Here is a 57,671-nt window from a genome sequence, read left to right as displayed (position 1 = left end):
GTATGAAATGGCTTGGATTATGCTGAATTGGGCGTTTAAGGAAGCAACCACCTGAACCATCCCTACCTTCTGCACTTCCCCAATAAGCCCTCGTTTACAACGAGCAGCTTTCCGAGCGAGGCATTTGTAATGCTCTTGGTGCTGGAGGATGAGGTCATGCTCTATTGCCGATAAATAGGGTTTAGTAGGGCTAAATGCCCTGTTTTGCTCAAATTGCCCATTTCTCACCCTTGTAACAACACCAGCCAGGCCTCTTCTACCCTATCCGCTGCCAGCAGATCCTTGGCATACTCATGGAGGTTAAAAAGCAAGCTCTCTTCATCATTTTGGAAGCGTACCAGCATCTCCTCAATTTCTGGCCGCATAGCGTAATCTTGGACTGCCCCTTCATCGGGAAGAGCTTCTACATTCCCCAGCTTGCCCAGGTCATTGCCCGTCAGCACCACACTGTGCCTTACCTTCTCCGGTAGTTGATCAATGCCGATTCCCTTGGTCTTAATCGGCTTCTTCACTTTAAAAAGAGCATTTCCATTGGCCCTGCAATACCAGTCTCCCCCCATTCTGGCCACCGCATCCAATTTATCTGGGGCAATCTCCCCTCCTTCAGTTAGAATTGTCTCGTCAATATGTATCAAAAGAATCTCACAAATCACCAAATTGGCCGCTCCGCCTTCTTCTCCTATGGGCCGTATTTCCAGCACCTTACATTCAAAGGCCACTGGAGCTTCCTTCACCCGCGGAGGCTTTACGAAAACCGACCGTTCTTCTGTCAATCCTGCTTTTACAAATTCATTGATCCCCCGCTCATACTCCGTACTGGCCAAAGACATTTGTTGGACCATTTCATAATTCACGATGTTAACCACCACTTCGGGCACTTCCGAGACATTTTCCAAGGTGTGTTTGGTGGTGTTGTCGCGAACTCGCCGAGAAGGAGAAAACACTAAAACGGGAGGATTGGACCCGAAGGCATTAAAAAAACTAAACGGGCTCAAATTGATCTGTCCGACACGATCGATGCTGCTCACAAAAGCGATTGGTCGCGGAGCAATGGCTCCTAACATATAACGATGAAAGGTAGCGGTGGGAACTTCTTTGGGAGAGATTGTTTTTATCATATTTATAGTATGAATTTTGATCAGTACTTTCCAAACTACCGGTCATAAAGTAGAAACCCGTAACTTTGGCAAGCCAGAATGGTTATCAAAGTTTAATTTAATGAAAGATAGCCTTAAATAAAATAACCTTATTCCAGCCCAGATGAAGCGAATACTTTTAATGCTGTCCTTACTGATGTGGTTCATGATGATGAACACTCAGGTCACCCAGGCACAGAGGATTTCAGGAAGCTCTACCTTGAAGATAGATGACAATTTGGACGAGCGCATATTTTCCATCGGCCAGTTGGAATTTTTCGAAGACACCACCAACGCCCTGGTGTTTGACGACATCATTCAGCCAGACTTTCAAGAAAATTTTAAAATCCGGCCGTCTTTTAACAAGAATAAATTCGATATCAACCATACGTATTGGGTCAAGCTTTCCATCGATAAGACCCCTGAAAGCTCCAAGAAGTGGTTAATGGAGTTTTATGACCAGACGATCGACGTCGTGGAGGTTTATGCGCCAGATGGAGAGGGAGGATTTGAGGAAATTATCATGGGAGATGCCATCCCTTTTGACTCCAGGAATTTTAGCCATAAGAACTTTGAACTGTTTATTCATAATAACAGTGAAGGGATCAGCAACTATTATGTAAAGATCCAATCCCACCAAAAAGCAGACATCCGGATCGCCATTCGTTCTGTCAATCGCTTTATTTATTATGCGTTAAACGAGTATTTTGCCTACGGGGTCTTTTACGGAATGATTTTGATCATTGGTCTTTACAACCTCTTGGTCTACACGGTAATCCGGGAGATTAAATACCTTTATTACACCTTCTATCTCATCAGTGTGGGCATTTACGCACTAAGCGTGGATGGCATCGCATTTCAATACCTATGGCCAAACTTTCCCAAATGGAACCAGATCGCCAATGGCGTCTTCAGCTACTCCATCGTCCTATGGGCCATATTGTTCTCGATCAAATTTCTGAACACCCGCTTTCGATCACCAAAAATCCATCAGGCCTTAATCGTCATATTGATCATAAAGTCGATTATCTTTCTCATCGGCCTTTTCTGGGACCCCAAACTTTTTGAGATCAAGTATTATGACATTATCCCCTTCTTCTTCATCTTTATCGCCAGTGTTTACATTTGGTCCAGGGGATACAAGGTAGCGCGATTTTTCGTGATCGCCTATGGCGTGCTCTTTATCGGTGTAGTGGTCAAAGTACTGGTCAATGCCGCCATAATACCCCATATGACACTGGTCTATTACAGCCTTCACCTGGCCTTTTTGGTGGAAATGCTGCTATTGACCTTTGCGTTAGGAGACCGCATCCAAATCCTGAAGGACAATAGAGACCGGGCAATGCGCAGGACCATTCGGCAGATGGAGGATAATTTTGCCCTCAAAGAAAAAGTGAACAAAGAACTGGAACTGAAAGTAAGCGAACGAACCAAGGAATTGGCACATAAAAACAAGCTTTTGGAAGATTACAACCAACAGCTGACCGAAAAAGACGAAGAAATCAAGCGCATCAACTCCCTTTTGGACCGGGACAACTGGAAGCTTAAAAGCAGCATCAAGGAGTCTTTCCAGGCACGACTGAGCAATAAACTGCTTTCGTTCGAGGAATTTCAGAGGATCTTTCCAGATCAATCAGCCTGTTTACGTTATTTGGAAGAATTCAAATGGGGCCAAGGTTATGAATGCAGGCATTGTGGAAACACCAAAAGCTCCAAAGGCCCCAAACTCTTCACCCGTAGGTGCTCCAAATGTGGCCATATCGATTCGGTCACCGCTGGGACCATTTTTCACGGTGTCAAATTCCCGCTTGAAAAGGCTTTTTACATCGCCTACGAGCTGATTGCCAACACCGAAAAACGCACATTGGAGCAATTAGCGGAGTTATTGGATTTACGTAAAAACACGGTTTGGAATTTTCGCAAAAAGACCCGTCAAAATATCGAAGCCCATAATATCGAGCATCCACATTGGGATGATATCCTCCTCATCATGCCTAAGGGGGAATTCAGGTAATCGCATCAGCATACTACTCGATATAGTATTTTACCGTTACATTTCCTCGTCAAACCCTCCCCAATAAGTAAAATAGGGGGTTTTTATTGATACTAAACCATGAATTTAGATACTAATACGACCCCTAACCCACCCTGAAAAACACCAAGATTTTAACATTTTTTTGTCTTCTCATTTTTCTTTCTTCTACCTTTTCGACTCCAAACGAGGCAACATGCAAACGTTTGAATTTTACCTATTTTAAAACCCAAAATATTAACACTTATGATTAAGCTTTTACGCATAAGTAAGGAGTCATGGAAGCCCAAAGCACCTTTTTTAGGGAAGCTTTCCGTGATGATGGTCGTTTTGGTACTTTGGGCTTTTGCCAATACCGCCATGGCACAAGAAACCGAAGTCACCGGCAAAGTCCTCGACCCGTCCGGAGCGCCAGTTCCCGGAGTTAACATCCTCGAGCAGGGCACAAGTAACGGAACGGTGACTGATTTGGACGGTCTTTATTCCCTCACCGTCAGTTCACCTGAAGCCACCTTAAAATTCTCCTTCATTGGCTTCGAACCGCAGACGGTCCCGCTTAATGGCCAAACCCAATTGGACATTACCATGCAAGAAGAGCTCACGGGGCTGGAAGAAGTCGTGGTCATCGGGTACGGGGCCCAAAAGGAAAAAGAAATGACCTCTGCCATCACCACCCTTAAGACAGAGGATTTGGTCAAAACCCCTTCATCTAACGCCATGCAGTCCCTCCAAGGGAAAGTGGCCGGCGTGCAGATCGTCAGCAAGGGTGCTCCCGGTGCTTCCCCAACAGTAAGGGTGAGGGGGATCGGATCCTTTGAAGGCGGTGGTGCGCCATTGTATGTAGTAGACGGAATGTTTTTTGACAATATTGACTTCCTGAACTCAAACGACATCAAATCCCTCTCCGTCCTGAAGGATGCCTCTGCATCCGCCATTTACGGCGCCCGGGCTTCCAACGGGGTGGTGCTGATCGAGACCAATTCTGGCGAATACGAACAAGAAGCTAAAATCGAGTACGATGGATATTACGGCATCCAAAACCCGCAAAATATCCTAAAAATGGCCAACAGCCAGCAATTCGTTCAGTATGTAAACGAAACCGGTTCGGCAGCCGACATGGCCTTCGTGAACAATGCCATGCAAGCTTACGGAAGAAGTCGGATTGACCCCAGCATCCCTGCGGTGAACACCGATTGGTACGATGAAATCATGAGCACCGCTCCCATCCAGAACCACACGTTGACCTTCTCAGGAGGTAGTGCCAAAACACGCTATTCGATCGGTGGAAGCTACTTTAGCCAAGAAGGCTTGCTTAATGAAACCAGAAACGAATACGAACGGGTAAACATCCGCGCCAATGTGGACTCCAAAGTCAAAGACTGGATCACTGTAGGAGGTAACTTCACCTTCAGTACGGCCAAGCAATACGTAGGCTCAGATGCCGCATGGTTCAATGCCTATTTCGCCGTACCTATCCTACCTAAATATGATGAGGATTTTGGCGCCAGTCCCATCCCTCTTTCCAATGCACAGCGGCTAGGGTACCGAGGAAGACAAAACCCTTTCTACCCGCTGCAGTACAACGATAGCAGAAACAAGGTGAACAAGATCAACGGAAACCTTCATGCTGAGCTCACCTTTATCCCGGACAAGCTAACCTTCAGAACAGCCTATAATTACAAACTGGATATGATCAATGCCCGCAACGTGAACTTCACGTATAATGACGGTGTACTCAACCCACTATCCAGCATGTCCAGGACGAACAGCCTGTATTTTGACCAAATCATCGATAACTACATCACGTACAAGGAATATTTTGGTGACCATGGACTTACCGCTACTTTGGGACAGTCCTTCAGAAGCGAAACCTTTGAGAGGTTAAATGGCTCCCGAAACGATCTGGACCCCAATCCCACGTTTGAAAATGAGGAACTATGGTACCTAAACAACGGCCAGGCCAATGACATCAACGCCGCTACGGATGATGGCAGCCGAATTTTCTACCTTTCTTATTTTGGTAGGTTGGCCTATAATTACAAGGAGAAGTACCTACTTTATGCCACCTACAGAAGGGATAACTACAATAAATTCCAAGTAGACAGTGAAGACTTCCTCACTTTTGCAGCAGGATGGGTAGCCACAGAAGAAGAGTTCTTTGACGTTAAAGGCATAGATTTCTTGAAATTTAGAGCCTCATGGGGTCAATTAGGTAATGATGGCATCGATCCTTCCGTGGGTCAGCCCACTTTGGAGGGCACTACCACTGCCATCAACAATGTACGGGTACCGGGCTTTCGCCTGAATCCTACTTACGACTTGATCAATCAAGTAGAGACCACAGAGGAAACCAATTTTGGCATCACGGCAAAATTCTTCCAGAATAGGCTTTCCTTAGATGCGGATTACTACATCAGAAACACCGAAAGCTTAGCTGTCACCGTATTGCAGCCGCTCTTCAGGGGCTCGGTGAGAAGAAGTGTGGGCGAAATCCAGAACAAAGGATTGGAAGTAAGCCTCAACTGGGAAAACCAAGTAACAGAAGACTTCTCCTACTTTATCGGAGGAAATTTTGCTACCCTTCAAAACTCGGTCAAAGACTTGGGCGGCCCCAGCTATCTAAATGCCGGTTCGGCGGAATTTCGTCAGCGCTCCATCATTGGCCAGCCTTATGAAGCTTTTTATGGCTATGAAGTGGCCGGTGTGTTTCAAAATGAAGCAGACATCGCCAACAGCGGCTATTCAGAGCAATTCTTAGCCGATAATGATTTGGTGCCGGGAGACTTTATGTTCAAGGACCAAAACGGTGATGGTGTCATCGATGACCTCGACAGGGTCGTTTTGGGTTCCTATTTGCCAGAGCTCACGTATGGTGGAAACCTAGGTTTCCGGTATAAGAACCTGGATTTTTCAGTCCTTATCCAAGGGCAATCTGGCCATAGCATTTTGAACCGTAAAAGAGGCGAAGTAATCTTCACCAATGACACCAACATCGATGCAGAGTTGGCCACCAATTTATGGCGGGGCGAGGGCACATCTAACCGATACCCATCTGCTGCTGGACTTCGCAAAGGCTGGAACCAAAACTTCAGTGATTATTTCGTCGAAGACGGATCCTTCTTTAGGATCCAAAATGTACGCATGTCCTACTCACTATTGGATAAGGAAGTGTTGGGGCTGATGATGCCGGAGACGCGCATCACCCTAACCGCAGAGCGGCCGCTGACCATCTTTAACTACAACGGCTTCAATCCAGAAGTGGACAACGGCATCGACCGTCAAGTATACCCGATTCCAGCCGTGTACACCGTAGGCCTAAACCTTAAGTTTTAAAACCCATAACCGAAGTAACGTCATGAAAAAATTACCATATAAACTGACCACCTTGGCCATGGTTTTATCCCTTATGGCCACCGTATCCTGCAGTGAATACCTTGATGCACCGCTGGAAAACAAGATTTTGGCAGAACAAACCGATTATAGCCAATCCCAAAACATGATACTCCTGCTGAACGGAGCCTACTCGGAATTCTATGGATTCCAATGGGAAACCTTCCCGCTCATTTCGGTTAGGGGCGATGATGTCGACCCTGCCGGTGATCAGCAGGTTTTGTTCGATACAGATGAGTTCAATTATGGCAGAAGCTTTTGGATTTATAATTCCACGTGGCTCAACTTCTATTCCGATATCATGTATTGGAACGGTGCCATTGAAGAGATCCAAAAATACCAAGAAGCAGGAGCAAGTGCCTCCAACGCAGCCCAATACATCGCTGAGATAAAAGTCATGAAAGGCTATAACCTCCTGCAACTGGCGAGGCTTTGGAACAATATCCTTATTCCTCCTTCCTCTGACCCAAATGATCTCTACGAGGTAGAACTTACCCCTTTCAATGAGGTCATGCAGTACATCTCTGATCAGATGGACGAGGCCATGCCCAACTTGCCCAATGTTCGTCCAAACCAACGCACAGACATCACTGGGGGCGTTACCCGCTATACAGCCCTCGCGATCAAAGCATTGGCAAACTTGGAAATGGGAAATTACCAGGCAACAGCTGAGGCGACGGGACAAATCATCAGCAGCGGGGAATTTATGCTAGAGAATGACTATTATCAGCTTTTCAAGATTCCCGGCAAGCTGAACAATGAAAATCTATTGGAATTCCAATACTCTGATTTTGGAGCGGAAAGCGGGACTTCTGAGAAATTCCCTTGGCAAGTTTATGGTCCGCAGGCAGTGGGCTGGCAACCAGCCGTACCAGGATCAAGCGGCGGATGGGGATTTTGGGAGCCTACCGAAAAATACGTCAAGTTCATGCTGGACAGAAATGACCGGAAGCGACTGGAAACCACGGTGCTGTTTACGCCGGATGGCATCAGTGCCATCGAGGCAGATCCCGATTATGCTAATTTGCCTAACTGGGTCACCAATGTCACCCCTGATGGAGACACCTTTGGCAATGCCCCTCGATACAACTTCCTCAGTGGCAAACATTACTTGCCCACCACACAGCTGACGCCAGGGAGATTCAATTATGGTGAAAACAAAAATATGATCGCCATCCGGTATGCCGAAATCCTATTGGTTCATGCGGAAGCATTGGTAAGTGGTGCCTCCAGCAGTGTCATGTCTGCAGATGAAGCAGTCAATGCCGTAAGATCACGGGCAAATCTAACCCCTCTGAATGGTGTCACCCTGAATGAGGTGCTGGATGAGAAATTTGCAGAATTTGGCATGGAATGGGGCGTGCGCTTTTTTGACTTGGTAAGGCACGGCCAAACCAGTGAGCTAAACTATGAAGGGCGCTCCTACCAAGAAAGTGACAGGTTTTTACCTTACCCGTTAGATCAGGTAGACATCCTTCCCCAGCTACAAGAAGCTAGCAACCAATAAAAGCAGGTAACACACAAACCCAAAAGACATGAAATTAACTTCTAAACTACTTATAGCAGGTCTTATGGCAAGCAGCATTGCCTGCAAAGACGGTTATATTGATGATATAACGCCGGTTCCTCAGGGAACGGACGAAACCCCTCCTGAAGTATCCATTAACTTTCCCGAACCAGGTCCCTTGACCTGGGTTCCCGAGGAGGTCATGGCCATCAATATTGACTTCGAAGTGACCGATGACATCGAGATCCAAGACATCATCGTGACATTGGATGGAAATGAAATTGGCAGTTTTGCCGATTTTAAAGACTACAGAAATACGGCTATCAAACTGCCGTACGAGAACCTGACCAATGGCGATCACCGCCTTACGGTCACGGCCAATGATTTGTCTGGAAAAACCACTACAAACACGGTGGATTTTGAAAAACCAGAGAATTACATTCCGCAGTATGAGGGAGAGATTTTCTATATGCCCTTTGATGACGCTTATCTTGACCTGGTCAGTGTGATGGAAGCCACGATCGTTGGAGAACCTAGTTTTGCAGGAGAGAGCGCTGGTGGTGCCAATGCCTACAAAGGCGCGGCAGATTCATACCTGACCTTCCCCACCACCGATTTAACCAATGCTGAGTTCAGTGCTTCCTTTTGGTACAAGGTCAATGCAGCACCTGACCGAGCAGGCATCCTGGTCATTGGTCCTCCAGACCAAGCCAACCCAGACGCCCAAAACAACCGTACCGCTGGATTTAGACTTTTCAGGGAAGCCGCAGGAAGCAACCAGCGTATCAAACTAAACGTGGGCAATGGTACAGGAGAAAATTGGTTTGATGGTGGTGCCAGCGCAGACCTTAACCCCAGCAGTGGCGAGTGGGCGCACATAGCCATTTCCATTTCAGGGACGACCTGCGCAGTCTACATAAACGGAAACCCCGTTAGTCAAGGAGACTACCCGGGCATTTCTTGGGAAGGATGCGACATCCTTTCGATTGGCTCTGGTGCACCGCGATTTACCGGTTGGGGACATTTGTCTGACAACAGCTTTATTGATGAGCTGCGCATTTTTGACAAAGCCCTCTCCCAAGCCGAAATCCAAGGCATCATGGATGACGAACAGCCGTAATATTTTAGTATATCAGGAGGGTTTCGGCAATGGAACCCTCCTCTATTTCAACTTCAAATGTTCCTTCCATCAAACCAAAAGTCAACTTAACGAAGGAAACTGCACTTGGAAATTCAAATAGCATCATCAATGTCCAACCCACGGCTATCGCCACAAGTTAAAACCGCATAAATTCAAACTGATTGAATACCATAAAACGTCTTCTATTCATCAATATGCCCAACGTAACCCGAACATTACTTTCCCTGCTACTTTTTTTGAGTATAATTTCCTGTAGAAAGGATGATGACATGCTCGTATCGCTGGAACTTACAGGTGCCCATATTGGAGCGGAATCCTTAGATCCAAATGGCATCACCAGTGGCATTCCAGTGGACAGGGCCATAAGCCTGACGTTTTCCCATCCCATCAGCAAACCGTCCATTTCAGGAGCCGTGTCGCTGAATGACGACCAAGCACCTGTGGAATTTTCCACCAATTTACTTTCGGATAACAAGACCCTTACCATCACCGTGGCAGGCACCCTTAAGACCAGTACGATATATGAGCTGGAAATTCATGACTCACTCGAGGCTAGCGATGGCAGCTCCTTTTCGGGAACCGTATTCAGGTTTGAAACGGTACGGGGAACCCTCCGGGTGACCGAGGCGTCCATTCCAGGGAGCGACACCACTCGCACCAGCAGGATCCAGCATGTACCGACTGCTTTTCAGGCATCATTATCCTTTAACCTTCCCTTAGACGAAACTACTTTTCAAGAGGCCATTACGATGACTGGTCCAGCGGTCTCTCCCTTAGCATTTGAATTGGGCAATAATGGTCAAACAGTTACGATAAAGACGACAACCGCACTGGCTCCATTGACCCCTTATACGCTAAGGATTTCAGATAAACTAAAAGGAAGTAATGGAGAAAACTTCGCTGGGAAAAATCAAATGTTTTATTCTGCTGTAGACGAAACACCAGCATTTCCAGCCCTATCAGAAGAGGCCTTACTGACCAAGGTCCAACATCAGACTTTTCGGTATTTCTGGGACTTTGCCCATCCGGTAAGTGGACTGTCGAGGGAAAGGAATACTTCAGGAAATACGGTCACCATTGGTGGCTCAGGCTTTGGGGTGATGGCCTTGATAGTAGGTGTGGAGCGAGGCTTCATCACCCGGCAGGAAGCGATCACCCGATGGAATAAGATCGTGGATTTCTTGGCCTCTGCTGACCGCTTTCATGGGGTTTGGCCCCATTGGATGAATGGTGAAACCGGCAAGACCATCCCTTTCAGCACCAAAGACAATGGCGGAGACCTGGTCGAAACGGCATTTATGATCCAGGGATTATTAACGGTCAAGGCTTATCTTGACGATCAAGCTCCTGAGGAGCAAATGCTGATCAATAAGATCACCGCCCTTTGGGAAGCAGTGGAATGGGACTGGTACACCAAAGACAATGGCCATGTGCTCTACTGGCATTGGTCGCCGAATTACGGCTGGGAAATGAACCTCCCCATTCAGGGCTACAATGAAAGCCTCATCGTGTATGTGCTGGCAGCAGCTTCTCCGACGCATGCCATCGATAAAAACGTTTATGATACTGGCTGGGCAAGAAATGGGGATATCAAAAACGGTAACAGCTACTACCAGCAAACCCTACCACTGGGCAAAGAACTGGGTGGCCCGCTCTTCTTTGCTCACTATTCCTTCTTGGGGCTGGACCCAAGAAACCTGACCGACAAGTATGCCAATTATTGGGAGCAAAACCAAGCCCATAGCCTGATCAACCAAGCCTATTGCCTGCAAAACCCGAAAGGCTTTATTGGCTATTCTGACCTGGTTTGGGGACTTACTGCGAGCGACAATCACAATGGATATAGCGCCCATTCTCCCACCAATGACCTGGGAGTCATCACTCCTACTGCTGCCCTGTCTTCTTTTCCCTATACTCCGGATGCATCCATGAAGGCCCTCCAGTTTTTCTATTATAAACTTGGGGATAAGCTTTGGGGAGAATACGGGTTTTATGATGCCTTTAACATCACCGAATACTGGTATGCAGATTCCTACTTGGCCATTGACCAGGGACCTATTATCCTTATGATTGAGAATCATCGAACAGGTCTGCTGTGGGATTTATTTATGCAAAACCAAGAGGTGCGCAATGGATTAGATCGATTGGAATTTAATTATTAGGCCGATTTCCCCTCGATGAGTCATTGTTTGCGAACGAAATAATTGAATGAAACGACCAACGATTCAGTGAATTGAAAAGAACACAAAAAAACACGCTATGAAAAAATATATCCTTTTTCTAATGGCCATAGGTGGCTTAATGATGGCCTTCAAGCCTTCAGGAAAAACACCTCCTCCACACCATACGGATCCTTATACACAAAAGGCTGATTCCGTGTTAGCTTTGATGACGTTGGAAGAAAAAATCGGTCAGCTCAACTTACCAGCGGCTGGTGATTTCACGACTGGGCAAGCTTCCAGCTCCAACATTGCCGAAAAAATCAAAGCCGGAAAAGTGGGGGGACTGTTTAATATCAAGACCGTTCAGAAAATTCGGGACGTACAGCGAGTGGCTGTGGAAGAGAGCCGACTAGGCATTCCCTTGCTCTTTGGGATGGATGTGATCCATGGATATGAAACCATCTTCCCCATTCCCCTTGGGCTTTCAAGTACTTGGGACATGGAATTGATCAAAAAGTCCGCTCAGCTAGCGGCCAAAGAAGCCAGTGCAGACGGCATCAACTGGACCTTTTCTCCCATGACCGACATTTCCCGCGACCCTCGCTGGGGCCGTGTATCCGAGGGAAGTGGCGAGGATCCATACCTTGGAGCCCAGATTGCCAAAGCCATGGTGGAAGGCTATCAGGGAGATGATTTGAGCCTTAGCCACACCCTAATGGCCTGTGTAAAACACTTTGCCCTCTACGGTGCACCAGAAGCTGGAAGGGATTACAACACCGTGGACATGAGCCGTCAGCGGATGTACAACGAATACTTTCCGCCCTACAAAGCCGCCGTGGATGCCGGCGTGGGCACAGTGATGACCGCCTTTAACGAAGTAGAAGGCATTCCGGCCAGTGCCAATAAGTGGCTGATGACGGAGGTTCTGCGTAACCAATGGGGTTTCGACGGCTTCGTCGTCACCGACTATACCGCCATCAATGAAATGACCGCCCATGGTATTGGAGACTTGAAGACGGTTTCAGCCAAAGCCCTCAAAGCGGGCGTGGACATGGACATGGTGGGAGAAGGATTCTTGTCCACCTTAAAAGCCTCCCTGGAAGAGGGCACCATCACCGAAACGCAAATTGATGAAGCCTGCAGAAGAATTTTAGTGGCAAAGTTCAAATTAGGGCTGTTTGAAGATCCTTACCGCTATTGTGATGCCGAAAGAGCGGAAACGGAAATATTCAATGCCGAAAACAGGCAGCTTTCACGAGAAATTGCTGCCCAGTCCTTTGTCTTGATGAAAAACGAGGGCCAGGTACTTCCCTTGAAAAAGACAGGCACCATCGCCCTGATCGGGCCAATGGCTGACAATGCCGAAAACATGACCGGAACTTGGAGTGTGGCGGGCAGGTTTAAGGAATCCATTTCCCTGAAGCAGGGCATCCAGCACGCCGTGGGAGACCAAGTAAAAATCATTGAAGCCCGTGGCGCAAACATCGTCGCCGATTCCCTATTGGAATCTCGGGTAAGCGTCTTTGGCAAACCCACCTACCGGGACCAAAGGCCAGAGGAGGAATTGATCGAAGAGGCTTTGGAGGCTGCAAAAGCCGCAGATGTCATCGTAGCTGCCATGGGAGAATCTGCCGAAATGAGCGGTGAATCTTCCAGTAGAAGCACCATTGAACTACCCGAAAACCAACGACGGCTGTTAAAAGCCCTGGCCAAAACAGGAAAGCCCGTCGTGATGGTGCTTTTTTCAGGCCGTCCCTTGGCCATCCAATGGGAAGCTGAACACATCCCCTCTATTTTGAACGTATGGTTTGGCGGCAGTGAAGCGGGTGATGCCATTGCCGATGTCCTCTTCGGTGAGGTAAATCCTTCCGGGAAATTGACCATGACCTTCCCACAGAACACTGGGCAAATCCCCCTTTATTACAATCATAAAAATACCGGCAGGCCACTTCCAGAGGGCCAATGGTTTCAAAAGTTCCGCTCCAATTTCCTGGATGTGCCCAATGCCCCGCTTTTTCCTTTTGGCTATGGATTGAGCTATACGGAATTTGACTATGGGGATATCACCCTCAGCACCGAGAAACTCAGCGGTCACCAAACCCTTTATGCCACCATCACCCTGACCAATGCGGGGCGTTTTGATGGTAAAGAGGTGGTTCAGCTGTATGTCAGAGACATGGTCGGAAGCATGACCCGCCCGGTGAAGGAACTCAAGGGCTTTCAGAAGGTATTCCTCAAAGCAGGAGAAACCAAAGAAGTTACCTTTGAACTGACGCAAGAAGACCTTAAATTCTATAACCACGACTTGGACTTTGTGTTTGAGCCGGGGGAATTTGAAATCATGATTGGCACCAACTCCCATGATGTAAGCTCCATGAAAGTGAATTGGGAGGAATAAAATCACGACTATGCAAAGCCACCATAAACACCTCATTTTACTGCTGCTATCTATATTGTTCATGGATACCGGCAGGCTTTTGGCACAAGACAAATCGTTATTTGAAAAACGGGTCTTTGTGAACCAGAAGGGCGACTCATTGCTGTACAGGATCCTATATCCTGAGCACTATGACCCTGGCAAAAAGTATCCCTTGGTCCTTTTTCTTCATGGTGCAGGAGAACGCGGAAATGATAACGAAAAACAGCTCACCCATGGTGCTGATCTCTTTCTTACACCTGAAAACAGGGCGCAATTTCCAGCAATAGTGGTCTTCCCTCAATGCCCCATGGACAAGTACTGGATAGACATCAGTATCCGCAAAGAACTGTTTGGCAATGGAGACCCTGACTTCAGCCAGTCAGTGGAAAAGCCTTCCGAACAACTTGACCTGGTCAATCAGCTCACGGAAAAACTGATCAAGGAAGCACCGATTGACAAAAAGCGGTGCTATGTGATGGGACTCTCCATGGGAGGTTTTGGCACCTTTGAAACGCTGGGCAGATGGCCGAAAAAATATGCTGCGGCCATTGCCATCTGTGGGGGAGGCAATCTTTCGCTGGTTCCAAAGTATGCGCACCACACTTCACTTTGGATCACGCATGGCGGCCTTGACGACATCGTCCCTCCCGAGCTCTCCAAGAGGGTGTTTGACAAACTCAAAGCCGAAGGGGCTGATGTGAAATATAACCTTTACCCCGAAGCCAACCACAATGCCTGGGATCCGACTTTTGCAGAACCCGACTTGTTGCCGTGGCTATTTTCAAAACATAAATAATCGTTATGACCATGAATAAATTCTTCCAAAAGCATGTGCACTTCTTGTTGGTGTTTTCGGCCATATGGAGTTGTACATCCAAAGAAACCACTCAAGAGAGCCCCGTAAAGGCCACAGGGTATGCCCGACATGTGGAACTCACCTGGCCAGCGCAAGAAGGGGCTAAAGCGTACGAAATATGGGTAAAAAACTCCGGCAAAAACGATTTTAGTAAAAGGGCCACGGTAAAGGATACCCTTTACATGGATTTCGTAAATGACCTGGGCAACAACCTGGAACTGAGGTACCGCATCACCGCACTCAGCCAAGGTGGAAGCTCCTCGGAAATCGGCACCCAGCAAGTACTCACCAAAGACCTGACCGACGAGCAACTGATCGATATGGTTCAGTATTACACCTTTCGATACTTTTGGGAAGGTGCCGAGCCCCATTCCGGTATGGCACGAGAGAGAATCCACTTGGATGGCGACTATCCTCAAAACGACCAAAACGTCGTCACCACGGGAGGCACCGGCTTTGGCATATATGGCCTGCTGGCCGGAATTGACCGTGGCTGGATCAGCCGGGCAGAAGGCGCCGCGAGATTTGAGAAGATGGTCAATTTTCTCGAAAAAGCTGATCGTTTCCACGGAGTATGGCCCCATTGGCTGCATGGTGAAACCGGCAAAGTCAAAGCATTCAGTGAAAAAGATGATGGTGGAGACCTCGTGGAATCTGCTTTCCTCATGCAAGGTCTTTTGGCCGTAAGAGAATACTATGAAGATGGTACTGAAAAGGAAAAAGCCATTGCCACTAAGATTGACCAATTGTGGAAAGAAATGGAATGGGACTGGTATACGCAAGGCGGGCAAGATGCCCTTTACTGGCATTGGTCTCCCAACTACGGCTGGGAAATGAATTTTCCGCTAGAGGGCTATAATGAATGCCTGATCACTTACATCTTGGCAGCATCCTCTCCCACACATCCAGTTCCTGCCAGCGCTTACCATAAAGGCTGGGCAAGAAGTGGCGGCATCAATACTGATGTGGAAGCCTTCGGTTATAAGCTGACCTTAAAACACAATGGCGCTGAAAAAATGGGTGGTCCCCTCTTTTGGGCACACTATTCTTACCATGGGCTCAATCCCAAAGGCTTGAAAGACCGTTATGCAGACTATTGGCAGGAAAACAAAAACCACACCCTGATCAATCGCGCTTGGTGCATCGATAACCAAGATGACCATAAAGGCTACGGGGAAGACCTCTGGGGCTTAACCGCCAGCTATTCGGTCAACGGCTATGCAGGGCATCGCCCAGGACATGACCTAGGAGTGATCACGCCTACTGCTGCGCTGTCCTCTATGCCCTACACACCTCAGGAATCACTAAAAGTGCTTAAAAACCTCTATTATAACTATGGCGACAGAGTGTTTGGCCGATATGGTTTTTATGATGCCATGAGCCCAGAAGCCAACTATTATCCAGAAAGGTACTTGGCCATTGACCAAGGGTCTATCGTGGCCATGATCGAAAACCATCGCTCCGGCCTCGGATGGAAGCTCTTTATGGGAGCACCAGAAATTAAAGAAGGATTAAAAAAGCTGGATTTCACCAGCAATCCCTGAGGAAATCCGCAATATTGAACCCGCCTATTGAACCTATCATCCCGGCACGGAAAACGTGCTGGGATTTTTTATTCCAATGCTGCCTCATTCCTGAATATGCAATAGCCAATCGATTACGGCCTGAAATTACATCTTAACGATCCCCAATTCATAAACCGGATTCAAGGATTTCCAAACAATCGTCCAAATCTCCACCTTTGGTATGGACACATTCGCAAAATTCAAATCCTGCCGTCTCGTTCGGGCCTCCAACAAACTGTGACTTACAGTCTTTCAGGGAGTTTCTGGGCATTACTTCATAACCATACCGAAAGAAAAGTACCACCAAGACCATCGTGGCCACAACTCCTGCAAAAAAACGCCATGGAAAACGGTTACTGTTTTTTGCGGGCTTGGCAAACATCCCCCAAGTCGAATCATGCTTTATGGGCAAAATAAACCTGACCTTGTCATAATTCCATGCGAGCAAGTAAAGGTTTGCCAAGACCATCAGCGGTGCCGTAAGCAACGAACCTTCAAACCGCACGGCAAAGGAGAGAATACAAATATTTAAGATAATAGGAAAATAGATCAATGCTCCCAAGGTCACCGTCTTGGGAATGACGAGCAATACTCCGGCAATTACTTGTGCGATTCCAATAAAGGTATAATAATATCCTGTATGGTACAGTGCTTCCAAATAAGCCCCCATGGGATGAATGGCAGAAAGTCCACTGGCAAAACGCTCATCCAAAATTTTCACCATCCCGGCCATTATAAATCCAAAGGCCAAGCTCAGCCGGCAAAAAATCGAAAAGTACCAGTGCCACCGGTTTCCTTTGACGTGAAAATAAAGCTGATCGATCCGTGATAATGTGCTCAATGGAGGAGAAGTTTTAATGATCCGAGGAGAAAGATAATGCTTTTTATGATTTCAAAATAATCTCCCATTCCGAAATTTCACATGGCAAAACCCATCTCCCCTCCCACCATCTAAACATGCAGAAAACCTCGTTTATCCACTCAGGGTTCCCCCCTTCCGTGCGTGTCCTATTACTAACGAACACTAAACCAAAAAAAGACTTTATGTATCCATCCCTTAAATTTGTCGACACTGAAAATTCACGCTTTTTCAGCACGCTTAAAGGACGAATCGACGATTATTTTCACACTAACCAACTGTCCAAAAAGGCCAATACCGCCATGGTAGCCAAAACAGTAGTATACCTCATTGCTTTTATAGGTCTCTATGGACTGATCATTTTGGAAGTATTTTCGCCACTTATCACGCTATCATTGGCCATGCTCCTTGGTGTGACCATGGCCTGCATTGGATTTAACATCTGCCATGACGCCTTGCACGGTGCTTACTCTACCAATTCGAAAGTCAATAAATCCCTGGGCTTTTTGTTTAACATCATCGGGGCCAGTGAGTATGTGTGGCGCATCACCCATAACAAAATCCATCATACCTATACGAACATTATCGGCCATGACGGGGACTTGGAGGTAGCCCCTGGGCTGATCAGGCTTTCCGATAAGGACAAAAAGAAGTCGGTTCATCGCTTCCAGCACGTGTATGCTTTTTTGCTATATTCCCTTACTTCCTTATCCTGGTTTTTCAGAAAGGATTACCTGAAATTCTTTCAAAAAAATATCGGCGCACACACCAACAAGCATCCCAAAAGGGAATATTTCAACCTATTCGCCTATAAAGCCATGTACTATACCCTATTCATCATCATCCCTTTGGGGGTCATGGACATTGCCTGGTGGCAGTTTTTGATAGGGTACCTGTTGATGAATTTTGTGGAAGGCCTGGTCTTGGGGCTGGTATTCCAACTGGCCCATTTGGTAGAGGAAACGGATATGCCCTCTCCAAAAATAAATGAACCCATCGAGGCTGCTTGGGCGGTGCATCAAATGAGGACCACGGCAAATTTTGCGGTGGACAGCAAAACAGCCACTTTCCTATGTGGAGGGCTTAACTTCCAAGTCGAACATCACCTTTTCCCAAACATCTGCCATATCCACTATCCTGCCATTTCGAAAATCCTTCGTAAAACAGCCGCAGAATTTAATATCCCCTATATCAATAACGGCCCCTTTCTTACGGCATTGGGATCCCACTACCGGTTTTTAAGAAAGCATGGACGTAACTAAACACCGGATTATCATCCATTGCTGCAAAGGAGAAAATCACTTCAATAGTGAGTGTGGAGAGCAGAATGCTAAAAACGATAGCCTACACCAAACTGCACACCGAACTCCGTCAGCTTCTGGTGATGGGGGGTGTTTTTATGAAATGGGATCAAGGCGTGCTGCTTAAAATTGGGATTGATAAAAAGGGAAAAATGTTGAAAAGCATATTTCCCTCCAAATCCCAAGCTATATCCAATTCCTGGTTGCTTATCGATGAAGCTTGGATTGTCAGCCCCATCAAAATCCAATATGGGACCTCCATTGACAAAGAAATGTTTCCAAAAAGTGTAATGTGCATAGATGGGAACTGAAATAAGATGATAGTCCTCCTCGTTCACCGTAACCGGTTCACCCCTATATTCCGGATGGAATATGGCTGTGCTACTAGAATAATTTACGCCAGATTCGATGGAGAATCTCTCAGAAATACCTTTTAAGTATCTAATGCCGAATTCCTTAAAATTAGCATTTTCATAACTTCCACCTCCATCCATTGCTGGGTAAACATAGTCAGCGCCAGCTACACCATAATAAATCCTCACTTCATCAGTGCTTTGTGCTTGGAGACAAAAAGGTACCATTCCAGTAATAATCATTAGAAAAATAGCGGTAGCTTTTACATACATAGCGAGTACTTTTGATTAAAGCCAAAAGGTAAGGCATTTTATGTCAACCTGAAATACCCCATTGTGGGTAGTTTGGAATTTATGGTAACCTCCAAAGCTATCCCCACATCAAACATAACATGCCATTAACATCCAATTAACCTTAAAAAGGTACTTTTGATAGATAGTAAGCAAGGAATTCCTGCTGTATTGCCCGCGGCAAGGAATTAAAATCACCGGAAGAGCGAAGCACATTTTATCATTTTAATTGCAATGTACTATGGGAATCATGTTAACTGTTGTCATCTTGCAGGCCTTGACCAGTGGGTTACTGATATACCTTAACAAGCGGTACAAGGGAGAGGATCTGTACCTGAGTCTTCTTTTTGGAATCATCGCCATACACGTTTCCTACAAAGCCCTGCTATACTGGCTGGTGGATGATATGGAGGTATTTGACAAGCTCCATGGCTGTTTCTCCCTACTGTACGGCCCTTTGCTTTACTTCTATGTTCAATCCATTCGTAACCGACCTATTTCATCTGCACAAATTATTGTCCATGCTTCTCCATTTTTTATTGGCTTCGGGCTCAATATCATGATGGTGATGCTGCTGATGATTCAAGAGACCTCTGCACTCATCATGGAACTGTACCATCAAGGAGTCATCATCAGCGTATTTGTCTCCTTTTCCGCATACAGCCTGTATTCACTTTATTTGCTCCATCACACTTCAAACAACAATGCCATTTACCGGCAAAAAGCCACCATTGCCCGGCTGATTGCCGCTTGTAATCTCCTGCTATCTTTTTTGGTGGTCTTTGGATGGGTCATGCTGATTTGGGACGTGCAATTTCCGGTCTCCACACGATACATTTATTACTTTTTGATGCTGGCCTTATTTTACAGCATCATCCATATCCGCACAAGGATGCTCCTACATGCCAAGCCAAGTGAAACTACCTTTCCTAAAATCTCCATCCAAGCCCAAGAAAAATACAGGAACTCAAAGGTCTCCGAGGAGGAGCTCGCTACCATTCTCGATCAGATCAACAAGGTTTTCAAAGATAAAAAGCCCTACCTTAATCCGGATTTTAATTTGGACCAATTGGCAAAGGAACTGGATACTACCAAGCTCAAAATCACCCAGGCCTTAAATCTCCATCTCGGACAAAATTTTTACCAATATGTCAATTCTGCCAGGATAGAAGAATCCAAAAACCTTCTCCAGCAACCCAACGAGGATAACCTCACGGTGGTCGGCTATGAAAGCGGCTTTAAATCCAAATCTACCTTCTATAAATACTTCAAAGAGGCTACTGGCTGCAGTCCTAGCGACTATAAAAAGTCTCTGCAGGTCAACGGATAAGCCTTTACCTGAGCCATTTTACTTACACTCGATCGAGCCCTATTCCTCGCCATCTAAGCATGACGAAGCAATCTCGTATACAAAGCGAGATTGCTTCATTGTATTGCTCCTTGCCCCTCGCTCCCTTCGGCTTCGCTCAGGGGGCGAGAGGACGGAGGAAGCAATCCCGTATTGAAATCAGTTTATGATCGAACTCAGGTTATTAAACCTTCAAATTGAACACCAAAATCTCCCTCAACCCTAAAATTACCTGTCATTCACTTTTTCATAACCATTTCATAACAAACCAAAACCAATTGATTTACAAATACTTACATTACAAGTTATATCTAGAAAGTACGGATAAATTTACGCGGACGACTTCCAGAACTACATACAATAGGTTTGTTGAAAAATTAATCAAGCACATGAAAAAACATTTACCATTAATCTTGACATTACTGATTTGGGCGACGCAGGTCATGGCCCAAAATCAGGCATCTTTGTCAGGAAGTGTATCTGACCAGACTGGATACCTTCCTGGTGTTAATGTATTGGTGATGGAAACCAGCCAAGGTTCCCCCACTGATTTGAATGGGAAATTTGAAATTGCCAATCTCCCTGCTGGCAAGGCCACCCTCCGCATCAGTTACTTGGGATTTGAAACCGTCACCAAGGAAGTAGAGCTCAAAGCAGGATCCAACAGTGTGGGTGATATCCAACTGACGGAAGCATCGGGAGATCTGGAAGAATATGTGATCCAAGGCACCATGGTTCCTTCTCAGCTAAAGGCCATCTCGATCAAAAAGAACTCCCTTGCCATCATGGATGTCATTGCGGCTGATGCCATCGGCAAACTCCCGGACAGAAATGCTGCCGAGGCTGTTCAGCGCCTCCCTGCTGCCAGTGTCAACCGCTACCACGGCGAAGCCAATCAGGTCAGCGTACGTGGAACCCCTTATGCTTGGTCTTCCACCCTCTATAATGGCACCAGGTTGCCAAGCTCCAACTTTAATGGCAACAGGAATGCCCTGCTGGACGCCATCCCCGCTGAAATGATCCAGTACGTGCAGCTTTCCAAGGCCATCACGCCGGATATGGAAGGGGATGCCATCGGAGGCTCCATCAACTTCGTCACCCGGTCAGCTCCTCAGGATCGGATGCTCAATGTGAGTGCCGCCGGTGGATATAACCAAAAATCCCAAAATGGCAGCTATAATGCCTCTATCGTGTACGGGGACCGCTTCTTTAACGATAAGTTCGGCGTCATCCTGGCCGCTTCCATCTGGAACAGGAATTTCTCGTCAGACGAAATTGTATTGGATTATAACCTGAACAGTGCCGTTCCTTCAGAGCGTTACAGCATCAATACCATGAATGCCAAAAGGTATTATGGCACCCGCCGCACTACTGCGCTTAATGCGGCCCTGGAATATGAATTCAACACCGATCATAAGGTTTTTGCCCGTATCGTCCAAGACCAGTTTGATGACATTCGACCGGTTTATGAAGCTTATTATGAATTTGACGCAAATCGCTATCGCTATAGCAACAGGGAGTCGGAGTACCGCACTTACCTAAAAGGATATGAATTTGGCGGCGTACACCATCTTGCTACCAATTTTAAGATGGACTGGAAGCTATCTTCCTATGAAAGCTATTATAACTTGGACACTCCGCCCAACATGCCAAGTGACCTCAAAGGCTTGCCCATTGCACAGTTTTATCAAAACCTTGAAGGGGACTTCGGCGGACGCTCTGCTGATGGCCGTGTTTACAATGTCTTCGATGCGCCCGATGGCAAAGGAATCACCCCGCTCAATTTTGATCCGGAGCTAACCAATGAGAACGACTTCATGGATCCCGATAGGCTGACCTTACAGCAATTGATCATTTACCAGATCGACCAGCGTGACCGAGACCATGTTGCACAGATGAACTTTACCTGGGATGTAAATCCTAAGTTTAGCCTAAAAGCAGGTGGAAAGTTCAGGTTTAAGGAAAACGAAGCCCAGCAGACTCCTGCGGTATTCCTTCCAAATGCACGCTTGGGGATTCCAGGATCAGCCCCTTTACGTACCCTTAGCGAATTCCAGCGTATGGATTTCCCTGCCCCCGGGACCTTTTTCCAAGAGCTCAACGGCCAATTTGATGGTTTGGCCATCCGCCCCATGCCTCAAGACCAAACGTTTGAAATTTTCTCTCCAGAATTTATGGCGGAGAATGACATCAACAATTATTCTCCCGCTTCCAACGCCACGACCACCTATGAAGGCACCGAGGACGTGTATGCCGGATACATCATGGGCACGTATGACCTCACGGACCAAGTGCAGGTAATCGGTGGGTTCAGAAATGAATTCACCAAACTCACCATGAACAGTTTCGCATACGACGATGAAACAGACGAAGTCAGCCCTGTCTCCAGGGACAATGATTACAATGCCTTTTTGCCCATGTTTCATGTCAAATATAGTCCAAAGGAACAAGTAAACTTGCGCGCTGCTTATACCCGGACATTCAGCCGACCAAACTTCGGAAGCCTCAGCCCATCAGAAAGCATCGATACCTCCACAGGCATCCCGCGTATTTCCCGTGGAAATACCGAATTGCTCCCTACGTTTTCCAACAACTTTGACCTGATGGGAGAATGGTTTCTGGAAGACATTGGGATGATCACAGCAGGTGTCTTTTATAAAGATATTGATGATTTCATCTTTACCGATCTGTCTGCCGAAACCATTGAGGGCACCAATTACCTGGTTTCCCAGCCTAAAAACCTCGAAAGCGCCTACTTGATCGGATTCGAAATGGGCATCACCAAAAGGTTTAGCAAATTGCCCGCCTTCTGGAGCGGATTTGGTGTGGATGTCAATTACAGTAGGATTCATTCCGAACTGGAGGTTCCCAGATTGGACGATGAAGGAAACATCACCTCCACTGACATCACGACCTTACCTACCCAATCCAGCAACCTGTTCAATACCGCTGTGTTCTACGAAAAAAGTGGACTGATGCTGCGATTGGCAGGAAACTTCAGGGGAGCATCCGTGGAGACCATCAACCAAAACCTTGGCCCTGACTATTATGTCCATGTAGACAATAACTTCACCGTGGACTTCTCTGCTGCCTATTCGATCACAGATAAGATCAAGGCTTTTGCTGAAATCAGAAACCTGACCAATGAACCTTATGTGCAATACCTCGGTGACAACAAGGACCGCATCACTTCCAGTGAATGGTACTCCACCAATGGACAAGCCGGAATCAGATTTATCATTTTCTAAACCAATTACCATGAAACCATTAAAAACAATCCTTGCGACCGCAGCCTTATTGACCTCCTTTTCTACTTATGCCCAGAAAAACCTGGGATTGGAAGCCAGCCCCAACTTCCGGGAATTGGGAGGCATAGAAACAGCGGATGGCAAAATCCTCAAAGATCACCTGATCTACCGCTCAGGAAGTTTCAGCAACTTGCCTGAAGAGGACAAGGAAAAGCTCGCAAAAACCGGGATCACCACTGTCATTGATTTCAGATCTGACTACGAGATCAAGCGTGAGCCGGACGATATCCCTGCCTCACTGGATGCCGAATGGATCAATAGCCCCATAGGCAATATCGATCCTAAGTCCATGCAGCAGTTTATGAAGGCCCTTACCGGTCCTTCCTTTTCTACCGATCAAGTGGATTCCCTGATGATCGCGGCCAACAAGGGCTTTGTGGACAATATCACAGACTTCAAGCCTTTATTTGACCATCTCTTGGAAAAAGACGAAGTGGTGCTGTTTCACTGCAGTGCGGGCAAAGACCGGACAGGTTTTGCTAGCTCCCTCCTGCTCTACACCCTTGGTGCTGATTGGGATACCATCATGGCAGATTACCTCCGTTCCAATGAAGCCGTGGGAAAAGCCGACCATTCCAAACTGGAGATGTACGGTATTCCCAAAGAACGTGCTACTTATATGATGGGCGTGAAAGCTCCTTATCTGGAAGCCGCTTGGGAAAGTGTCCGTGAACAATATGGCGATGTGGACACCATGCTGGAAAAAGAACTGGGCATTGGAAAAAAAGAAAAAAAACAGCTTAGAAAAAAATACCTAAGCAAAAAATAACAGTGTAAAAACTACTTTAAAAATCATCAGTCTATTTTTTCAAAAAGCAATCCGAAGATTCGGATTGCTTTTTTATTTTCAGTATGAAATTTCAAATGTAAAAAGTAGCAGAGAATCAGATATTATTATTTTTTTTATCAAACAATTGGGCAAATGAACCATCAATCATTAATTTCAAAGATTGAAATAAATCAAAAAAAACATGAAAAAATTATTGACTTTTACATTAGTATTTTTCTTGCTTGGGTTAGCAGTAAAAGCCCAATCCACCTACACCACGGCCGTCGGTCTTAACATTGATTTTGGTGAAGGCACTACCTTGGTGGGACCATCCATTAAACACTTCTTCAAAGGACCCCATGCGGGATTGGGGGAAGTCACCTTTGGCAATAACCTTACTGCCCTGACGGTCCTTTACCAATATCACGGTGAGATCGACAATGCCAATGGCCTCAAGTGGTTTGCAGGCATTGGCCCCACAGTACTATTTGGATACGGGGATTCCAGTTTTAATGTGCGTCCAGATGTTGGGCTTGATTACAAAATCCAAGATGTACCGCTCACCTTTACCTTCGATTGGAGGCCTATTCTAAACTTTGACTATGAAACCACCTTCACTGCTGCTAGATTTGGGCTAGGAATTCGCTATGCGTTTAATTAAATCGAAAAGCAGCGCTGACCGATTTCATTAAAAAATGATTTTACAGAGCATCCCATGTAGGCATAAATATCTAATGATGGGATGATAAGAGGTCAGGCCGAGCGGAGTCGAGGCGCTATGTCTAGCCTTCGACTCCGCTCAGGCTGACATCTCGACATTGATAGCTTAAAGGCGATTTCCATGCCCATTACCCCTTACCATTACTGGGCATCACTGCTGTACTTACCTCACCAAAGCCCACACGAACCCCGTCTTTCTCTGCGTAACCTCGCATGGTGACCGTATCCCCGTCCTCGATAAAGGAGCGTTCTGCTCCGCAATCCAACCGTATCGGTTTGGTGCCCTTCCAGGCCAATTCCAGCATGGAGCCGAAACTGCTCTCCTCAGGTCCCGAAATGGTTCCGGAGGCATACATGTCCCCCACATTGATATTACAGCCATTGACCGTCTGGTGGGCCAATTGCTGGGCGATGTTCCAGTAAAGGTATTTGTAATTGGAGCGGCAAACGATGGTTTCCTGTTTGCCTTCCGGCTGGATCCCTACTTCCAAATGAATGTCAAAGCCATGGTCTTGCTCACATTGGAGATAGGGCAAAAGTGGTTCCTCAGGTTTTGGGGACTTGGTCCTGAAAGGGGCCAACGCCTCAAGGGTCACCACCCAAGGAGAAATGCTAGAAGCAAAGCTTTTGCCCAGGAAAGGTCCTAGTGGCACATATTCCCAAGCCTGAATATCCCTAGCCGACCAATCATTGAACAGCACAAACCCAAAAATATGCTCTTCTGCCTCTTGGGTCCTAATGCTCGTCCCCATCTTGGTAGGATTGCTCGTGATAAAAGCCATTTCCAATTCGAAATCCAAGCGTCGGCTAGGCCCGAAAGATGGCTTTTCCGCATCGGGAGCTTTAAACTGTCCCTTCGGACGGTGGATCGGCGTACCGGAAGGGACGATGGAAGAAGCCCGTCCATGATAGCCTACCGGCAAATGTTTCCAGTTTGGCATAAGGGCATTTTCCGGATCACGAAACATCGTGCCCACGTTAGTAGCATGCTCTTTACTGCTGTAAAAATCGGTATAATCCCCCACTTTCACGGGCATAAGCATTTTGGCTTCCTTGCGATTGACCATCACTTTACCCCTTGCCCGATGGTCTTTTAAGGCTGTATTTTCTTCCAAGAGTAATTCCTGCACCATTTCCCTGACTTTGCGGGTCATGGGCTTTCCCAGTGCCATAAATTCATTCAAGCTGTCCTTTAAAAACACTTCTTCCGGTAGGTGAATGGATGAAAAAAAACCTTCGCAGAACAGGACATGTAAATCTACTATTTTGTCTCCAATGGCCATGCCGATCCTTGGAGAAAGCCTTTTGTTCCTGAACACGCCAAAAGGTAAGTTGTAAATGGTAAAATCTGAATTTTTGGGGATCTGAACCCAACTTTTCAATGGCTTCACTTTCTGCTCTTTCATGTGCTTTCATTGATAGTGGTACGGTCAAAAGGAACCTCCCTGGTCCTGGCCAGCCGTTTACATTTGCCATAACGATACACCGACACCGTATGGTCAATAATAAAGGCACGCGCTGCTACTTACAAAATTAGAATTATCCCGGTATTAAAAAACCGATCGGGCTATTGGCTAAGGGAAGATTTGCTCAATTTTGGCAATTTGTGCAAAAGTACCGGCAAGGTTCTCCCCTACTTTCGGCAAGGACGCTGGCTTAATTGTCGAGATTATAAGGTCATGAGAGATATTTCTATTATTTTTGCGCTCTGAGATAGAATCTTATTGCTACAATATATATTCAACTATGTCCTTATCCACAAAATACAATCCTGCAGAAGCCGAATCCAAGTGGTATGCATTCTGGATGGAAAATAAGTTATTCAGTTCCAAGGTAGATTATAACAAAGAGCCCTACTCCATCGTCATCCCCCCTCCCAACGTAACAGGAGTGCTGCACATGGGACACATGCTGAACAACACCATCCAGGACGTCTTGGTAAGAAAGGCCCGCATGGAAGGAAAAAATGCCTGCTGGGTACCTGGCACAGACCACGCTTCCATTGCTACTGAGGCAAAGGTCGTGGCCCTGCTGAAGGAAAAAGGGATAGATAAAAAATCCATTTCCCGTGAGGATTTCCTCACCCATGCTTGGGAATGGAAAGAAAAATACGGTGGCATCATCCTAGAACAGCTAAAGAAACTTGGCGCTTCCTGTGACTGGGACCGCACCAAATTCACCATGGATGCTGGGCTCAGTGACGCGGTGACCAGTGTTTTTGTGGACCTCCACAACAAAGGTAAAATCTACCGTGGCATCCGCATGGTCAACTGGGATCCGCAAGGTAAAACGGCCCTGTCCGACGACGAAGTGATCTTCAAGGAGGTTCAGTCCAAGCTTTATTATATAAATTACAAGATCGAAGGCAGCGAAACGGAATACTTGACCGTCGCCACTACCCGTCCCGAAACCATCATGGCCGACGTAGCGATCTGCATCAATCCCAACGACAAGCGATTTGCCCATCTCAAGGGTAAAAAGGCACTTATACCGTTGATCAATCGGGCCATTCCCATTGTCGAAGATGATTATGTGGACATGGAATTTGGTACGGGCTGCCTGAAAGTAACCCCTGCTCATGATGTAAACGATTATGAAATCGGGCTACGTCATAAGCTGGAGGTCATCGATATCATCAATGACGATGGTACCCTGAATGAAAAAGCACAAATCCTCGTAGGTGAGGATCGGTTTATCGCCAGAAAGAAAATCGCAAAGCTCCTTAAAGAAGCCGGTCAGCTTCAAAAGGAGGAAGACTACCTGTCCAATGTAGGCCATTCAGAGCGGACCGATGCCGTGATTGAGCCAAAGCTCTCCTTGCAATGGTTCCTTAAAATGGAAGACATCACCAAGCCGGCCCTAAAAGCCGTGATGGATGACATCATCCAACTCTATCCGCCCAAATTCAAAAACATGTACCGCAGCTGGATGGAAAATGTGCGGGACTGGTGCATCTCACGTCAGCTTTGGTGGGGACACCAAATCCCTGCTTTCTACCTGCCAAACGGTGAATATGTCGTGGCCAAGACCGCTGAGGAAGCACTTGAAATCGCCAACGATAAATACAACGAAAATTACGGTCTAAACGACCTCACCCAAGATGAGGACGTGCTGGATACATGGTTCTCTTCATGGTTATGGCCTATTTCGGTGTTCGACACGGATGTGTTTACTACCGGAAAAAAGAATGAGGAGTTATCGTATTATTATCCCACTAACGACTTGGTGACGGCTCCCGAGATCTTGTTCTTTTGGGTGGCACGAATGATCATCGCTGGCTACGAATACATGGGAGAGAAACCTTTCCGAAATGTTTACCTCACCGGAATCGTACGGGACAAACAAGGCAGAAAGATGTCCAAGTCTTTGGGGAACTCCCCTGATCCACTGGAGCTGATCAAAAACTACGGGGCTGACGGTGTCCGAACCGGCATGCTATTCAGCTCCCCTGCTGGTAACGACTTGCCTTTTGATGAAAAGTTGGTAGAACAGGGCCGCAACTTTGCCAATAAAATATGGAATGCCTTTCGATTGATCAAAGGTTGGGAAGTGGATTCCAATATACTGGAACACCATAATCATACGGCCATCAATTGGTTTGAAAGTCGATTTGATCAAGCATTGGAAGAAATTGAGGACCACTTTAGCAAATTCAGGATTTCCGACGCCCTGATGAGCACGTATAAATTGGTGTGGGACGATTTCTGCTCCTGGTACCTGGAAATGGTTAAGCCCGAGTACCAAAAACCGATCGACCTCGAAACGTATGAAAAGACCTTGGGCTACTTTGAGGCCATCATGAAGATCCTGCATCCATTTATGCCATTCATTACGGAGGAGCTGTGGCACCAAGTAAAAGGGAGGGATGTCAAAGATGCATTGATTATATCTTCTTGGCCATCCAAAGGTGCTTATGATGTGAAGCTGATCAATGATGCCGCACAGGTCTTTGAAGTGGTTTCACAAGTAAGAAATATCCGTGCCTCCAAAGGCATTTCTCCAAAAGAGGCGTTTGACCTCACCATCAATACTAAAAACAAGGAGCTTTATACATCCTTTGGAGCCATCCTTAAAAAGCTGGCCAACTTGAGCCAAATGGAGTTTGCTGAAAAGGTAGATGGTGCGCTGAGCTTTGTGGTCAAATCAGACGAGTTCTTTATTCCACTGAATGAACAAATAGATGTGGAAGCCGAAAAAGAAAACATCCAAAAGGAACTGGAATACACCAAAGGCTTTCTAAATTCAGTGACCAAAAAACTGAGCAATGAGCGTTTTGTCAACAACGCCCCTGCCCAAGTGGTCGAAAACGAGAAGAAAAAGCAAGCCGACGCCGAAGCCAAGATCAAAGCCTTGGAAGAAAGCCTCGCTAAACTAGTATAATGGCGCCCACGGCAACCGTAGAAAAAGACCAAAAGGAAATGCCAGACAAGGCTGGATGTGACATCCGGCCTTGTCGTTTTTATAGGGCTTGCCTTTCTTGCCTGATTTTTTTTTGCGGCAACTAAAAATCATTCAAATGATTGGTTTATTTTTACATCGGTAAAAGTACCATTTACCGAAGCAGGAATTTACCAAATGAAAAATTTAAAAATTGCCATCATAGGATGTGGAAACCTTGGACTCTCCATTGTCAATGGCTTACTGGAAACTGAAGGGTTTGAAGCGAAAAACCTCATGGTCACCAAACGACATCCTGAAAACCTTTCTCACCTTCAATCGCTCGGGGTAACCGTTACAGCAGACAATAAATCCGCTGCCAAAGCAGCAGACTTGGTCATCCTTGGTGTGAAGCCTTATAACATCCCGCATATCCTTAAGGAAATAGCCCCCGTGGTCAGTCCTGATAAACAAACCATCATTTCCTTGGCCACAGGCGTGACCCTGGAAGAAATGTATCAGCACTTACCTTCAACCACCGCTCTTTATCGTGCCATGCCCAATATAGCGGCCGATATTCAGGAATCGATCACCTGCATCTGTGGTCAAAACAGTACTCCCGAAAATGAAGACATCATAAAAGCGCTCTTCAATAGCATTGGCATTTCGATCATTATTGAAGAGCATTTGATGGAGGCAGCTACCGTTTTGGGGGCCTGTGGGATTGCTTATGTACTGCGCTTTATGCGGGCCATGACCCAAGGCGGGATCCAAATAGGCTTCGATGCCAAAACCGCCAATACCATTGTCAACCAAACCGTAAAAGGTGCTGCCGAATTATTGATCAAAAAAGGCATTCACCCAGAAGCTGCCATTGATAAGGTCACCACTCCAAAAGGCTGCACCATCGTTGGCCTCAATGAAATGGAGCACCATGGCTTCAGTGCCGCGATGGTCAAAGGAGTCCTGGCATCCTATGAAAAGATCGAAAAGTAAGCATAATAATAAGGTTTATACGCCGGTGAGTAATAGGACCGATTAGTCTTCATTACCAGTTAGGCACTTGTATTTCATGCTCTCCTCCTATTCCTCGCCTTTGTTTTCATCAAAATCAAGATGAAAAGCTTCCAACGATCTTTTGCCCTATACTATGCAGTGAAAGCTTTAAAAAGCATAGCCGAATGATAAATAGGGCACAAACGGATAGAAGAAATCACTACCAAAATAAGGTGACAAGCCAGCACGGAAGGTAAATCCACCATCTATCGGTTGCTTGCGATAGCCAAACACCAATGATCCCAGCACATGGTTCCCGTCGTTTTCTGGGTCATCATCATCCTCAAACCAATTATCCTCTGAGGAGGTAAAGGTAGCATTGGCACCTAATTCAAAGTATTTCCCATCTTGTTCATTTCCCAGCAGGTAATTGATCCCCACAGGTATCGTAAAAAGCTTATAGCTGTCATTGGCAATATAGCCGAGTCCTGCCCTGGCTCCCCATCCCTTGCCTCCTTCCTTAAATCGGGTATCATAGTTAAAGGTAAACAGGCCAGGTCCTCCGATTTCTGCATGAATATTTTCGGACCTTGGAGACTTTCGCTCTTGTGCAGCTACCTGGAAGGTCAGCACCAAAGCGATAGAAATCATCACTATCTTTTTCATCGTCATATTGAATTAGTAAATGGTCAATTGATCAAAACGCGTAACCGAAGCCGATGCCGGCAAATAGTGGCCAAAACCCATTTTGGTTAAATATAGGAGTGAGGTTTGCCCGCCAAGTAAACCCCGGCTCATCGGGAACCATGCGATAACCAAAATTTATCGTTCCCATAAAGGAAGGGGTTTCTTCCATATCCAAAATAAAATGCCAGTGCTTATCGGTTGTTTCATTGGCACTACCATTGCCTACGCTATACTCCGTTTCTTGATAATTTACCAAGGTTGCTCCAGCCCCGATTTCAAAAAAATGGTTCTCTTTTCCAAAAAGTTTATTGAGCTGCACCGGTAAAGTAAACAAAGACCTATCGGAATAAACATATCCACCCAAGCCAGCCCTCACGCCCCAGCCATCCATTTTATCCTTGTGGAACCTCATGTCATAATTCACCGAATAGACCAAGCCCATCCCTCCTAGCTCTGCATAAACTGCTCGAGTAGGGAACCTCTCTTCCTGTGCCTCCGCCATAAAAGTAATCCCAAAAAACAGCCATAACACCAGTAGTTTCCTCATCATTTACTTCGTTTAAATAGCCAGTAAAGTCAAACCATCAATCTGCATAAAAAACTTATTCAAAGGTATTTACGCATTTTCAAACCACAGAGTTAGGATCCATCCCGCCTCACCGCTGGCCGCCCCTTTCTCCAATTGGTAAATTTTAAGTAATAAAGGTTTTAATCACTTCTAAAGAAGCTAAATCAACTGTTAAACAAGCGAATTTCACTTCATTTTAGATGAGCATAATTTTTTTCATTTATTCAAAAAAAGAAAAAACACGGATCTTTTAGCTATTCTAATGTTAAAAATAAACCTGACAAAAAATCATATCGGCCATTAGAATAGGATAATTTTTGAAAACGGCTTAGTTTTATCATTCATAACCATCATCAAGCCATGTTCAAGAAACTTCTCCCCATCCTTATTTCCATTTCGATCGTCCTGGCCGTTGGCTATATGCTAGGCCCAAAAGAAACCTATAGCGATATGGCAGGAACCTACCCCAATGTCCCCGCTGATCTTCAAAAACTGGAAGCGTATATCCAGCAAAAAGAGGACACCGTAACAGGCCTCAAGCCCAACAACCAGGCACAAATCGTGTGGGCAGACACCACCAAGGCCAAAACCCCCTATTCCATTGTCTACATTCATGGATTTGGCGCCAGTCAGATGGAGGGAGATCCCGTACACCGGAAATTGGCCGCACACTTTGGTGCCAACCTATACCTTACCCGCCTTCCCGAACATGGCATTGATCGGGCAAATGCTTTTGAATACCTTACGGCTGAGAAACTGGCCGACGGGGCGCGGGAGGCGTTTATGATTGGAAAGCAGCTGGGCGATAAGGTCATCGTAATGGGCACCTCCATGGGCGGAGCACTGACGGTATTATTGGCTTCAGAGCGGGAAGATATCGAAGGAATTCTGCTATACTCACCATGCATTAGAGACAATGGCAATCAGCTAGAAGGCTTTTTCAGCCCTTGGACGGGATGGCTATTTGAGCGGTTTGGCACGAACGAAGATGGGGTGATCCTCAACCCTCGGGAAGGTGAAAAAGCTCAGTACTGGTCAAACCAAATGCACATCAATGCCTATGTTAGTTTGGCCAAGTTGGTGTACAGTAAAATGAACGAGGAAACATTCAAAAAAATAACGCAACCGTTGTTTTTAGGGTACTACTATAAAGACAAGGAGCATCAAGATCATGTCGTTTCTGTACCGGCCATGATTGAGATGTACCAACAAGTCGACACCCCTGCTCCCCAAAAAGAAAAGGTCGCTTTCCCGGAATCCGGAAACCATGTCATTGGATCAAGCATCACGTCTGGAGATTGGGAAGGAGTATTGCAATCCAGTATTGATTTTTTGGAAACAGTCGTAAAAGTACCTGCACCAGCCCAGGAAGCAGCACATCTCACCGAAAACCCTTCTTGATTTTATGCCATTATTGCCTGCTATAACTTCGCCTACCTTGTTGGTCCATGAAGCAGTTTGCAAAGCGAACATTGCCCGCATGTCCGATAAGGGCAGAAAACACCGTCTAAACCTTATCCCTCATTTCAAAACCCATCAATCCCGAGCGATAGGAAATTGGTACAAGGAATACGGGATCGAAGAAATAACCGTTTCTTCCCTCCACATGGCGGAATACTTTGTAGGACAATCATGGAAAAACATCCACATTGCTTTTCCCTTTAACCCTTTGGAGATTGACCTGCTGGAGCAATTGACACTCCAAAGCTCGATTTCCATCCAATTGGTCAATGCGCAAGTAACTCAGCTGCTTGCTGATCGTCTTCAAAATCCGGTGGAATTCTTTATTGAAATCGACGCAGGCTATGGCCGAGCCGGGATAGAAGTGAGCGACTTCGGAGCCATTGAAGCAATCATGCGCATTGCCAACAGGTCTGACAAACTTAACTTTAAGGGATTTTACATCCATGCAGGACACACCTACCATGCTGATCCAGCCGGAATACACCGTATTCACGAGCAAACCAAATCGGCCTTAAAAATGCTGAAGGACAAGTACTTTGATGAATTCCCCTCCTTAAAGACCAGAATTGGGGATACTCCTAGCTGTTCTCTCGAAAGCGACTTTGATGGCGTGGATGAAATAGGTCCCGGCAATTTCGTTTTTTACGATCTCACCCAAGTGCACATTGGGAGCTGTAACAAATCCGATATCGGTATTGCGCTAGCGGCGCCTGTCGTGGACATCAAGAAAACCAAACATGAAATCCTTATCCACGGCGGGGGTGTTCACCTGGCCAAGGATGTCCTGACCTATCCTGATGGATCCCAAAATTTTGGGGAATTGGTGGTGTTTAACGGACAGGGATGGGACATCCCAGAGACTCCTTCTTTCCTAAAAAGCATTAGCCAAGAACATGGATTGGTCAACGCGACGGACGAATTGCTCTCTAAGGTAAAGGTCGGTGATATCATTGGCATTCTCCCTGTCCACAGCTGCATGACTGCAGATTGTATGCGCGGCTTTCTCGGTCTAAGCGGAGAAAAATTAGATCACTTCAAAGGTCAGCAAAAACTCCAATAGCAGCGCCACACCGTGCAGCTCACTGAATATCCAGCTGATTTCTTCCCAGCCTAACTGGGTTCGCCAAAAACCTGTGGCCGTCTATGTTTTCGCTGCTACAAAAGAAAAAGTGAACCACTAGCGCACTTTATAAGGCTAACAGTTCACTCCTTTTTCTCCACAATATCTCCTTAGGACAGAATGGATGGCGTGATGCTTTCACAAATGCCACACTCAATACCCTAATGTCTTCAGCATACTTTCACTATTTTGCTCTTGTGCAAATAGGCGATGCGTGATGGTGCCATCTGTATCCCGATCGATCAGCACGTGTTTGGGTGCAGGAATCAAGCAATGCTGAATTCCGCCATAGCCGCCCAAAGACTCCTGGTAGGCTCCTGTATGGAAGAATCCAATGTACTGCGGCTTTTGTTTCTTCTTTTTGGGGAGGTAGATATTATACTGGTGGGCCTCAGAATTATAATAGTCCATGCTATCACAGGTCAGTCCGCCCAAGTTAATATTATGGTATTCCTCTTTCCAATTGTTGACGGCCAGCATGATGTATTTCTGATTAAGCCCCCAGCTATCGGGCAGTTGGGTAATAAATGAGCCATCGATCATGTACCAAAGCTCTTTATCGTTTTGGAGTTTTTCTTCCAGAATAGAATACAGCACAGCCCCGCTTTCTCCTACTGTATAACTCCCAAATTCCGTAAATATATGGGGTTCCACCGTATTATTCTTGGCACACATCCATTTGATGTTTTTGACAATTTGATCGGCCATGTATTGGTAATCGTAGTCGAAAAAGACATTCGTCTTAATGGGCCAGCCCCCACCAATATCCATGGTATCCAGCTCGGGACAAACGGCTTTCAAATCCACGTACTTTTGGATAAACCGTGTCAACTCCGACCAGTAATAGGCCGTATCCCTGATCCCTGAATTGATAAAGAAATGGAGCATTTTAAGGCTTACATTGGGGTTATCCTTGATCTTCTGCTCGTATAAATCAATGATATCCTTGTACCTCACCCCCAACCGTGAAGTATAAAAACCAAATTTTGGCTCCTCATCCGCTGCAATCCTAATGCCCACTTGGAACGGAACCTTGACATGTTCCAGGTAGTAGTCAATTTCGGTAAGATTATCCAAGACCGGAATACAATTATGGAATCCGTCATTGAGCAATTCCGAAATATAATGCTTATACAAGTCCCGTTTGAACCCATTACAAACGATGTGCGTATCCTTGGTGATTTTACCTTTTTCATAGAGGCTTCTCACCAACGGGATGTCAAATGTAGAAGATGTTTCAATGTGAATATCATTTTTCAGCGCCTCATCCAGCACAAAACTAAAATGAGAGGATTTGGTACAGTAACAGTACGTGTATTTGCCATGATAATCATGGGCTTGCATCGCATTGTTAAAGTAAGTTTTCGCATTTTGGATACTTTCACTGATTTTTGGAAGATAGGTAAGCTTTAATGGAGTACCGTACTCTTCGATGATCTCCATCAGGTTTACACCATTAAAAAACAGGTTATCATCTTCCACCTTGAATTCCTTCGTAGGAAAATCGAAAGTTTGTTGAATTAGATCAATGTATTTGTTCATTTGGGCGCTGTAAGTTTAGAGCTTTCGTGACTGAAAATTGCATTTTTAATTATTGAAATCAAAATACAATTATTCCCGAAGGATACACACCACAAATATTATTCAAATTTGAATATTCAATTGAAATTTGGCCGTAAATTTGTTGCATAAATTTAAAACCCTGTAACCTTTTTTAACATTAATTTAGAATCCTTGGTATAAGGCTTTTCATTCAAAATTGTGGGGATTATTTCCACAAATCACCAACTTTTGCTCCACAGCCCCAAACCAAAACAATTGAATTTATTATATTGACAATCAGCTATTTAAAACTTTAAAAACAGTTGAGCACTAGTGGTACGATTATTACGACTAAATATTACAAAAAACCTAATTAGAAGATAAGCACGAAAAAATATGTCTAGAAATATGTTATGTAAAGAAACTCGCTTCAAGCATTTTCCTTTGCCACTGATTTTAATGGTGGGAATTTTATTTTTCGGTTGTGAAGAGGAGAAAAAAGTGGATGAAGGTTTACCACTTCCAGTCATCAGCCTCAAGGAAGAAAAAGCGGCAAGATCTTATCAGTACCTTGGATCCATAGAGGGGGTTGAGAATGTAGAAATCCGTCCCCAGGTGGACGGCATTTTAGAACAAATCTATGTAGATGAAGGGGACTTTGTGGAAAAAGGACAGCCCCTATTCAAGATCAACAGTCAGCCTTACATGGAAGATCTTAAAAATGCCCAGGCAAATGTAGAATTGGAAAAAGCCAAATTGCGAAAGGCCAAAACAGAGATTGATCGCTTACAGCCACTTATCGACAATGAAGTGATTTCAGAGGTGAGGATGCAAACCACCTTGGCCGATTACGAAGTGGCCAAATCCGCTTTGCAGCAGGCAGAAGCAGTGGCTGCTAACATGCGGATCAACTTGGAATTCACCACCATCAAAGCACCCGTAAATGGTTTTATGGGCAGGATTCCTCGCTCCATTGGTAACGTGGTCAAAAAAACGGATTCCGAGCCCTTGACCACCCTCTCCAATGTCCATGAGGTCTACGTTTATTTTTCCATGAGTGAATCCGACTACCTGTATTATGAAAGGATGAAGAAGGATTCCAGCTCCAAAAAGCTGAATCCTAATGTAAAACTGATACTAGCTGATGGCAGCATCTATGATAAAGTAGGGACCATTGACGCCAACTCCGGACAGATCAACCGTTCCACGGGATCGATTGCCTTACGAGCCCGATTCTCCAATCCTGACACCCTTCTAAGGTCTGGTAACACCGGAAAAATCCTTATGGAACAGATTTATCCCGAGGCCATCTTGATTCCCCAAGGAGCTACAGCTTCTATTCATGACAAAAAATTCGTTTACACCTTAAACGAAGACAATACCGTCAACCGAAAAGAAATCAAAATAGAGGGAAGATCCGGGAAAGAATATATCGTCAGTGACGGGAGTCTTTCTCCAGATGACCGTATCGTTACTTCAGGACTGGACAAGCTCACAGATGGTGTTAAAGTAAAACCTCTTCAACAGGGACAATTGCTTTCTTCCGAGGAATAGAGCAGCTTTTTCCCACCTATTCATAAAAAGTTTTAACCAAAAACAACGATGGTTGGTTACCGTTTGAGCGGGCATGGTAATGGGAAAGCTTTATTCATCCCCATCGGCCCTTTCATCGCCTTTTAGTAAAACAAAGACATAAGCAATGATTAAAAATATCATCAACAGGCCCGTGCTGGCGTTGGTCATTTCCATTTTGCTCATTTTGGCCGGGGCTGCCAGTATCAGTCAGTTACCGGTAGAGCGATTTCCTGAGATTGCTCCTCCCAGTGTCAGTGTCCAAGTGTATTACCCGGGTGCAAACGCTGAGACCGTTGCCAAATCCGTATTGCTTCCCTTGGAAGAAGCCATAAATGGGGCTGAAAACATGAGTTACATCAACTCCACCGCCACCAACTCTGGCCGTGGACGATCCACAGTTTATTTCGAGCCAGGAACGGATCCCAACGTGGCCGCCGTGGAGATCCAAAACAGGATCTCCCAAGTCATGGAATCCATTCCTTCGGAGGTAAGGGAAGCAGGTATCGTGGTGCTCAAAAGGCTAAAAGGTTCCCTTATGACCATCCAGATTTACAGTGACGGTGTATATGATGAAACCTTCTTGAATGCTTATACCCGGATGAATATCCGCCGGGAGCTGAAAAGGGTGAGCGGTATTGCCGAGGCCTCCATTCTCCGTTCACGGGATTATGCCATGCGGATATGGCTCAACCCGGAAAAAATGGCCCTTTACGGCTTGACCCCAAGAGAGGTATATAACCAAGTTCGGGACCAAAGCTTCGAAGCGGCACCAGGAAAGTTTGGTGAAAATTCGGATGAGGTTTTTGAAATTGTGATGAAGCACAGCGGCCGTTTCAGCGAACCCGATGAGTACGAAAACCTCGTCATCAAAACGGAAGATGATGGAACACAATTGCGGCTAAAGGATGTCGCCAGATTAGAATTCGGTGCCTCTAACTATGCCAGTGACAACAAACTGGATGGCATGTCGGCAGTGACCATTGATATCGTGCAGCAGCAAGGAGCCAATGCTGTAGAAATCGATAAGGCGGTCAGAAAAGTCCTCGAGAACCAATCAAAGGCATTCCCTGAAGGAATGGAGTACAGGATTTCTTACAGTGTCCGTGACCAGATTGACGAATCCATGCACCATGTGCAGAAGACGCTGATGGAAGCCTTTGTGCTGGTGTTTTTGGTCGTCTTTATATTCCTCCAAAATACTCGGGCTACCATCATCACGGCCATTTCGATCCCCGTTTCGCTGATCGGTACCTTCTTCTTTCTCAGCATGATTGGGGCGACGATGAACGTGCTCAGTATGTTTTCCATAGTATTGGCCATCGGGATTGTGGTGGATGATGCCATTGTCGTCATAGAGGCCATATATGAAAAAATGGAGGATGAAGGCCTTAAGGTCAAGGATGCCGTGGTCGCGGCGATGGCTGAAATCACAGGAGCCATCATATCCATTACCATTGTTATTGCGGCAGTTTTCCTACCTGTGGGATTCTTGGACGGACCTGTCGGCGTATTTTACCAAGAATTTGCTTACACCATTATCTTTGCCGTGCTGATCTCAGCAGTAAACGCACTGACGTTGGTACCGGTCCTTAGTGCCTTGATTCTTAAGGAAAAAGACCCCAATAAAAAACGTAAGCGAATTCCCCTTATCGAACGGATTCGGGAAAGCCGGGCGGCAAACACCGCCAAAACACTTCGTGACAAAGGGTTGCGGAAATTCGACAGTGCCTTTGACAAGTTTACGGAAAAATACCTTTCTGTAGTAAAATGGTCTATCCGTCATAAATGGTGGACGATGGGCGGTTTGGTATTGGTCACAGGATTGACTTTCCTCATGGCCACCACCACTCCTAAGGGCTTTATCCCTACTGAGGACGATAACTTCCTTATCTTTTCCCTTACCATGCCAGAGGGATCGTCCCTTCACCGTACCAATCAGGTACTGAAACAAGCGGACTCATTGCTCCACCAACAACCAGCTGTCGCCAGTGTCAATACCATTTCCGGTTATAATATTGTGGATGACTCTGAAAGTTCATCCACTGGCTTGGGCTATATCAAGCTAAAGGAAATTGGCAAACGGGGCGATGTCAGGGAGATCGGTGAAGTCGTCAAGCTGCTGACCAAAAAGCTCAGTGTACTCAGTGAAGCCAGCATCAATATCTACCCTAGACCTACCGTACAGGGGTTTGGTAACTTCGATGGGGTACAGATTGTCTTGCAGGATTATTCTGACGGGGACTATGGAGAATTCGGTCAGCTGATCAATGGTTTTATTAATGAACTCACCAAGCAAGAGTCCATTGAGAAGGCCTTTACCTCCTTCAACCCCAATTTTCCGCAGTACAAAATCAAAATTGACTACGAAAAGGCAAAAGCCATGGGGGTCAGCGTGAAGGACATGATGTTTACGATCCAATCTAACTTTGGCCGTACGCGGGTGGGAGACTTCAACCGTTTTACGCGGCAGTACATGGTATACATGCAATCAGACATCCAATATCGGGAAACGCCCGATGCCATCAACTCCATCATGGTCAAAAACAACCAAGGGGAAATGGTTCCCATCAATACATTTGTGACCTTGGAAGAAACCTATGGGCCGGAAACCGTCTTCCGCTATAACCTTTACAGTGCTGCCAGGATCAACATCACACCAGCCAAAGGTTACAGTACCGGTGATGTGATGGCGGTCATTGAAGAAATGAGCAATAGTAAACTCCCCGCCAACTTGGGTTTTGAATGGACAGGTATGAGCTTGGAAGAGAAAAAATCAGGTTCAAATACCACGATCATTTTTGTCATCAGTATAATCTTGATCTACTTTATCTTGGCCGCCCAATACGAAAGTTTCTGGCTACCCATGGCCGTGATCCTGTCCCTTCCTGCAGGTATCTTAGGGGTGTTTGTATTTATCAACCTTGCAGGCATCGAGAACAATATTTACGTGCAGGTAGGACTAGTGATGTTGGTTGGTCTATTGGCCAAAAACGCCATTCTGATCGTGGAGTTTGTCTCCCAAAAGAGAAAAGAAGGACTTAATGTAGCAGACGCCGTAGTGGAGGCGTGTGCCTTACGGATCAGGCCTATTTTGATGACCTCTTTTGCCTTTACGGCAGGTTTGGTGCCCTTGATGTTTTCCGTGGGCTCTTCTGCCCAAGGCACCAAATCAGTAAGTATCGGTACAGCTGGAGGAATGATTTTCGGCATTTCATTAGGGGTAATCTTTATCCCAGTGCTGGCCTATATCTTCCAGCAAATCCAAGACAGGTACTTTATTGAAACGATAGAAAAAGACTAACTATGAATTCGCTAAAAAACATATTGCCTTTTACACTGGTCGTAATAGCGATGGCTAGTTGTAAGGTGGGGCAAAACTATAATAGACCGGAAATAGATTTCCCTGATCAATATTATGGAGCTGACAGCCTCAGGGACAGTTTGATGACGGGTAAGAAAAACATGGCGGCTGTAAATTGGAAGGCCTATTTCAAGGATTCTACCTTGGTGAGCCTGATCGATTCTGCCCTATCCAACAACTTTGACATGCAAAAAATGACAAAGGAAATCGACATAGGCTATCAAAATCTACAGCAATCCAAGGCTAACTTTCTGCCTTCCCTGGGTGCTTCTCCCTTTAAATATAACCGTGAATATTATTCGGAATATTATAACAACTATGGTTCCAATAGGGCCAGAAGAAACCATGGGGAAGACATTCCTACTTCACTTTATACTGAGCGGATGGAATACGTATCTTCCCTACAGGCAAGCTGGGAAATTGATATCTGGGGTAAGCTTCGCTGGCAAAAAGAAGCTGCTCGAGCCGATTTTATGAAAACGCAAGAGTTTAAAAAAGCATTACAAACCGCTTTAGTCTCAGAGGTGGCTACGACCTACTTAAACATGCTGATGCTCAAATCCCAGCTCACCGTATCAAGGCGTAACTATGAGTTAAGTAAAAACACACTCAGAATCGTAAAACTTCAGTATGATGCCGGAGAGACCACCTCCCTGGCTGTCCAGCAGACTGAATCCCAAATGCTACGGGCAAAGGCCTTGATACCTGATCTGGAAAGGGATTATGCCATTCAGGAAACGCGACTTAATGAACTCTTGGGAAGGGCTCCCCAAGAGCTGGAGCTGGTCCATCACTTGGAAGATATCGCCTTTGACAGCACTTACCAAACAGGGGTACCGCTGGAACTAATCCAAAACAGGCCGGATATTGCCGCATCGGAATATAACCTGATCATAAGTAACGCCAATGTCGGGGTTACTCAGGCCATGAAATACCCCTCTTTGACCATTAGCGGCGGAGTAGGCCTCAACTCCTATCAAATCGAGCATTTCCTTGACCCTATGGGAGCGGGTTTTGCGCTGCTGAACGGGGCCATTTTCCAACCGATTTTTCAAAATCGCAAGTTAAAAACCAACCATTTAATTGCCCTTAATAAAAGAGAAATTGCGCAATTGGACTTTAAAGAGACCATCATTGGTGCTGTAGGGGAAGTTTCTAATGCCTTGGTAACGATCGAAAAGCTGCAAGAAGCCCATAATATCGTCGAAGACAGGCTTCAAGTCACCAACAAGGGCATTAAGGATGCATTCCTGCTCTTCCAGAGTGGATTTGCGAGTTACTTGGAAATCATCAATGCCCAAGAAGATGCCTTGGAAAACCAAATGGAGCTGGTAAGGTTAAAAACCCAATTGGCCATCGCCAACATCGAACTGTACCGAAGCCTCGGAGGGGGATGGAAATAACGGACCAAATGGGGCTTAGCGGTCATTCGTGGAGAATAATCCAAGGCTAATGCATTTTTACCTTGCCCCTTCCTATGGAACTTTACTTTAGGCAGGATACCATTTAGGGAGCAGGTAGTCACTTGCTCCTTCTTTTTTCACCTTCGTCAAAGGTGGAATAAGTACCAAATGGGCAAAAGCTGCCCTTGACAGGACTTCATCATGGGAAGCCCGCGGCGGGAACTCGGGGTAAAGGGGCAGCATGAAACCTGTCATTCCCATCCTTTACTTTTGTAAACTGCCATTTTCTTAACGGTAAAACCAGGGATACATAATCCGCCACAAAGGTGCCAAGTAAATGCTGTAACCTGCACTCATTGGAAGTTACAATTGAATTGTACCATGGAGCCTTGTTGGGGATCAAGCCGAAAAATTGGGAGCAACCTATTCCTATGGCTTATCATTTTCCTTTCCACTGTTGGTTTCCATTTTGCCACGGATGAACGCTGATAAACACAGATAAGATGCTGGCACCATTGCAAATCTGGGTTCATCCATTTTATCTGTGGCTAATTTAAGGTTTATCAAGGGCCTTGCCCTCAGTAATGATGATAGAATACTGCTAAGGCTTTGGGTATGCTGCTTGGTGATCATGCTATCAGCGTTTCCTCCTTATCTGCACGAACCGTTTCCATACCCCTCAATTGGGCCAACAAAAAAAACACCTCGAAAAATACTTCGGAGGTGTTTTAATATGGTTATTAGTGATGGTTTATTATTGTACCTTAATGGCTCAGTTCATTAAAGAGCAACTTTTCTTCCAAGCGGTGCTTTTCCTGATTGATGAGCACTTTTCGTAGCACTTGTTTGAACCTGATTTCATCGTTGACGATTCTAAAAATCTTCTCCAAGTACTCTTTGGCTACCGCTTCATTCTTCTTGTAAAACTTCAATGTGAAACTTCTGTTTTCATGAATGTTTTCCAAATAGACCTCTTTAGGTTGTCCAGCCAGTACGATTCCCCTGAAGAATGCATAGTGTGCGGCCAAATCCCCTTTGAGGGTGAAGTAGATCGCTTGAAACTGCTTATTGGCCGCTTCAAAGTTGTGAAAGCCAAAAGTACCTTGGCCTTCCAATTGGACAAATTCATTTTCTGAAAGCCACTCATAAGCACTTAAGGACTTTTGGTCCGTGGTTTTGTTCCTGATGACGGACTGAAAGCTGAAGATATGATTGTTTTGAGTGGAAATGCTATGGTTAGAAGCTATTGCTGTCATGGTTTCTTTAGTTAAGATCGTTATTAGTTGATTTTTCTGAGGGTTTGCTACTATCTGCAACAACACCCTTTGGGGGCTTTCATCGGTTTCCGCATTCGCATTGCTTGTCTCATGGTTTTCACATTTATAGGTCCTCAAATGATTTCGGCAGGATTTAGCACCTTTTCTTTGTTGAGAGGGATAGGTTGCTATAGGTTCTTCGAGCCTGTTCTCTCCCCTATTCTTTATAAATCAGCTACCAAGCTTTCGGCGCTTTTCGCTAATAACTGTTTCAAAGGTACGACAATTTTTTACAAAAACTAATTTCCCTATAGAATTTGTAGGGAATTATTTTCTTTCCCCTAATTTCCTCACTTTAACTCCCCTTGAAAAGAGGCCAAACGGTGTATACCTCCGCTCTCTTCACGTATAAATTTACAACACTATCCCACTGAAAACCAATAGATCTAGATACCTTACTATTATCAATAGCCGTTCAAGCTTAACCTTCACTTATTAGTGAAAGTAACGGGTAAAATCAGCGAAAAGAACATCATTATTACCATCATAAACGCATGATCACGTACGGGAAACTGGACGATTTGTCTTATTGTACAAAACCGCCTCACCTTTCACACCTCCCTTCTCCCATAAATGCACATTTTTGACTACTTTTGTGGCAATTGATCCAAATAACTGATTTGCCCAATATAACGAACTAGAGATTTACCCATTATGAGAAACATCAAGCTTGTAGAAGTACGGTCTGAACTTGCCGCAGGCACTAGAGGGGCCAGCTTGGGAATTGACGCGCTAAAGGTGGCGAGCTTGGGTAAAAAATCGGATTTCTTTACCCGGTTTGACCCCATCAATGTGCCAGATGCCAACAATTACCTATGGAAAAACAACCCCTATCCGCATGCCAAGTACATTGACGGGGTGCATGAGGTGCTGGGAAATGTGCACGATACGATAAAAGCACTCCGTGAGGAAAAGAAATTCCCAATTGTCCTGGCGGGGGATCACTCTACCGCTGCAGGGACCATCATGGGAATCAAGGCTGCCAATCCGGAAAAGCGCCTTGGGGTGATATGGATCGACGCCCATGCTGACATCCACAGCCCCTACACGAGTCCTTCAGGGAATATGCACGGCATGCCCTTGGGTATGTGCCTTCAAGAAGACAATCTTGAAAACCGGCAACAGGATCCATCTGCGGAAGAAATCGAATACTGGGAAAAGATCAAAAAAATCGGCGGGGATTTCCCAAAGATCAAGGCGTCGGACATTGTCTACATTGCTGTAAGAGACACGGAAGAACCTGAAAACAAGCTGATCGAAAAGCACGGCATACGTAACTTCACCACCCAAGAAGTCCGTCAAAAGGGAATAACTCAAATTTCGGAAGAGGCTTTGGCCATTTTGAAAGATTGTGAGCAGATTTATATTTCCTTCGATGTAGACAGCATGGACAGTTCCATTTCCGTAGGTACAGGAACACCAGTTCCCGATGGTTTGACGGTGCAAGAAGCCTTAAAATTGAACATGGAATTGATAAAAGACAAAAGAGTTTGCTGTTGGGAAATTGTAGAGGTTAACCCTACGTTGGATTCTGAAAACATCATGGCCCAAAACGCCTTTGAAGTACTGGAATCCACCACCAAATCATTGGTCAGCAACTTTTAGAAGCTAAAAAATATGCAATTGATCCACTAGGGGTCAAAAATGCGATCAAACTTTAACAAAAGCATGACGATTCAAGAACAGATACTGAAAGCCATTAGCGAAGGTTTTTCAAAAGCATTTGATCATCAGGTAACCCCTGAGTCCCTCTCCTTACAACCTACCCGTAAGGAGTTTGAAGGCAATTATACCTTCGTACTTTTTCCATTCCTTAAATACACCAAAATGAAACCCGAGGACAGTGGAGACAAAATCGGGCAATACTTGGTGGAAAACTGCGAGGCCGTAAGTGCTTTTAATGTCGTAAAAGGTTTCTTGAACATTTCTGTCAATGAACAGTCCTGGATGGCTGTTTTCCAAACGCTCTACCAAAACGAGCAGCTCGGCCAGTTGCCCCCAAAAAACCAAAAAGTCATGGTGGAGTTTAGCTCCCCCAACACCAACAAGCCCCTTCATCTGGGTCACCTTAGAAACAATTTCCTAGGTTTTTCGGTTTCGGAAATCCTTGCAGCCAACGGCTATGAGGTCATCAAGGCAAACCTTGTCAACGACCGGGGGATCCACATCTGCAAATCCATGGTGGCCTACCTCCACTTTGGCAATGGCGAAACCCCAACGTCCGGCGGGTTCAAAGGTGACCATTTGGCAGGCAAGTATTATGTGCTTTTTGACAAAGCCTATAAAAAACAAATCAACGAACTCATCGAAAAGGGCCTATCCGAAGAAGACGCCAAAAAGCAGGCTCCACTTATGCTAGAAGCTCAGGAAATGCTGCGCAAGTGGGAAGCTGGCGATGAAGAAACGGTAACCCTTTGGAAAACGATGAACAGTTGGGTGTATGAAGGGTTTGATGCCACCTATAAAAAAATGGGAGTGAGCTTTGACAAGTTTTACTATGAGTCAGACACCTACCTCCTGGGCAAAAACATTGTGGAAGAAGGGCTTGAAAAAGGCGTTTTTTTTAAAAAAGACAACAATTCCGTTTGGGCAGACCTTACGGAAGAAGGGTTGGATGAAAAGCTCGTCCTCCGTGGGGATGGCACCTCGGTGTACATCACGCAGGACATGGGCACGGCAGACCTAAAATACGAAGATTTCAAGATCAACAAATCGGTTTACGTGGTAGGCAATGAGCAAGATTATCACTTCGATGTGCTCTTTAAGATCATGCGAAAGCTAAATCGTCCTTACGGTGAGGGACTTTATCACCTGTCCTATGGCATGGTGGACCTGCCTACCGGAAAGATGAAATCCCGCGAGGGTACTGTGGTGGATGCCGATGATCTGATCCAAGAAATGGTCGATACGGCGGAAAGCCATACCAAAGAACTCGGGAAAATCGAAGGTTTCTCTGATGAACAGGCAAAGGAACTGTATGAAATGCTAGGCTTAGGGGCGCTGAAGTACTTTTTACTAAAAGTCGACCCCAAGAAGCGAATGCTCTTCAATCCTCAAGAATCCATTGAATTCCAAGGCAACACAGGCCCTTTCATCCAGTACTCCCATGCGCGTATTGCCAGCATCCTGCGAAAAGCCAAACAAATTGGCCTAGATTATTCTGCATCAGGTTTTAACGGCCTACAACAAGTAGAGAATGCAGAAAAAGAGCTGATCATCTTACTGAATGATTATGAGAAAAAAATAGCCCAAGCGGGTGAAGAGCTTTCTCCATCAGTCATTGCCCAATATATGTTTGATTTGGCCAAAGAATATAACCGCTTTTATGCAGAACTTCCTATCTTTAGTGAAGCGGATGAGAAAATTCGCAGCTTCCGGGTGGCCCTTAGTGCTCAAGTAGCCAAAACTTTACAGTCCGGAATGAAGTTATTAGGAATAAAAGTACCTGAAAAAATGTAATTATGAGACAACTAATTTTCATCCTTTCCATAGTGGCATTCGCGGCCTGCAGTGCTGAATCCAACGACAAGACCAATGGAACCGTCGAAGCAACATCCCAAAACCAAGAAGCCATGCAAACAACAAAATCCTTTTATGACTTCACCGTCAAGGATATCGATGGGAACGAGGTCAATCTCAGCAAATTCAAAGGGCAAAAGGTCCTCGTGGTCAATGTAGCATCCAAGTGCGGTTACACGCCACAATATGAAGACCTTCAAAAGCTCAACGAAGAATACGGAGACAAAATCACCATCCTCGGATTTCCTGCCAACAACTTTGGCGGGCAAGAGCCTGGTTCCAATGAAGAAATCAAGAAATTCTGTACAGGAAACTATGGCGTCACTTTTCCGATGTTTGAAAAAGTATCCGTAAAGGGCGTGGACAAGCATCCGCTCTACAGATGGCTTTCCGATAAATCCCAAAATGGATGGAATGATCAAGAACCTACATGGAATTTCTGTAAATATTATATCGATGAAAACGGTGAGTTGAAGCACTTTTTCCAATCGGCCGTCAATCCCATGGATGAAGAAATCATCAAGGTCATCGAATCATAATCATTTCTCCTATCCAATTATTGAAGTAAAACCTGTCAGGCACTTTTTGAAAAAGAGGGCCTGACAGGTTTTTATACCAACCCCACTTCCCTACTCATCTTACAAAGACGTGGACATCGCGATTACCAGTAAAAAACAAGCTTGGCTACACGCCATTCGATTAAGGACCCTTCCATTAGCACTTGCCAGTATCTTGATGGCCAGTTTTATTGCTTGGTTTCATGGCAATTTCCGGTGGGAGGTCACCGTACTTGCCGCACTGACCACCACGCTGCTACAAATCCTATCCAATCTGGCCAATGACTATGGAGACAGTGTCCATGGTGCGGATAGTGCTGAGCGAGAAGGCCCAATTCGGGCGGTTCAATCCGGCATCATTCAGCCCTCTGAGATGAAAAAGGCCATGGTTTTACTGGGGATTTTATCATTTTTGTGCGGTGTCTTATTGTTATATGTAGCATTGGAGAATTGGGTGTTGTTTTTCACGTTTATCGGCATCGGCATATTGTCCATTTTTGCGGCGGTCAATTATACTTCAGGCTCCAATCCCTATGGATACATGGGATTGGGAGACATATCAGTATTTGTGTTTTTTGGTTTGGTAGGGGTATTGGGGACCTATTTCCTGCACAGCTTGGAATTTTCCTCCTCCTTGGTGTTACCAGCCATTTCCCTAGGCTTCTTTAGTACGGCCGTGTTGAACATCAATAATATCCGGGACATCGAATCTGATCAAAAAGCAGGTAAAAAGTCCATTCCCGTCAGGATAGGTAGAAAGGCTGCCGTACGCTATAATTGGGCATTGATCCTACTGGGGAATGTGTCGCTATTGGTTTTCTGTGCGGTAGAAAACGTCCCTGGTGCACTTACAGCCTTGGTGGTGATGCCCCTCATGATCCATATCGGCCTACAAGTTCAGCGAAAGACCAAATCTTCCGACCTGGATCCCTACTTAAAGAAAATGGCCATCTCCACCTTATTTTGGGTGTTGGCTTTTGGCATTGGCATGGTGGTTTTTTCTTGAGTGAATTGCTTTTTCATCGCTCTTTTCACACCTTATCCGGCATGAAATTCGTTTAAGATAATACCAGGAAATAAACTGGTTATAATTACGCCTTTTTTGTAATTTGATTTTAGAACATTTTAATCAAAAACGACAACTATGAAAACCATCTTAGTGCCTTACGATTTTTCAGAAGAAGCGGAGAATGCCTTTGACTTTGCCAAAGAACTGGCTGCCCTTACCCAAGGACACCTAAAGCTCCTCCATGTCATTGAAATCCCCACGGGACAAAATTTCAACACCACCGGGGAAGTAGGGCTTGGAGGTGATGAAATGCAGCAAGTTTTTATGGTCGAGCTGGTGGAAAAAAGGAAGGAACAAGTGGCCGCCATTGCCGCAAAAATGAAGGACATCCCCTATAAGTTCTCCACTAAAATCACATTTGGGAATCCTTACGCCGGGATATCCAATGAAATAGCAGAAATCAAAGCCGATCTCATCGTCATGGGTTCCAAAGGCACCAGTGGACTTGAAGAGCTATTGATCGGTTCGAATACCGAAAAAGTAGTCCGGCACGCCGAATGCCCAGTGATCACCATTAAAAGCAAAATCAATCCATCATCGGTGAAAAACATTCTTTTTGCGAGTGATTTTGGAGATGAAAACAAAAAAACCTTTAATCAGCTGAAAAAGCTGCAAGAAACCCTTCAGGCGGAGCTTCATCTGGTCAAGATCAATACACCGAACAGCTTCGAAAACTCCAAAGACAGCAAGGCCAAAATCAAGGAATTCATCACCAAGAACCATTTGGAGAATGTTACCTTTGAGATTTACAACAGCGATTCTGAGGAAGATGGCATTATCCAATATTCCGAAGAAAACAATATTGACATGATAGCCATGGCCACCCACGGCAGGACTGGGTTTATGCACCTTCTCAGTGGCAGTATAGCAGAGGATGTGGTAAACCACGCCAAAAGACCCGTGTGGACCATGAAGATGAAATGACGATTATGGGAAGAAAAAAGAACAACGACTGGAAAAAACGGGATGGTGTGGTGTATTCCACAAGCGATGAATTTGATTACGATGAATTTGGGGACGAACAAGCAGAAACCCTTCCCCCTCACCAGCAAAACCTCAAAGTGATGCTGGACAAAAAAGCCCGAGGAGGCAAGCAAGTGACGCTTATCGCCGGATTTATCGGAACCGAAGATGATCTAAAAGCACTCGGCAAAACCTTAAAAAGCAAATGCGGTGTAGGAGGAAGTGCTAAAGACGGAGAAATCCTCATCCAAGGCGATCACCGCGATAAGGTCCTCGAGATGCTGCTTCAGCAAAATTATAAAGCCAAAAAATCCGGTGGATAATAAAAAAGGAGTGGTTTACAAAACCACTCCTTTCCAATTTTAAAAAATTGAACCACAAACTAAATTCGACGCAATGAAGAAATGCGTAAAACGTTTATTAACCAACTTACTTTTTTTGTTTAACCGCTTTTAACTATCTACGAAACAGGTATCCTCAATGGATTGCTAACATTTACTTTTTTTTTAAAAAAAATTCATTCGGGCTATGGCATCCCCTATTCAGCATGTGGCTTGTTTCACTTTATATTTCCCTACTTTTCTACAAGTCAAAAGTCAACTGTGTTTCTGGTACCGACATGGCGGATCACTGTTCCCCCATACCAGCAGATAAAGGACAAGCTTAAAAGTTCAGACTACCCGTTTGCTTAATGGTAATACCTCGGATAAAAAAGACCACAAAGTTCCAATGGCACCAAGTACATGCCGTAACCTGCGCGGAAAGGAAATTCATAAGTCGTAAATATAGCATGGCCCAAAAGCATCGAGGCCCATCCGCTTTTCTGAGAATGCTTCTCTAAAAACACCTCGCTCTTATTTATAAACATTCCAAATAGCTGTTTTTCTCCGTTTTATAAATCCAACCGTCCATTCTGCAGCGTACATATTTTCAAACAACGATCATGGAAGGAAGCAAGTAGCTTCTGGTTCAAATCAGAAAGAGACATTATGATTCAGTTTAGACTTTTAAGCTTATCCCATAAGACCACTGACATTGCTGTTAGAGAGCGCTTTGCGCTAAACATTAACGAAGTGAGTCAATTTCTATCCAAGGCCAAGGAAGTATTGGAAGTAGAAGAGGTCATCGCCATTTCTACCTGCAACAGGACTGAAATTCTCTTCTTTGGTGAAGAAAGCGGAGCTTATGCGCTACTGGATTGTTTGTGCCAAGTCAAGCAACAAAACATCGCTACCGCATTGGAAATATTTTCCCAAGAGCATGAAGAAGAGGCGGTCTTAAACTATATTTTCCAAGTATCCTCCGGATTGGAATCCCAGATTTTGGGAGATGCACAAATCCGTTCACAGATCAAGCAAGCCTATCAACTGGCCCATGAAGCGCAAGCCACGGGTACCTATACCCATCGGCTGCTGCAGGTAATTTTCAGTGCAAACAAAAGAATTGCGAGTCAAACCGGCTTTCGCTCAGGCATCAGTTCCGCCTCCTATGCTGCTGTGGACATGATCGAAGAATACCAAAGCATGTTTAAGTCTGCCCGAATTGCCGTAATCGGTTTTGGGGAGATGGGACAGAATGTCTGTAAGCACCTTTGCTCCAAAGGACATACGGCACTGACCGTCTTTAACCGCAGCCACGATAAGATTGCCCAGTTTAATGATAAGTTTAAAACCGAGTTGGCCTACTTGCCGCTTGACCTTTTACCTGGTGAAATTCACCAATTTGACATCATCATATCATCTCCTTCGGTGACCGCTCCGATCCTCGAAAAAAAGGATCTTCAGGCCAAAGATGTAATGTTTAAAATTCTCGTGGACATATCGATTCCGCGAAGCATTGCCCCCGAAGTGGCCAATGTGCCTGGTATAATGCTGTACGACATGGATGATATCGGAAAAGTCACCCAAACGGCCATGGAACAGAAAAAAGCCAGCATCCAAGATGTCAAAACCATCCTCAACACCTATATGGAAGAGTTTATCACTTGGAAAAATGACAACAAAAACCTAGCCTCGATCCGGTCCATGAAAGCAGCCCTTCAAGCCATCAAAGCAGAAGAAATGGATCGTTATCAGCGACTGATGAACGAGGCGCCTTCTTGTCCTTACGAAAAGGTCATGGATGCCATGATCCAAAAAATCATCAAAAAGACAGTTGTAACCCTGAAGTCCATCAAGGATGATAAGGAGCGGAAAGTTTATAATTCCTTGATCAATCAGACTTTTCTTTAAGGAATCATTAATTTCCCGAAAAAACGTTATCAATTTTTGGATAATAGCGATAGCTGATTAATTTTGTAGCATTATCATGAACAGCAGCAAATCAAATATCATCGCTATGCCATTTTTTACAGTTTGCCCCACTGCGACTGTTCATCATTTCCATCATTCCTCCTAAGGAGGAATACTATTTACATATCGCCCCAGAGGCTGTAGGCAAACCATCATGCAGCCCGATTGATTCACAGAATTTCATAAAAGAACTATTCATATTCGTATCTTTATTTCATGGAAAATATTATCCGCATAGCCGTCCAAAAAAGCGGTCGATTAAGTGAAGATTCATTGAGCCTCATCAAAGAATGTGGCATCAAATTCTATAACGGAACCGGTAAGCTCAAATCCACTTCCACCAATTTCCCCATTGAGTTCCTTTACCTTAGGGACGATGACATTCCGGGCTACGTGGCCGACGGAGTGGCCGATTTGGGCATCGTGGGAGAAAACGAACTGGTAGAAAAAGACAAAAGCGTGGATGTGCTCAAAAAACTGGGCTTCTCCAAATGCCGCTTGTCCTTGGCCATCCCCAAGAGCCAGGAATATCCAGGGCTTTCCTACTTTGAAGGTAAAAACATCGCCACGAGTTACACTAAGATTCTCGGAGATTACCTTAAAGCCAACCATATCAATGCGGAAATCCACGAAATCAGTGGGTCAGTGGAGATAGCACCAAGCATTGGCTTGGCAGAAGGCATCTGTGATATCGTGAGTTCAGGGTCTACCCTGATGATGAACGGGCTCAAGGAAGTCGAAGAAATCTTTAAATCCGAAGCCGTGCTGATCAGCCATAAGGGCCTAAACAGCGAAAAGATGGCCATAGTGGAAAAGTTACTTTTCCGTATAAATGCTGTCCAAACCGGTAAAAGCAACAAATACGTCCTGCTCAATGCTCCCAATGAATCACTGGATAAAATCATCTCCCTGATTCCGGGCATGCGCAGTCCTACCATCTTGCCACTGGCACAGGAAGGTTGGTCTTCCGTACATTCGGTACTAAGTGAAGATCAGTTTTGGGAAAACATCGAAGAATTGCGCGCTGCCGGAGCAGAAGGCATCTTAGTGGTCCCAATTGAAAAAATGGTGATTTAATTGCTCCCCAAAGACACGTTTCAAATGAGAACCATAACCAATCCCACCCAAAGTGAATGGCAAAAGGAACTGGCCCGGCCAGTTCAAAAGATGAAGGATATCCAAAAAATCGTCAAGCCGATCATGCGCAAAGTCAGCCGGCAAGGGGACAAAGCGCTGAAAAAGTTCGCATTGGAATATGATCATGTAGAAATCGACAACCTTCTGGTGTCACGCGATGAGATCAACGAGGCATATGAGCAGGTGGATGAATCCTTAAAATCTGCCATTCAGCAAGCCAAAGTAAATATTGAGAAGTTCCATAAAGCCCAGCAAACGGAAGACCTGAGCATGGAAGTCATGGAAGGGGTAACCTGCATGCGCAGAAGCGTGCCAATCCAAAAAGTAGGCCTGTACATCCCCGGTGGAACAGCGCCATTATTCTCTACCGTGTTGATGCTGGGCATCCCCGCCAACATTGCAGGATGTGAGGAAATTGTCCTTTGCACCCCACCAAACAAGGAGGGAAAAATCCATCCGGCCATTTTATACACGGCCAACTTGATCGGTATCGACAAAATTGTCAAAGCAGGCGGCGCTCAAGCCATTGCTGCCCTCACCTATGGCACCGAAAGTGTTCCGCAGGTGGCCAAGATATTTGGTCCGGGCAACCAATATGTCACTGCTGCCAAGCAACTGGCCACGAAAAAGGGAATTGCCATCGATATGCCTGCCGGGCCTTCCGAGGTCTTGGTATATGCCGATGAATCAGCGGTACCGGCATTTGTGGCCGCAGACCTGCTCTCTCAAGCCGAGCATGGCATCGACAGTCAAGTCATTTTGGTCGCCACCGCTTCAAAAGTCGCCAAAAAAACACTTAAGGAAGTAGACAAGCAACTTGCTAAACTTCCCCGAAAGGATATCGCCAAAAAAGCATTGGAAAACAGCATTGCTGTAGTCATGGGCAATCAGGAAAAGGCCATTGCCCTGATCAATGACTATGCCCCGGAGCACCTCATCATTAATGTGGCCAACGAGGACGAAGTGGTGGCAAATATCGTCAATGCCGGTTCAGTCTTTATCGGCAACTTCACCCCGGAATCAGCTGGGGATTATGCCTCCGGCACCAACCACACCTTACCCACCTATGGGTTTGCCAGAAATTACAGCGGAGTGTCATTGGATAGCTTTGTGAAAAAAATCACCTATCAAAAGATTACGGAAAAAGGCCTTCAAAACTTAGGCCCTACCATTGAGGTGATGGCAGGAAACGAGCTCCTTGACGCACACAAAAACGCTGTTTCCATCCGTTTAAAATACCTTAAAGAAAAGTAAAAAATGGCTTTCGACCTGAACAAACTGCTGCGCCCTCATATCGCCCAATTGAAGCCTTATTCCTCTGCAAGGGATGAGTATACCGGCAAAGAAGGGGTGTTTTTGGATGCCAATGAAAATCCTTTCGGCTCCATTACTGCAGAAAGCTTTAACCGCTATCCGGACCCTTACCAGCATGCCTTGAAGGAAAAAATCAGCGCCATCAAGCAGGTACCTGTGGAACAGATTTTCATTGGCAATGGTAGCGATGAGGCCATTGACCTGCTCATGAGGGCCTTTTGCCGTCCTGGAAAGGATAACATCATCATCCTTCCGCCTACCTATGGCATGTACGAGGTAAGCGCTGACATCAATGACATCAGCATTAAAAGGGTCAACCTTAGCGCAGATTTTCAGCTTCGCCCTGATGCTATACTGGAGGCCGTGGATGAAAATACCAAGATCATTTTCATCTGTTCTCCCAATAATCCCAGCGGAAACAAGGTCAGAAGAAAAGATATCCTGAAGATCATAGTAGGATTTGATGGCTTGGTGGTGGTAGATGAGGCATATATTGACTTTAGTGATGAACCGAGCTTCACAGCGGAACTGCCCCAGCACCCTAACCTGCTGGTCATGCAGACCTTTTCCAAAGCATGGGGATTGGCTGCGCTTAGGCTGGGAATGGCCTTTGCATCCTTGCCGATCATTCGGATTCTCAATAAGATCAAACCACCCTATAACATCAGTGGACTGACCCAGGAAACCGTACTAAAAGCCCTTCAGGACACCTCCAAAATGAAACAGATGGTAAAGGAAATGCTTCAAGAACGGGATTACCTGCTGCACGCACTCAGCAAAATGGACGGCATAAAAAAAATCCATCCTACACACGCTAATTTTGTCTTGGTGGAAGTGCCCGCAGCAAAGGAAACCTACGACCATTTGATCGAACAGCAAATCATCGTCAGGGACCGCTCGAAGGTAGTGCTCTGTGACCAATGCCTAAGAATCTCAGTGGGCACAAGAGAGGAAAATGATCAATTGATCGGAAAGCTATCGGAATTTATTGCGACTAGCCTATCCTGATCAATGCCATCACTGGTCACTCAAAAGCACCTTGACTGCTCCTTCAACTTAACCAATTAACAGTTCTACAACATTACAACCATGAAAAAAGTACTCTTTATAGATCGCGACGGCACCATCATTAAGGAGCCACCAGTAGATTATCAAGTGGATAGCTTGGAAAAGCTGGAATTCTATCCAAAGGCCATTTCCAACCTCAGAAAGATCGCTGAAGAAACAGATTACGAACTGGTGATGGTGACCAACCAAGATGGCTTGGGCACCGATTCTTTTCCCGAAGACACCTTTTGGCCTGCCCAATACAAAATGCTCAAAACATTGGAAGAGGAAGGAGTGGTTTTTTCTGCCATTCATATTGACAAGACATTTGAGCATGAAAATGCACCTACCCGCAAACCACGGACAGGTCTGCTTACCGACTACCTGAAAGGAGACTATGACCTTGCCCATTCCTTCGTCATCGGCGACCGCAAAACGGATGTCCAACTGGCCAAAAATCTAGGAACGCAAGCCATTTTCATCGGAGAAGAAGCCGCTGAAGGTGCCGCCTTAAGTACCACTTCATGGGATGAAATCTACGAATTCCTGCGACTTCCTTCTCGAATAGGGCAGGTTAAAAGAAGCACTTCGGAAACCCAGATTGAAATCATGGTTAATTTGGATGGATCAGGAAAATGTCAGATCGATACCGGACTACCATTCTTTGATCACATGCTGGAGCAGCTGGGCAAGCATGGCGGCACCGACCTGGACATCAAGGTCAATGGCGACCTGCACATCGATGAGCACCACACCATCGAAGATACCGCTTTGGCCCTGGGAGAAGCTTACCTGAAGGCCTTGGGAGACAAAAAGGGCATTTACCGATACGGCTTTTTACTGCCTATGGATGATGTACTGGCCCAAGTGGCCATAGACTTTGGCGGACGTCCTTGGATGATGTGGGAAGCCGAGTTCAACAGGGAAAAAATTGGCGATATGCCCACAGAAATGTTTTACCACTTCTTCAAATCCTTCAGTGACACCGCAAAGTGTAACCTCAACATCAAAGCGGAAGGAGCCAATGAACACCATAAAATCGAGGCTATCTTTAAAGGTCTCGCACGTGCCATCAAGATGGCCGTAAAAAGGGATATTGCTGCGCTTAACCAGCTTCCCAGTACCAAAGGAGTCTTATAAATAAAATGGACCATAAGCACAAAAAAAGGCTTTCCCCAACTGGAAAGCCTTTTTCATGATCATAAACCAAGGCTGTCTAAACCGCTCTGATCCCTGGAATTATCCTTGGACAATCGCTCCTTTAAGCCCTTCACTGGTCAATAATGCCCCAAATTCTGCGATAACAGATTCCGGCACCCCTTTATTGGTAGCTGCTTTTACCACTGCTTGGATAAACAAATCATAATCTGCAGAGGTGATCTTACCGGTCATTCTAGGGTTCACATCAGGATTGTGAGCATCTGCCATGTTCATGCCTTCATACATGTAATTGGTAGAACCTATGGACTGCGCCAGTAGATCACTGAAATTCTCCACCAAAGTATTAAATCCTGACATATCCCCTGCTCCTACTTCAGCCAGCAAAACAGGGAAGTAAGGCTTCAAGTCCGCAAATTCCGGATCACTGGCTACTAAAAGTACTGTTTCGGTAACGACTGCTTTAAGCGGCAGGTACCCTGCTTCTTCCATGTTACCGTCAGCATCTTCCACCATTACGGTCCCTCCTAATCTCGTGTAAAGATCGATCATGGTACCATCTTCACGCTGTACGATCGCATCCCTGGTGCCTTCCAACAGCTGTCCTACCGGACCCAAGATCTCTTGGTCACCAAAGCCTGCATCGGTGGCTACTTCTACCACAGCCTCCACAAACAGATCAAAATCTTCATTATCGATCATGCCATTCATTCGGTCATTTGCCTCGGGGTTGTGGGCATCAGCCATGCTCATGCCAGAATAAGTGAAATTTTTGGCTCCTGTGGATTCTGCCAATAGATCCGTAAAATCCTTTACCAATGCATTGAACCCGGACATGTCATCAGCTCCTACTTCTGCTAGCAATACATTAAAATAAGGACGAAGCTCAGCATATTTGTCTTCTGAGGCTATTTTCAACACTGTCCCGGTCACAATGGTACGTAAATTAAGGTACCCTTGCTCGATCATTTGACCGTCATTTGAGGGATCAGCTACCATCATTTCTCCACCCAGTTTGGTAGCGTAAAATGAATCATCCATCTCTTTGAT

At 45.5% G+C, this 57,671-nt stretch carries 42 protein-coding genes and 1 riboswitch (1 of these 43 only partly in view); of the genes, 31 read left to right on the top strand and 11 right to left on the bottom strand.

Annotation, left to right across the window (positions count from 1 at the left end):
* Positions 1-224: 224 nt before the first annotated feature.
* Positions 225-1,118: a flavin reductase family protein gene (locus ECHVI_RS12185; protein WP_015266300.1), complete on the bottom strand. Its 894-nt coding sequence runs from the start codon at positions 1,116-1,118 to the stop codon at positions 225-227.
* Between the two features lie 142 nt (positions 1,119-1,260).
* Between ECHVI_RS12185 and ECHVI_RS12180 the strand changes: the two genes are divergently transcribed.
* The 8 genes from ECHVI_RS12180 (at position 1,261) to ECHVI_RS12145 (ending at position 16,187) form a co-directional block, all read left to right on the top strand.
* A complete protein-coding gene (locus tag ECHVI_RS12180; RefSeq protein WP_245553302.1) occupies positions 1,261-3,150 on the top strand; it encodes a 7TM diverse intracellular signaling domain-containing protein in 1,890 nt (629 codons plus the stop codon).
* Between the two features lie 264 nt (positions 3,151-3,414).
* Positions 3,415-6,501 carry a SusC/RagA family TonB-linked outer membrane protein gene (locus ECHVI_RS12175; RefSeq protein ID WP_015266298.1) on the top strand — a complete coding sequence of 1,029 codons (3,087 nt, stop codon included), beginning with the start codon at positions 3,415-3,417 and terminating at the stop codon, positions 6,499-6,501.
* 22 nt (positions 6,502-6,523) lie between these two features.
* Complete coding sequence (locus tag ECHVI_RS12170) at positions 6,524-8,065, top strand: RagB/SusD family nutrient uptake outer membrane protein (RefSeq protein ID WP_015266297.1); 1,542 nt, start codon at positions 6,524-6,526, stop codon at positions 8,063-8,065.
* Between the two features lie 28 nt (positions 8,066-8,093).
* Positions 8,094-9,185: a LamG domain-containing protein gene (locus ECHVI_RS12165; RefSeq protein WP_015266296.1), complete on the top strand. Its 1,092-nt coding sequence runs from the start codon at positions 8,094-8,096 to the stop codon at positions 9,183-9,185.
* Between the two features lie 290 nt (positions 9,186-9,475).
* Positions 9,476-11,368, top strand: coding sequence for a glucoamylase family protein (locus ECHVI_RS12160; protein WP_015266295.1), 1,893 nt, complete (start codon positions 9,476-9,478; stop codon positions 11,366-11,368).
* 97 nt (positions 11,369-11,465) lie between these two features.
* On the top strand, positions 11,466-13,766 hold the full coding sequence (gene bglX / locus ECHVI_RS12155; protein ID WP_015266294.1) for a beta-glucosidase BglX: 2,301 nt from the start codon (positions 11,466-11,468) through the stop codon (positions 13,764-13,766).
* A gap of 10 nt (positions 13,767-13,776) precedes the next feature.
* The gene (locus tag ECHVI_RS12150; RefSeq protein ID WP_015266293.1) at positions 13,777-14,583 is read left to right on the top strand and encodes a carboxylesterase family protein; all 807 of its coding nucleotides are present in this window, start codon (positions 13,777-13,779) and stop codon (positions 14,581-14,583) included.
* 11 nt (positions 14,584-14,594) lie between these two features.
* Complete coding sequence (locus ECHVI_RS12145) at positions 14,595-16,187, top strand: glucoamylase family protein (protein ID WP_015266292.1); 1,593 nt, start codon at positions 14,595-14,597, stop codon at positions 16,185-16,187.
* A gap of 148 nt (positions 16,188-16,335) precedes the next feature.
* Here ECHVI_RS12145 and ECHVI_RS12140 read toward each other — a convergent pair whose 3' ends face one another.
* A complete protein-coding gene (locus ECHVI_RS12140) occupies positions 16,336-17,049 on the bottom strand; it encodes a hypothetical protein (RefSeq protein ID WP_015266291.1) in 714 nt (237 codons plus the stop codon).
* A gap of 203 nt (positions 17,050-17,252) precedes the next feature.
* Here ECHVI_RS12140 and ECHVI_RS12135 point away from each other — a divergent pair, with 203 nt between their 5' ends.
* Complete coding sequence (locus ECHVI_RS12135) at positions 17,253-18,329, top strand: fatty acid desaturase family protein (protein ID WP_015266290.1); 1,077 nt, start codon at positions 17,253-17,255, stop codon at positions 18,327-18,329.
* A 68-nt stretch (positions 18,330-18,397) separates the two neighbouring features.
* On the opposite strand, the gene ECHVI_RS12130 is transcribed toward ECHVI_RS12135, so the two are convergent.
* Positions 18,398-18,949 carry an outer membrane beta-barrel protein gene (locus tag ECHVI_RS12130; protein WP_157501375.1) on the bottom strand — a complete coding sequence of 184 codons (552 nt, stop codon included), beginning with the start codon at positions 18,947-18,949 and terminating at the stop codon, positions 18,398-18,400.
* 304 nt (positions 18,950-19,253) lie between these two features.
* Here ECHVI_RS12130 and ECHVI_RS12125 point away from each other — a divergent pair, with 304 nt between their 5' ends.
* From ECHVI_RS12125 to ECHVI_RS12110, 4 genes are all read left to right on the top strand, one after another.
* Complete coding sequence (locus ECHVI_RS12125; RefSeq protein WP_015266288.1) at positions 19,254-20,342, top strand: helix-turn-helix domain-containing protein; 1,089 nt, start codon at positions 19,254-19,256, stop codon at positions 20,340-20,342.
* Between the two features lie 407 nt (positions 20,343-20,749).
* Positions 20,750-23,608: a TonB-dependent receptor gene (locus tag ECHVI_RS12120; RefSeq protein WP_052331428.1), complete on the top strand. Its 2,859-nt coding sequence runs from the start codon at positions 20,750-20,752 to the stop codon at positions 23,606-23,608.
* A 10-nt stretch (positions 23,609-23,618) separates the two neighbouring features.
* Complete coding sequence (locus ECHVI_RS12115; protein WP_015266286.1) at positions 23,619-24,437, top strand: tyrosine-protein phosphatase; 819 nt, start codon at positions 23,619-23,621, stop codon at positions 24,435-24,437.
* Positions 24,438-24,639: 202 nt separating this feature from the next.
* A complete protein-coding gene (locus ECHVI_RS12110) occupies positions 24,640-25,098 on the top strand; it encodes a hypothetical protein (RefSeq protein WP_015266285.1) in 459 nt (152 codons plus the stop codon).
* A 187-nt stretch (positions 25,099-25,285) separates the two neighbouring features.
* On the opposite strand, the gene fahA is transcribed toward ECHVI_RS12110, so the two are convergent.
* Positions 25,286-26,563 carry a fumarylacetoacetase gene (gene fahA, locus ECHVI_RS12105; protein WP_015266284.1) on the bottom strand — a complete coding sequence of 426 codons (1,278 nt, stop codon included), beginning with the start codon at positions 26,561-26,563 and terminating at the stop codon, positions 25,286-25,288.
* Between the two features lie 340 nt (positions 26,564-26,903).
* Here fahA and ECHVI_RS12100 point away from each other — a divergent pair, with 340 nt between their 5' ends.
* Positions 26,904-29,537, top strand: coding sequence for a valine--tRNA ligase (locus tag ECHVI_RS12100; RefSeq protein WP_015266283.1), 2,634 nt, complete (start codon positions 26,904-26,906; stop codon positions 29,535-29,537).
* 195 nt (positions 29,538-29,732) lie between these two features.
* Positions 29,733-30,530 carry a pyrroline-5-carboxylate reductase gene (proC, locus tag ECHVI_RS12095; RefSeq protein WP_015266282.1) on the top strand — a complete coding sequence of 266 codons (798 nt, stop codon included), beginning with the start codon at positions 29,733-29,735 and terminating at the stop codon, positions 30,528-30,530.
* 168 nt (positions 30,531-30,698) lie between these two features.
* Here the strand turns inward: proC and ECHVI_RS12090 are convergent, their stop codons facing one another.
* Together ECHVI_RS12090 and ECHVI_RS12085 are read right to left on the bottom strand one after the other, a co-directional pair.
* On the bottom strand, positions 30,699-31,196 hold the full coding sequence (locus tag ECHVI_RS12090) for a hypothetical protein (RefSeq protein ID WP_015266281.1): 498 nt from the start codon (positions 31,194-31,196) through the stop codon (positions 30,699-30,701).
* Between the two features lie 31 nt (positions 31,197-31,227).
* Entirely contained in the window at positions 31,228-31,767 is a 540-nt protein-coding gene (locus tag ECHVI_RS12085; RefSeq protein ID WP_245553300.1) for a hypothetical protein, read from the bottom strand.
* A 378-nt stretch (positions 31,768-32,145) separates the two neighbouring features.
* Between ECHVI_RS12085 and ECHVI_RS12080 the strand changes: the two genes are divergently transcribed.
* The gene (locus ECHVI_RS12080; RefSeq protein ID WP_015266279.1) at positions 32,146-33,186 is read left to right on the top strand and encodes an alpha/beta hydrolase; all 1,041 of its coding nucleotides are present in this window, start codon (positions 32,146-32,148) and stop codon (positions 33,184-33,186) included.
* A 4-nt stretch (positions 33,187-33,190) separates the two neighbouring features.
* Positions 33,191-34,309 (top strand): alanine racemase, encoded by a 1,119-nt coding sequence (locus ECHVI_RS12075; RefSeq protein WP_015266278.1) that lies wholly within the window; start codon positions 33,191-33,193, stop codon positions 34,307-34,309.
* Positions 34,310-34,522: 213 nt separating this feature from the next.
* Here the strand turns inward: ECHVI_RS12075 and ECHVI_RS12070 are convergent, their stop codons facing one another.
* Positions 34,523-35,911 carry a type III PLP-dependent enzyme domain-containing protein gene (locus ECHVI_RS12070; protein ID WP_015266277.1) on the bottom strand — a complete coding sequence of 463 codons (1,389 nt, stop codon included), beginning with the start codon at positions 35,909-35,911 and terminating at the stop codon, positions 34,523-34,525.
* Between the two features lie 408 nt (positions 35,912-36,319).
* Here ECHVI_RS12070 and ECHVI_RS12065 point away from each other — a divergent pair, with 408 nt between their 5' ends.
* The 3 genes from ECHVI_RS12065 to ECHVI_RS12055 all read left to right on the top strand — a co-directional run bounded on the left by ECHVI_RS12065 (position 36,320) and on the right by ECHVI_RS12055 (position 42,250).
* On the top strand, positions 36,320-37,465 hold the full coding sequence (locus ECHVI_RS12065; protein ID WP_041738604.1) for an efflux RND transporter periplasmic adaptor subunit: 1,146 nt from the start codon (positions 36,320-36,322) through the stop codon (positions 37,463-37,465).
* 145 nt (positions 37,466-37,610) lie between these two features.
* Positions 37,611-40,787: an efflux RND transporter permease subunit gene (locus ECHVI_RS12060; RefSeq protein WP_015266275.1), complete on the top strand. Its 3,177-nt coding sequence runs from the start codon at positions 37,611-37,613 to the stop codon at positions 40,785-40,787.
* A 2-nt stretch (positions 40,788-40,789) separates the two neighbouring features.
* Entirely contained in the window at positions 40,790-42,250 is a 1,461-nt protein-coding gene (locus tag ECHVI_RS12055; RefSeq protein ID WP_015266274.1) for an efflux transporter outer membrane subunit, read from the top strand.
* Positions 42,251-42,337: 87 nt separating this feature from the next.
* Here ECHVI_RS12055 and ECHVI_RS23665 read toward each other — a convergent pair whose 3' ends face one another.
* Positions 42,338-42,505, bottom strand: coding sequence for a hypothetical protein (locus ECHVI_RS23665; RefSeq protein WP_015266273.1), 168 nt, complete (start codon positions 42,503-42,505; stop codon positions 42,338-42,340).
* Between the two features lie 509 nt (positions 42,506-43,014).
* On the bottom strand, positions 43,015-43,506 hold the full coding sequence (locus tag ECHVI_RS12045) for a hypothetical protein (protein WP_083892014.1): 492 nt from the start codon (positions 43,504-43,506) through the stop codon (positions 43,015-43,017).
* A gap of 121 nt (positions 43,507-43,627) precedes the next feature.
* Positions 43,628-43,739: riboswitch (SAM riboswitch) on the bottom strand.
* 481 nt (positions 43,740-44,220) lie between these two features.
* Here ECHVI_RS12045 and ECHVI_RS12040 point away from each other — a divergent pair.
* The 6 genes from ECHVI_RS12040 (at position 44,221) to ECHVI_RS12015 (ending at position 49,997) form a co-directional block, all read left to right on the top strand.
* Positions 44,221-45,171, top strand: a complete 951-nt coding sequence (locus ECHVI_RS12040) for an arginase (RefSeq protein ID WP_015266271.1) — start codon at positions 44,221-44,223, stop codon at positions 45,169-45,171.
* Positions 45,172-45,234: 63 nt separating this feature from the next.
* On the top strand, positions 45,235-47,025 hold the full coding sequence (gene argS / locus ECHVI_RS12035) for an arginine--tRNA ligase (protein WP_015266270.1): 1,791 nt from the start codon (positions 45,235-45,237) through the stop codon (positions 47,023-47,025).
* A gap of 2 nt (positions 47,026-47,027) precedes the next feature.
* Positions 47,028-47,624 (top strand): glutathione peroxidase, encoded by a 597-nt coding sequence (locus tag ECHVI_RS12030; RefSeq protein WP_015266269.1) that lies wholly within the window; start codon positions 47,028-47,030, stop codon positions 47,622-47,624.
* A gap of 109 nt (positions 47,625-47,733) precedes the next feature.
* Positions 47,734-48,648 (top strand): 1,4-dihydroxy-2-naphthoate polyprenyltransferase, encoded by a 915-nt coding sequence (locus tag ECHVI_RS12025; RefSeq protein WP_015266268.1) that lies wholly within the window; start codon positions 47,734-47,736, stop codon positions 48,646-48,648.
* Between the two features lie 138 nt (positions 48,649-48,786).
* Entirely contained in the window at positions 48,787-49,635 is an 849-nt protein-coding gene (locus ECHVI_RS12020; protein ID WP_015266267.1) for a universal stress protein, read from the top strand.
* Positions 49,636-49,640: 5 nt separating this feature from the next.
* On the top strand, positions 49,641-49,997 hold the full coding sequence (locus ECHVI_RS12015) for a translation initiation factor (protein WP_041739761.1): 357 nt from the start codon (positions 49,641-49,643) through the stop codon (positions 49,995-49,997).
* A 365-nt stretch (positions 49,998-50,362) separates the two neighbouring features.
* Here ECHVI_RS12015 and ECHVI_RS12010 read toward each other — a convergent pair whose 3' ends face one another.
* Positions 50,363-50,542 (bottom strand): hypothetical protein, encoded by a 180-nt coding sequence (locus ECHVI_RS12010; RefSeq protein ID WP_015266265.1) that lies wholly within the window; start codon positions 50,540-50,542, stop codon positions 50,363-50,365.
* 121 nt (positions 50,543-50,663) lie between these two features.
* Between ECHVI_RS12010 and hemA the strand changes: the two genes are divergently transcribed.
* The 5 genes from hemA to hisB all read left to right on the top strand — a co-directional run bounded on the left by hemA (position 50,664) and on the right by hisB (position 56,603).
* Positions 50,664-51,905: a glutamyl-tRNA reductase gene (gene hemA / locus ECHVI_RS12005; RefSeq protein ID WP_015266264.1), complete on the top strand. Its 1,242-nt coding sequence runs from the start codon at positions 50,664-50,666 to the stop codon at positions 51,903-51,905.
* A gap of 276 nt (positions 51,906-52,181) precedes the next feature.
* Complete coding sequence (gene hisG, locus ECHVI_RS12000; RefSeq protein ID WP_015266263.1) at positions 52,182-53,042, top strand: ATP phosphoribosyltransferase; 861 nt, start codon at positions 52,182-52,184, stop codon at positions 53,040-53,042.
* A gap of 24 nt (positions 53,043-53,066) precedes the next feature.
* Entirely contained in the window at positions 53,067-54,356 is a 1,290-nt protein-coding gene (hisD, locus tag ECHVI_RS11995; protein WP_015266262.1) for a histidinol dehydrogenase, read from the top strand.
* 3 nt (positions 54,357-54,359) lie between these two features.
* Entirely contained in the window at positions 54,360-55,424 is a 1,065-nt protein-coding gene (gene hisC, locus ECHVI_RS11990; RefSeq protein ID WP_015266261.1) for a histidinol-phosphate transaminase, read from the top strand.
* An 81-nt stretch (positions 55,425-55,505) separates the two neighbouring features.
* Positions 55,506-56,603, top strand: a complete 1,098-nt coding sequence (hisB, locus tag ECHVI_RS11985; RefSeq protein ID WP_015266260.1) for a bifunctional histidinol-phosphatase/imidazoleglycerol-phosphate dehydratase HisB — start codon at positions 55,506-55,508, stop codon at positions 56,601-56,603.
* 99 nt (positions 56,604-56,702) lie between these two features.
* Here the strand turns inward: hisB and ECHVI_RS11980 are convergent, their stop codons facing one another.
* Positions 56,703-57,671, bottom strand: partial view of a globin family protein gene (locus ECHVI_RS11980; RefSeq protein ID WP_015266259.1) — the 3' portion only. The gene runs 90 nt beyond the window's last position; the window shows 969 of its 1,059 coding nt (coding positions 91-1,059); the start codon falls outside the window, past its right edge — the gene reads right to left on this strand; the stop codon is at positions 56,703-56,705.

This window comes from Echinicola vietnamensis DSM 17526 (assembly GCF_000325705.1).
Lineage (GTDB): Bacteria > Bacteroidota > Bacteroidia > Cytophagales > Cyclobacteriaceae > Echinicola > Echinicola vietnamensis.
Note: the sequence above shows the minus strand (reverse complement) of the source record. Positions and strands in the feature narration are given on the sequence as shown.

What these genes read in the sequence shown, in the direction of transcription:
- bglX (WP_015266294.1), top strand. Translation starts at nt 11,466, where the DNA reads ATGAAAAAATATATCCTTTTTCTAATGGCCATAGGTGGCTTAATGATG.
- ECHVI_RS12040 (WP_015266271.1), top strand. Translation starts at nt 44,221, where the DNA reads ATGAGAAACATCAAGCTTGTAGAAGTACGGTCTGAACTTGCCGCAGGC.
- ECHVI_RS12150 (WP_015266293.1), top strand. Translation starts at nt 13,777, where the DNA reads ATGCAAAGCCACCATAAACACCTCATTTTACTGCTGCTATCTATATTG.
- argS (WP_015266270.1), top strand. Translation starts at nt 45,235, where the DNA reads ATGACGATTCAAGAACAGATACTGAAAGCCATTAGCGAAGGTTTTTCA.
- ECHVI_RS12125 (WP_015266288.1), top strand. Translation starts at nt 19,254, where the DNA reads ATGGGAATCATGTTAACTGTTGTCATCTTGCAGGCCTTGACCAGTGGG.
- hemA (WP_015266264.1), top strand. Translation starts at nt 50,664, where the DNA reads ATGATTCAGTTTAGACTTTTAAGCTTATCCCATAAGACCACTGACATT.
- ECHVI_RS12185 (WP_015266300.1), bottom strand. Translation starts at nt 1,118, where the DNA reads ATGATAAAAACAATCTCTCCCAAAGAAGTTCCCACCGCTACCTTTCAT.
- ECHVI_RS12170 (WP_015266297.1), top strand. Translation starts at nt 6,524, where the DNA reads ATGAAAAAATTACCATATAAACTGACCACCTTGGCCATGGTTTTATCC.
- ECHVI_RS12100 (WP_015266283.1), top strand. Translation starts at nt 26,904, where the DNA reads ATGTCCTTATCCACAAAATACAATCCTGCAGAAGCCGAATCCAAGTGG.
- ECHVI_RS12060 (WP_015266275.1), top strand. Translation starts at nt 37,611, where the DNA reads ATGATTAAAAATATCATCAACAGGCCCGTGCTGGCGTTGGTCATTTCC.
- ECHVI_RS12180 (WP_245553302.1), top strand. Translation starts at nt 1,261, where the DNA reads ATGAAGCGAATACTTTTAATGCTGTCCTTACTGATGTGGTTCATGATG.
- proC (WP_015266282.1), top strand. Translation starts at nt 29,733, where the DNA reads ATGAAAAATTTAAAAATTGCCATCATAGGATGTGGAAACCTTGGACTC.
- ECHVI_RS12070 (WP_015266277.1), bottom strand. Translation starts at nt 35,911, where the DNA reads ATGAACAAATACATTGATCTAATTCAACAAACTTTCGATTTTCCTACG.
- ECHVI_RS12020 (WP_015266267.1), top strand. Translation starts at nt 48,787, where the DNA reads ATGAAAACCATCTTAGTGCCTTACGATTTTTCAGAAGAAGCGGAGAAT.
- ECHVI_RS12145 (WP_015266292.1), top strand. Translation starts at nt 14,595, where the DNA reads ATGAATAAATTCTTCCAAAAGCATGTGCACTTCTTGTTGGTGTTTTCG.
- ECHVI_RS12175 (WP_015266298.1), top strand. Translation starts at nt 3,415, where the DNA reads ATGATTAAGCTTTTACGCATAAGTAAGGAGTCATGGAAGCCCAAAGCA.
- ECHVI_RS12120 (WP_052331428.1), top strand. Translation starts at nt 20,750, where the DNA reads ATGAAAAAACATTTACCATTAATCTTGACATTACTGATTTGGGCGACG.
- ECHVI_RS23665 (WP_015266273.1), bottom strand. Translation starts at nt 42,505, where the DNA reads ATGACAGGTTTCATGCTGCCCCTTTACCCCGAGTTCCCGCCGCGGGCT.
- hisD (WP_015266262.1), top strand. Translation starts at nt 53,067, where the DNA reads ATGAGAACCATAACCAATCCCACCCAAAGTGAATGGCAAAAGGAACTG.
- hisG (WP_015266263.1), top strand. Translation starts at nt 52,182, where the DNA reads ATGGAAAATATTATCCGCATAGCCGTCCAAAAAAGCGGTCGATTAAGT.
- ECHVI_RS12115 (WP_015266286.1), top strand. Translation starts at nt 23,619, where the DNA reads ATGAAACCATTAAAAACAATCCTTGCGACCGCAGCCTTATTGACCTCC.
- hisC (WP_015266261.1), top strand. Translation starts at nt 54,360, where the DNA reads ATGGCTTTCGACCTGAACAAACTGCTGCGCCCTCATATCGCCCAATTG.
- ECHVI_RS12165 (WP_015266296.1), top strand. Translation starts at nt 8,094, where the DNA reads ATGAAATTAACTTCTAAACTACTTATAGCAGGTCTTATGGCAAGCAGC.
- ECHVI_RS12130 (WP_157501375.1), bottom strand. Translation starts at nt 18,949, where the DNA reads ATGGTACCTTTTTGTCTCCAAGCACAAAGCACTGATGAAGTGAGGATT.
- ECHVI_RS12055 (WP_015266274.1), top strand. Translation starts at nt 40,790, where the DNA reads ATGAATTCGCTAAAAAACATATTGCCTTTTACACTGGTCGTAATAGCG.
- fahA (WP_015266284.1), bottom strand. Translation starts at nt 26,563, where the DNA reads ATGAAAGAGCAGAAAGTGAAGCCATTGAAAAGTTGGGTTCAGATCCCC.
- ECHVI_RS12065 (WP_041738604.1), top strand. Translation starts at nt 36,320, where the DNA reads ATGTTATGTAAAGAAACTCGCTTCAAGCATTTTCCTTTGCCACTGATT.
- hisB (WP_015266260.1), top strand. Translation starts at nt 55,506, where the DNA reads ATGAAAAAAGTACTCTTTATAGATCGCGACGGCACCATCATTAAGGAG.
- ECHVI_RS12085 (WP_245553300.1), bottom strand. Translation starts at nt 31,767, where the DNA reads ATGATGAGGAAACTACTGGTGTTATGGCTGTTTTTTGGGATTACTTTT.
- ECHVI_RS12080 (WP_015266279.1), top strand. Translation starts at nt 32,146, where the DNA reads ATGTTCAAGAAACTTCTCCCCATCCTTATTTCCATTTCGATCGTCCTG.
- ECHVI_RS12160 (WP_015266295.1), top strand. Translation starts at nt 9,476, where the DNA reads ATGCTCGTATCGCTGGAACTTACAGGTGCCCATATTGGAGCGGAATCC.
- ECHVI_RS12075 (WP_015266278.1), top strand. Translation starts at nt 33,191, where the DNA reads ATGCCATTATTGCCTGCTATAACTTCGCCTACCTTGTTGGTCCATGAA.
- ECHVI_RS12030 (WP_015266269.1), top strand. Translation starts at nt 47,028, where the DNA reads ATGAGACAACTAATTTTCATCCTTTCCATAGTGGCATTCGCGGCCTGC.
- ECHVI_RS12135 (WP_015266290.1), top strand. Translation starts at nt 17,253, where the DNA reads ATGTATCCATCCCTTAAATTTGTCGACACTGAAAATTCACGCTTTTTC.
- ECHVI_RS12015 (WP_041739761.1), top strand. Translation starts at nt 49,641, where the DNA reads ATGGGAAGAAAAAAGAACAACGACTGGAAAAAACGGGATGGTGTGGTG.
- ECHVI_RS12045 (WP_083892014.1), bottom strand. Translation starts at nt 43,506, where the DNA reads ATGACAGCAATAGCTTCTAACCATAGCATTTCCACTCAAAACAATCAT.
- ECHVI_RS12110 (WP_015266285.1), top strand. Translation starts at nt 24,640, where the DNA reads ATGAAAAAATTATTGACTTTTACATTAGTATTTTTCTTGCTTGGGTTA.
- ECHVI_RS12010 (WP_015266265.1), bottom strand. Translation starts at nt 50,542, where the DNA reads ATGTTTATAAATAAGAGCGAGGTGTTTTTAGAGAAGCATTCTCAGAAA.
- ECHVI_RS12090 (WP_015266281.1), bottom strand. Translation starts at nt 31,196, where the DNA reads ATGAAAAAGATAGTGATGATTTCTATCGCTTTGGTGCTGACCTTCCAG.